We start from the raw sequence: 51914 nt of genomic DNA, 5'->3' as shown, positions 1-51914 counted from the left end.
TTAGGTGGGTTTGTGCGTGGGATTTGCGAAGTGGTTGATAAAAGGACCAAAACGGTTGATAAACGAGGAAAAGTGGTTGATAAAAATAAAAAACGGTTGATAAAATCGGAAAAGCGGTCGATAAATCCAACCACGACACAACTCCCCCTCACAACGAACCCAAAAAAACCAACCCACGCATCATTCCGGGGTTGGCTCACGATCATCCTGTGTCGATAACAACGAGAAATACTCAAATAATTGCCCTACATAACGGTTCAACTCGAACCCATCCTCCTTCGCAAACTCCGCAAACACCAACATGCCCTCCTTCATCGCCACATCCCCCTCACGCAAAATTCATCTACTACTACTATTCCCAAACTAGCACTCTCGTATACCTAAAAAATAAAAAAACCAATCTCCTAAAATAGAAGATTGGCTTTATTCTTAATAGAATCGCTTAAACGCCGCAAAATGTGCTTTATAGTATGTGTTACTTAGATTTGAAATCATAATGCCGTGCGTTTCATCGGCGTGAATGAATTGATTGTCACCAATATAGATTCCGACGTGGGAGATCCCTTGTTTATATGTATTCTCAAAAAAGACAAGATCGCCGGCTTTTGGTGAATCGACATAATAACTGCGGTCATAATAACCGGCTGCTGACAAACGGCCCACCTTGTTACCCGCTTGATTGGCTACATAATAAATGAACCCGCTGCAATCAAAACCGGAAGTACTGCTGCCGGCCCAGACATAAGGTGTCCCCAATAAGCTTTTGGCAGTAGAGACCATCTTAGCAGCAAAGTTGGATGAGGCGGGAGTTTCAGTCCCCGAATTAGAACTAGTATCAGTCCCTTTGTCATCATCCTTATCAGAAACCTGCCCCGTTACCTTCAGCTTTTGTCCTACATAAATCATATCGGACGAAAGCCCATTTAACGACTTCAAAGTCGCCACCGTCATCCCATACTGTGAAGAGATTTTTCCAAGCGTATCTCCACTCTTAATCACATATGAACCCGTCGCCGGAGCCGGCGGTGTCACTACAGCAGGAGTTGCTGGCGCCTCAGCAGCACCTGTCACCTTCAAGGTTTGTCCCACACGAATTAAATCAGACATCAAATTATTGAGCTTCTTTAACTCCGAAACCGACATCCCGAATTGCTGTCCAATCGTGCTCAGGCAGTCGCCACTCTTCACTGTATACGTCCCCGTCGATTGCGAAGTCGATGGAGTCGTCACTGGCTTCTGTTGCACTGGCGTCGATGGAGTCGTTACCGTTACCGTTTGACCAGGCGCCGAAACCTTTAATACTTGTCCGACACGAATCAGCGTACCTGACAGATTATTCCACTGCTGCAGCTCGCCGACACTTACGTCATAGCGGTTGGCAATTTTGATAAGCGCATCGCCGCTGACAACCGTATAGTTCGTTTGCTGTGTTGCCTGTACCGAGGTCGACGTCGAGTTCGAAGCAGCACCGTTAATTTGTAGAATCTGATTTTCATAGATTAAATCCGACTTTAATCCATTTTGATTCTTAATTTCCTTGACACTTGTTTTGTATTTCGAGGCAATTTTTGATAAGTTATCCCCTTTTTGAACCTTATATGTATCAGCAAGTGCCGAGCCAGCAAAAAGCGTCGAAAAAAGAGCTGTTGTCGAGACTGTGCGAACGATCGTTTTCTTCATTTTGGTAAAATCCCCCCAAATAGTCACTTTTCTATTAATTTTACCATAGTTTTCTAATGGGTAGGGAGAAAATCACGAAACACGTAGAATTATGTGATGAGGCAGAGTTAGAAGAAAGCCCTTTTTCCAAAAATAAAAAACCCTTAAGAAAAAGGGCTTAATCATTTATTTATACTCATGGCGAAAAATGCGTTTTAAGAAAATCGGAATGGCCAACATTCTTTTCGATCTAGAAGGTTCCTTCACTAATCGATAAAGCCATTCGAGATTTAAATCTCTCATAACTTTTGGAGCACGTTTATTAACCCCAGCCCAAATGTTTAGGCAACCTCCAATTCCAATAAAAACCCCTTTATCAAAATGATGAAGATTATCAGAAATCCACTTTTCCTGTTTAGGAAAACCAAGACCAACAAACACCATATCTGGTTTTTTCTCTTGAATGTCGCAAATAATTTCTTCATCAGTATGAAAGTAACCGTGATGAAAACCTACAATATTAATATGAGGAAAGGCCATTTTTATATTTTCTGCACTTAAATCAATAATATGGGGCTCGGTACCTAATAGATAAACATTATATTGTTTTTGAGTGGATAAGGATAAGAGTCTGGTCATAAGGTCAAAACCAGTAAGTCTTTCTTGAAGAGGGCGGCCTAAGATTTTGGAAGCAAGGATAATTCCAACACCATCGGGTATAATATAGTCGGAATTTTTTAATATGTCTTCGTAGTATTTATTTGATTGTGCATACGTAATAATTTCTGGATTAGCTGTAACGATAAACGTTTTTTGAGATTGTGCGATTCTATTTTGAAGTTCCATTACCAGTTCATCCATCGTATTATTTACAAAACTGAAACCCAGTACTTCCCTAACATTAAGCATATCAAATCCCCTAATTCTTCTATACCAATAATATTATTTTTCATTTAGAAGTTAAAAGTTATACTAAAAAAATATGATAAAATTTTAGCTGATTTATTCACAAAAATAGTAAAAAAATCCTAATTATGAAATAATCAAGTATAATATTAACATAAATACCGATATTTCGACATAACATATAACATATTTATACAGGAAACTTTAAAATATTGACATTTTCCTTTATAATATTACAATTCACATTGCAGATATAAGGGAATTGGATGGTTAAACAATAATGTCTTGATTGGAGGACTACTTTGAAAAAGGTATTAACATATGGAACATTTGATTTACTTCACCGTGGGCACATACAACTTTTAAAAAGAGCAAGAGATTTAGGTGATCACCTTACTGTTGGTTTATCATCTGATGAATTTAATGTATTGAAGAATAAAAAATCGTATTACAGTTTTGAGCATAGGAAGGTCATTCTAGAAGCTGTTCGTTATGTTGATATAGTAATTCCAGAGATGAATTGGGACCAAAAGATAAATGATGTACTGCAGAATAATATTGATATATTTGTCATGGGAGATGATTGGGAAGGCCATTTTGATTTTTTACAGGAATATTGTGAAGTAATATACTTGCCTAGGACTGTAGGGGTGTCTTCAACCAAAATTAAAAATGAGTTATTTTCAGTGAACAATGATTAAAGAAGCTATTATAAAATCTTATTTAATTTATTTTAAGCTGATTTTTAACATTTTTAAGTTATATCCTCAGAAAAATAAAATCACATTAGTTGTCTCGTTTGAGGAAAATACCTCCTTTATTTATCGTGAAATGAAAAGGCAGGAAATACCCTTTAAAATAATTATTTTGTCGACATCTCCTTTCTCATATGAATTTAGAAAGGAAATACAAGATACATTAAATATCCCATTCGAAATAAAGAATGTAATAAATTGGTTTAAATCAGTATATCACCTTGCTACATCAAAATTTGTAATTATTGATAATTATTTTGCCTTTCTATCCGTCATTAACTTTAAAAGAAATGTGGAGTGTATTCAAGTATGGCATGCTGCGGGGGCTTTAAAAACTTTTGGTCTGCAGGACAATTCAATTGTATATAGAAGCAAATCGGCAAACAAAAGATTCAGAAAAGTCTATGGGAAATTTAATAAGGTTGTTGTTGGTTCAGAGGAGATGGTATCAATTTTTAAAGATTCCTTTGGTTTACCCTCTGGTAATATTTTACGTACAGGAATACCGAGAACGGACTTTTTTTATGAGAAAGCCAAGCAAGAAGAAGTAAAGGTGAATTTTGAAAAAAATTACCCACGAATTCAAGGCAAGAAAATAGTGTTGTATGCTCCTACCTTCAGGGATTCACAATTATTAGATTTTGAAATCAATTTAGATATAGAAAAGATGTATCAAAATTTAAAGGATAACTATATTTTATTTATTAAACTTCATCCAGCTGTGAATACTACTAAGAAAGATTATAAATTAATGTATCCAGATTTTGTTTATGACTTTTCTTCATATAAAAGAATGAATGAACTTCTTTTTATTGCCGATGTGTTAATAACAGATTACTCTTCCATACCATTTGAATTTGCTCTATTAAAGAAACCGATGATCTTCTTTCCGTATGACTTAGAGTTCTACAAGAAGGAAAGAGGAGTAATCGAGAACTATGAATCAGTCGTTCCAGGTCCAATACATTTTGATACGGACCAAATTATTCAATCAATAGTTAAGAATGAGTATGATTTTGGTATGATTCAAGCTTTTTCGGATAAATGGAATAAATATTCAACTGGCGAATCTTCAAAAAAACTAGTTAATTATATAATGGATAAATATAAAAAGTAATCACATGCAAAAGGTGATCAGTTATAAGAAAATTTTTTTAAAGATTTTGGAAAGGGTCAAGAATGAAATCATTATTAAGAATTATTAAAGAAAATGTAACAAATTTACATTTAATTGGACGTTTATCGATCTTTGAATTGAAAAGTAGTAATAATAATCATTATTTAGGGATGTTATGGGAAATTATTAATCCAATGATCCTAATAAGTATTTATTGGTTTGTGTTTGGATTTGGTATAAGAGGCGGGAAGGATGTAAGTGGAATTGAATATTTTCCTTGGATGATTTCGGGGATAACTGCTTGGTTTTTTATTTCTCAATCTCTATTGATGGGATCTAAATCGGTCTATACAAGGATTAATATTATTTCAAAAATGAACTTCCCAATGAGTGTTATTCCCACATATGTTATTACTTCAAAGCTATACCACCATATCGCATTTGTGGGGATAATCATGCTAATCTTGCTTTCTTGTGGTTATCCTCCTACAATTTATTCCATACAATTACCATTCTTTATCATTGCAAATTTGGTGCTATTGGTTTCAATTTCATTAATTACCTCAACTTTGGCGACGATTGTAAGGGATGTTCAAATGGTTGTACAAGCATTAGTAAGGGTTCTAATGTACTTGACCCCTATACTGTGGACTGTGGAGAAATTGCCTAAGTCAGTTCAGAATTACATGAAGTTTAATCCTTTTTATTATATTGTTGAAGGATATCGGTCTGCGTTCTTAGGTACTAATTGGTATTTTATTGACCATTTACGATATACGTTATACTTTTGGGTATTATTATTTGTCTTATTACTACTAGGTTCAATTCTTCATTTGAAATTCAAAGATAGGTTTGTTGATTATCTCTGAGCTGATTATTATTAATGGACCTTACTGGATTGATTACCAAATAAATTCCAAATGCAAAAAACCACTAGAAAAAGTATTGAGATTGTAGTTTAATTAGTATTGTTGAACTGAGCGGAAATCCTAAATTTTGACACAAAATGACAATTTGTGCTAATTGGAATATAAATATATATTATATAAGGGGATAGAAAAATGATATACGCAGAAATACTAGCAGGTGGAAAAGGAACTCGAATGGGAAATGTGAATATGCCAAAACAGTTTCTCACTTTAAATAATAAACCGGTAATTATTCATACGATTGAAAAATTTTTACTGAATCCTGATTTTGAAAAAATTATTGTTGTTACTCCAAGAGAGTGGATTAATTATTCAAAAGATATTCTACAAAAATTTATTGGTGAAAATGATCGTGTAGTGGTAGTTGAAGGTGGTCGTGATAGAAACGAATCAATTATGAATGGAATTTATTATATTGAAAGTACTTTTGGTTTATTTGATGATGACTATATTGTTACTCATGATTCTGTACGACCATTCTTATCACATCGCATTATTAAAGACAATATTGAACAAGTTCAGAAGTATAAAGCCGTTGATACAGTAATCGAAGCAATTGATACGATCATTGAGTCAGAAGACGGTGAAATCATTTCTAATATTCCAAAAAGATCGATAATGTATCAAGGCCAAACTCCTCAAAGTTTCCATATAAACACATTATTAAATTACTATAATAAATTAACGGACGAACAAAAAGAAATACTTACAGACGCTTGTAAGATATGCTCTTTGTATGGAGAGAAAGTTAGCCTCGTAAAGGGAGAAGTCTTTAATATTAAGGTAACGACTCCATATGATTTAAAGGTTGCTAATGCTATTTTACAGGAGGGAATTGCCCATGATTAATCAAGTATATCGATTAGTATCCCCACGTAAATTTGAAATCACCTATAAGGACCGGACGGTAAATAAGGGAAATCGTGTCGTAGTACGACCAACACACCTATCTATTTGTGCTGCCGATCAACGCTATTATACTGGTACCCGTGGAGAGGAAGCTCTTGCCCAAAAGCTACCTATGGCCTTGATTCATGAAGGTGTTGGGGAAGTAGTTTATGATCCAAAGGGTGAGTTTAAACCAGGGACAAAAGTAGTAATGGTACCTAATTCGCCAGTTGAAACGGATGAAATCATTGCAGAAAATTATCTTCGCTCTAGTCGATTTCGCTCAAGTGGATTTGATGGTTTTATGCAGGATTATGTTTTTTTAAAGAGAGATAGATTTGTAGTTTTACCAGAGGATATGAATCTACATGTAGCTGCTTTTACAGAGTTAATTACAATTGCAATGCATGCCATTTCAAGATTTGAAGAGAAGGCTCATGGCCGCCGTCAAACCTTTGGTGTTTGGGGAGATGGGAACTTAGGGTATATAACAGCACTACTTTTGAAAAAGAAATTTAAGGGATGTAAAGTAATTGTTGCCGGAAAGACTCAATATAAATTAGATAACTTTTCGTTTGTAGATGAGGTCTATAACATAAATGATATTCCTGAGAGCATAGGATTTGATCACGCCTTTGAATGTGTAGGTGGAAAAGGAAGTCAATATGCGATTAATCAAATTATTGACCATATTATTCCAGAGGGGTCTATTTCAATATTAGGTGTCTCTGAATATCCTGTTGAATTGAATACAAGAATGATACTTGAAAAAGGTATAACTGTCATTGGAAGCAGCAGAAGTGGACAAGTTGATTTCAAAAACACAGTTGATTTCCTTGCTGATAACCAAGATGCAGTCGATTATTTAGAAAGATTAATAGGTTCTATAAACGAAGTGAATACCATTCAAGATATTAATGATGCTTTTGAGAAAGATTTGACTACCTCATGGGGAAAAACAGTACTAGAATGGAAGATTTAAAATGGGGGGAAGCCGCCATTTAACGAAAAGAGTGAATACCTTGAAATCTATATTTCCATCTATTATTTTGAAACTGATTTTGGGTAATCTCTACAGAATAATAGTATTCCTATGTCCTATTAATGAAAATAAGGTAGTATTTGCATCCTATCGTTCTAATCAATTAGATGGAAATTTAGAATATATTTATAAAGAGTTAAAAAATACTACCAATAAGTATTCTTTTGTGTTTATCTTTGAGAAATACAGTAGTACAGTCTTTGGCAGATTGAAATATTATAAACAAATGATTACATCTATATATCATCTTGCGACTTCTCGTTACTTTTTTATTGATGATTACTTTTTACCTGTATATATGATAAATCCAAGAAGTGGAACGGAGATTATTCAACTATGGCATGCAGCTGGTGCTTTTAAAAAATTTGGGCATAGTACAATAGGTAAGCCCTACGGTCCATCCCTGGAATATTTAAAGCACATTCGAATACATTCTAATTATTCGAAAGCGTTTGTAAGTACAGATGAAGTGATTCCATTTTTCGAAGAAGCCTTCGATATGCCTGCGAAAAATATTTATCCATTAGGATTGCCAAGGACTGATTATTTTTTTGAAACTGAAAATCATAACAAGATTAAAGAAAAGTTTTTAAATGACTTTCCAGAACTCGAAAATAAGAAACTAATTTTATATGCCCCTACTTTTAGAGGGAAAAGTCATCAACATAGGAGTTCCTTTAATTACTGCATTAATTTTAATGTTATGAAAAAGGTTCTTGGAGATAATTATGCGATTTTAGTTCACTTACATCCTTATATGACTATGAATATTGATGAAAATCAGCAGCATGCTGGATTTGTTTTTCAAATTGATGGAAAATATGCGATTGAAGAAATATTGATTCTATCTGATATTCTAATAACAGATTATTCTTCCATTATTTTTGATTATAGTATATTAAATAGGCCAATAGGATTTTATGTTGAGGATTTAGAAGAATACACAAAAGAGCGTGATTTTTATTATCAATTTGAAAATTTTGTTCCTGGTCCGCTGTTCGCTAGTTCCAACAAACTAGCTCAATGGATTAAGAATGGAGAATTTAACCTTGATACTGTTTCTATGTTTAAAGAACGATTTTTACCTAGATGTGACGGTAAAGTCAGCAGTCGAGTAGTTAACCAAATTTTTAAATAAAATAAGACCATACAAGAGTATTTGTGAAGTAGAAATTGTGAAGACATTAACATGTTTTGTTGGAAAGGATTCAAGATGGTGTTAACTTATGAAAATAAGTCCTCATCACGGTACTCCTTTTTTTGTGCGTTAGGAAATAAGGGTAAAATGTATAGTAAATTCCCTAAAGGAGGAGAAGTATGGGAGAATCAAATATAGGCATTTCTTTTTCAGCAAGTATACATGAGATTGAATGGGAAAGAGTCAAGTTGAAAATCAGTGGATTGATTGAAGGTTCCGTTAAAAATGAGAAATATACTTTCTCTTTAAAAAATGAGAAGACAAATACCATAATTCCGATTAAACAGATTGGAATAAAAGGCCATGCTTTTGAGTTGATTGTTAATGTGACAACTATATATGAGAATGATCGTATTCCAGATGGGAAATGGAATGTAATTATTTCGGATTCTAACAACAATGAACGGAAAGTAAAATTGGCAAGTAATTTAAAATATAACGGAAAAAATGCATTTGATCAGCAGTTTTCTAAGGACTTTAAGAGTGGTCCGAAGAAATTTTATAAATTTCACATTGAGATGAATAAAAAAGATAGTAGCATCTATTTTGATGTATTTTTTGAACATCCAAAGCCAAAGAAGGCAAAGAAATTAACGCTTAAGAAAAGACTAGCAAATGTTAGAGAAGATATGTTTGATTGGATTTTCAATATCTCAAAAAAACTTGTCAAAAAGAATGGGAAACGGGTATTGTTTACTTCCGCCTCTCGATCTGAAATGGGTGGTAACTTAGGGGCTGTACATGACAGACTGGTTGAACGAGGATTGGACAAGGAGTATAAGTTGTATCAAGTATTTAAATCAAATATACATTCAAGAAGCAGTTGGCTAGACAAGTTTAAATTACCTTTTTATCTAGGGATAGCTGATTATATTTTTATCGAAGATTTTCAGCCGATGGTAAATAAATTAGAATATGACAATAAGACAGAAATTATACAATTATGGCATGCTAATGGTGCTTTTAAAACCTTTGGTTATAGTCGTTTGGGTAAGCCTGCTTCTCCGGTAATTGACGGTTTCAATCATAGGATATATACAAAAGCGATTACGAGTTCAAAACACGTGATACCGTATTATGCTGAAGCGTTCGCTATGGATGAAAAAAATGTTATTGCAACAGGAATTCCAAAAACGGATATATTCTTTGATGAGGAATATAGGAGAACAACGACGGAAAAAATACACAATATTTATCCACAAATAAAGAATGCTGATAAGGTCATTCTATTTGGCCCAACGTTTAGAGGTGGCGGACCAAAAACAGCTTATTATCCAATGAATAAACTTGACTTTGAAAGCTTAGCAGAATATTGCAGGAAACATAATGCGATAGCCATTTTCAAAATGCACTTTTTAGTCAAGAATAAACTTGAAATACCTGAACAATACGCGGATATATTTATTGATGCTACAGACTATAGAGAAATCAATGATATTCTCTTTGTAGCAGATGTACTTATTACTGACTATTCTTCAACTGTTTACGAATACTCGTTGCTTAACAAACCAATGTTATTTTACGCATTTGATTTAGAAGAATATATCTCAGCTCGTGATTTTTACGATAAATTTGAAGATTTTGTCCCAGGTAAAATTGTTAGAACTTTTGATGATCTTATCCATTCATTAGAGAAAGAAGAGTATGAATTCGAAAAGGTTGAGTTATTTAGACAGAAGAATTTTGAATTTCTTAATGGTGGGGCATCGGACAGGGTGATTGATTGGATTATTTTAAATAAACAACAGAGTGAAATTTAATTATTACAGAAGTTGGGGGCAAACTCCCTAGAGGGGAATTTGGTTCCCATTTTTTTAAGTAAAAGAAAGTAGTGATTATTCACTTTAATATGAAGGTGGAGAAGAAATTGATGAATGAGTTCCAACCTATAACTCAGTATATACTTACCGGTTTAAAAATGGACAATCTATTTGATATCCAAATTGAGAGAGCTATATTACTTAATAGAAATAATCAGGATTCAACAAAAGTCGCCTTATATAACTATGACCGTGATTTCCATCAGAAAATATTGGAAGTAGAAGAGAAATGGAATACGGATTTAAAAGGAATTTTTGTGAACATGTATGATTTCTTACGTGAATATTATTCCAATAACAATAAGAGTAAAATAGTTGCTACCGAGAACCATTTAATTAAAGAAGATGGTTTTTCCGTTTTTAAAGCAAATGATGATAATGATACGGAAAGAAAGAGCTATTTATATTTTCAAGAAGGACTTCTTGTGAAAAAGAAGACCTTTGATAAAAACGGAGTATTGCATACAGTTCATCACTATAATAACAAAGAAGTAATAGAAAAAGTTGATGAATATGATCATTTTGGGTACCTAGTAAAAAGCTCAATTAAAGAAAAAAAAGAGACAGCTTATGAATATTTTTATAAACATGATGGTGGCATTTTCTTAATAAAGCAAAAAGGGAAGGGTTCCAACAAAAAAATAAAAACGGTAAAAATCCGCTTGTTTGATGAAAAAAGCAAATTGGTATTTGAGTTTAAGAATGAAAGATATCTTTGGAATCACTTTTTAAAGGTACTAATTGATGAGCAAAAAACACTTCTACTAACTGATCAAATCAAGCATTTTCATTTAGTACAGGATTATGATAATACCCATGCGTATAAGGCTTATTTTATTCATAATATTGATAAGAACTATAATTCCGAAGAGTATGAAATTATTGGTATGAACTGGGAAGAGAAAACAGAGAATTTAAGTATTCCAGATGCATTAGTTTTTTCAACTGAAATGCAAAAAAATGAAGTGTTAAATTATTTTGGAAAAAGAAATAATATTTTTCATATCCCTATACTTATTACTGATGAAATGACTCACAGACCCGCCAGGATCAAGAGAGAATCACAAAGTATTGTCACAACTCTTAGTAATAAAAATAAAGTTGAACTGGATCTCCTCATTCGAGCCTTTAGAATGGTAGTAGACAATAATCCAAAAGTAACACTAAGAATATATGGTTTAACAAAAATACAAGAAGATTTTCAAATGTTAATTGATTCTTTAGATTTAACTGATAATATTATGATAATTATGGAAGAAGAAGATTCCGAGGTCGATATGGGTAAAGTTTATCAAAATGTAAGTGGAGCTATCTTTATAAACAATTTTCCACAGATAAACCAAGAAATGATTAAGAGCTTAAGAAATGGTTGTCCAGTTATAACTTATGATTTTAGTTATGAAACGAAGGAAATTATATCTCATGGTGAAAATGGGTATATAGTACCTAAAGGTTCCGTTTCAGGTTTGAGTCAATTCGTTACTAAATTACTGACCTCTTCTGATCCTATTCAGATGCAAGAAAAGGCTGTAAGAATAACTGAAAGATATAATGAATTATCATACTTAGATGCTTGGCATTCATTAGTAAGACAGATTGTTAGCAATCAACCAAATCGAAATAAACTGACGGGAATGAAGGTTTTCTTGTCTGACTGTAGATGGACAAATGAAAAGAAATTATGGATTGATTGTCATATTGACCTTTTTGGGGAAGCCAATAATTTAACAATGCCTGATATTTATTTAGTCCTTGTAAATCGGAACACTAATGAGAAGATACGAATTGATGGATCAATAACTCAGCAAGCTGATCTAGGCTTTCGGTACTCCAGCTATATTGATCTTCCTTATTTAGATCTTTCTCAAAACCATTGGGATCTAGTTTCAATACTGGAATGGGAAAATGCTTTCTATAATAAAAGAGTGGGCCATTTCAAAAATGAAATTAACATTGGGATAAATATTGTAAATAATCGGGTCATTACTCCCTATTTTACGAAAGCGGGAAGTAACCTTAGCTTTAAAGTAGGAAGGTTTATTACAGAGCATGAGGAATTGGAAAAATACGAAAGTGAAATCCAAGCTTAATCCAATGAGAAGTGTCTCCATTGTATAGGAGAATAACCATGCACAATTATTTTAAAAAAAAATTTAATAACTTTGTTTATAGAGGAATTCGTTCAAAGGGTTTCCGTTTCTTTTATAGAATTTTCCATTTATTTAAGGTGAAGCCAAATAGAATCCTTTTTGCTTCTGATAGTCACTCGAATTTAGATGGTAACTTTAAATTTATCTATTCTGAGTTGATTAAGCGGGATTCTCAATTAGACATAAGGTTTATGTTAAAGAGTAGCATTGGAACCAAAAAAACCATAAAAGAATTAGTATTGCTTGCCTATTATATCGCTACGGCGAGATTTATAATAATTGATGATTTCTATCCGATGATTTATCCATTGAAAATAAGGTCAGGTGCAGATTTAATTCAAGTATGGCATGCAGTTGGAGCTTTTAAAAAGTTCGGCTTTAGTAGGTCAGAACTTCCAGGGAATCAGCTGTACACCTCCCTATATCATAAAAATTATACAAAAGTAGTAGTTAGTTCTCAAAGCGTTGTAAAGCATTATGCAGAGGGTTTTGGAATAAGTAAGGATAAAATTTATCCAATAGGTATTCCTAGAACTGATGTATTTTTTGATGAACAATATAAACATTTAAAGCGGAAAGAATTATTGAACAGATATCCTTATATAAAAAATAAAAAGGTAATCCTCTTTGCTCCAACTTTCAGAGGAAATGGACAAAATTCTGCATACTATCCGTTTGAACAATTGGACTTAAAATTACTTTATGAAAAATTAAATAGTGAGTATATTTTTTTCTTTAAGCTACACCCTTTTATAACGACAAAAATAGATATTCCAGCTCAATATCAAGATTTCTTTTTTGATCATTTTAAACAAGATATAAATGAACTACTCTTCATAACGGATATTTTAATAACTGACTATTCATCCGTTTGTTTTGAATTTGCATTGTTTGATAAGCCCATGATGTTTTATGCATTTGATTTAGGGGAATATAAATACCAAAGGGACTTCTACTTCGATTACCACTCATTTATACCAGGAAACATGGTACGAACGATGGATGAAATGGTTGAAAAGATAATTCATGGGGACTTTTCCAAAGAGAAAATTAAGGATTTTGTCGATTATTTTTATGATTATAAAGATGGGCTTTCGAGTAAAAGATTTGTTGAGCAGCTAATAATACAAAAACTTTAAGATAGCTTAATAAACTTTTAACAATTATCCTTTAAAATAAAAAGTATCATGAGGATATTGCTTTATTGAGCACATAATATCCAGCAAAGTTTTTGATATATCAAACTAAGGGGTTTTATTGTAAGGAAATATCAAATGGTGTCGGGATATATCGTTATTCTTCTTTTGTAAATGGGAAGAAGAGGTGATACAGTTATTAGTAAGAACACGGTTTAATCGTGAAAAAACTATAATATTATCTAAAACGCATCCCGTAACTTCTTAGATCTTTTATATCAGGTTTTCATTTACCCACTTAAAAAGGAGGATAAATATGAGAATAAGAGTTGTTAATTCAATTACTGATATAAATGGGGATCAAATGCCTTATGATATGATAGGAAAAGAATATGATGTTAATAAGGAAGATTTGAGAGGTGTTTGGGTTAAAGAAGGAAAGCTAGATGTACTTGTGCATTTTGATGAAATGGAAATAATAGAACTTAATGATCCTTTATCTAATGTACTTGGCCACTATCTAAAAAGTATTTCCAAAAGTAAATTTCAAGAAGATCTCAGGAGTATGGGGTGTAATCATTTACTCTAATGGAAAAATAAAAAACTGCGGGTGATTGTTAACCGCAGTTTTTTATTACTTAATTAAGTGGGACAGGAGTTTTATAAATACGATAAAATCTCTTTCCTGAAGCTCCTGTTACAACCCCTACTAATAGTGATTTCTTACCTGTGTCTGGGTTAGTGTATAAGAAAACACCTTCGGGCTCACGAAAGTTTGATTCGTGCTTCATAGTGTCTATTCCTACTGTTTCATGAATTTGTGTCATCAATTTACCAGTTGAAATATTAAATATACTAACATAATCCTTATATCGTTCCTCATTTGTATCCCCAGTACGCCAATATAAATAATTATTTTCTAGTGAAAAGCCTTGTAAATAATAAAGTTCTTTTGAAATTGATAGGGTGTGGAGTTTGTGATTGTCACCTTTGAGGACATCGTCTAGGTTATATATATCTATTTTAGTTTTATCTCCTTGCCTTTGCCTTACAGCAAGCCGTCTATTAGCATTATCAATTGTTGTAGCTACTTGGACTGAAGATGAGGTATTTATTAACTTAGAATACCTTTTTAGGTCACTTGAAGAAGGTGTATAGGTTGCCCCAGCCTTATACTTAAATCGAACAAGGTCATGACCTTTGGAAACTCCCTTCTTATTTACTTGGTCATACGAACTCCAAATATACACACCCTTGCTATTAACCTCTACCCCAATATTTGTACCGTGGCCACCATATTTAAGGGTCATTTTGTCAAGCATGCGCCCGTCCAACGTACACCTTGTAATGACATATGATTCTGCAACATTTTGGGTTGTACTACTTTTAGCTTGTGCAACATAAATGTTTTTGTTTGTCTCATCGATTGCGAAGGATTGCATAACAGTGTGATCTGCTAGCTCAAGTTTGGCAAATAAATTATCCTTCTTTTTTTTTGCAGTAGATGAGTCAGTAGAATCTCCGAAATCATGACTAAAATAAAAAAAGGCACCTAATAATATGATTAATTCGAAAATATATAACCAATTTCTCCCTTTTTTCTTTTTCAATTTGGTGTCAAACCTACTTAATGATGTCATAAATAACCCTTCTTTCTATTCAACTCAACTCCAGTTTTTATATCAACTGGTTAGTTTGATGAACATAGGGTTATTATACTTAGATTGTAGGAGAAGGCAAATAATATAACCATAAATGAACCTTTTGTAATATATATTTATAATAAAGGTAATTTTCTGTTAAATTCTTGTTAGGATATTTTTTATGGTAATATGGGATGAAAAGACATTTAAAAAAGATAATATGAGTAACATTATAGGATTAAGAAATATTAATTTTTCTAGAATGATTATCATTATTCGCACTTATAGTAAGGAGAAAATATGAGCAGTTCAGTTACTTTCAAGGGTGTAACAAAAAAATATAAAATGTATAAAAAGACGTCTGATAAACTGTTGGATTTGATTATACCTAATGGTTATGGAAAGGACTTTTATGCATTACAAAATATAAGCTTTGAGGCAGACAAAGGCGATGTCATAGGAATAATTGGAGTGAACGGAGCAGGAAAGTCCACCATGTCCAATATAATTTCAGGGGTGATTCCACCGACTCTAGGAACGCTCCAAATAAATGGTGAAGTTGCTCTCATTTCAATTGGGGCTGGACTAAATAACCAACTTACCGGTAGAGAGAATATTGAATTAAAGTGCCTAATGCTTGGATTTTCAAAACAAAAGATTCAAGAATTAATGCCCGATATCATTGAATTTGCTGATATCGGTGATTTCATCGATCAGCCTGTTAAAAAGTACTCAAGTGGAATGAAATCCCGACTAGGATTTGCAATCTCCGTTAATATTGACCCAGATATATTGGTCATTGACGAGGCATTGTCTGTAGGGGATAAAACTTTTTATCAAAAATGCCTAGATAAAATGAACAACTTTAAAGAAAAAGGGAAGACCATTTTCTTTATCAGCCACTCGATTGGTCAGGTAAAAGACTTTTGTGAAAAAGCGTTATGGCTGGAGGCTGGGGGAGTCAAGGCGTACGGCCCCGTGGAAGAAGTGATTCCACAATACGAAAAATTCATCAAAGAATACAACAAAATGTCTAAAGAAGAAAAGAAACAGTTTAACCAAAGGGTGAATGAAAAAAGAAGCCGCAAACAGGTTAAAGAAGAACCCAATAATAGCAGCACTCAACAAGTGAGCGAAGAACCCAAAAATAGAGACGCCCAACAGGTGAGCAAAGAACCCAAAAATCAAAACGCCCAACAGGTGAGCGAAGAAATCAATCATAGCGATCTTACGAGGACCTCATCACGGAAAAAGCCGAAAGCGAAAAAAGGGATCGTAGTAAAGTCCCTATTAGTCGTCTTCCTACTTTTGGCTTCAACCGTTGTATATTTAAAATGGCCGCATGTGATGAACTATTTTCAAGCTGACAAAAAGGTCCATGGCACGAATGCAGAGGACGGGAAAACAGCGAAGGACACGAAGAAGAAGGACAAACCAGTTGTCGCAGAGGTCGAGCAGAAGGATGTTCGTTACGTCAATTTGATCTCAGGATTCGTGAGGGACATGCCTGACCTAGCATCGAGCACGAAGATAACCATGATGTACTTTGGAGATCCGATTACCGTGGAGCAGACCGTAAAAGATCCAGTACAAGACTTTAATTGGCTGCAATTCACGTTAGCGAATGGACAAAAGGGCTGGATTAGCGAACGACTCGTCTCCGAAGTGGTGACACAACCGAATCAGGATGACATCGTAACGGGAGTTGGCCAATTGGTAGATGATGCCCAGTTAGCGGGGACATTGTCATTATTCGGCAAAACAAAAGAAGAGGTCGACACTGAGAACAATAGTGAATCGACCTTGGTCTCCTATAATAACGATGGTAAGGTTGACAAGATCAATCTAACTTTAGAGGGTGTAACAACGGACGAACTCGTTGGCCAATTGGGAGAACCGATTCTGCAAGAAGATGAAAAGGCCTATATGTATCATGGAAAAGGTTATGACTTTATCTTTTACGCGGGTAACGGGACCAGTTTTAATCTTGTGACCGTGAGAGCCCATTCGTAGCCTTTAACAAAAATGACCCTGGTTCCTAGAACCAAGGTCATTTTTGTTAAAGGCTATCTTATTTAGTTAATTCAAGCTGAGTCTTTAATTCTGTTTGAATTCGCTGTTTTTCTTCGGCAGAAACTAGTCCATAATAAATCCCATCGATCTTTGTTCCAGTTTCTTTGATTTCCATCTGTTGGATATTACTTCCGGCCTCTTTGTAATTCTTTTGAATGTTCACTAAGTCATCATAGGTTAAATTGGTTTTGACATTATTCCCGAGAGCAGAAAAAATATCAGAGAAATTCGCTAGGCTTGAAACGCTAGCCCCTTCTTTAATAACCCCTTGGATAATTTGACGTTGCCTTGTTTGACGGCCGAAATCGCCTCGAGGATCCTGTTTTCTCATTCTTGTGTAGGCTAAAGCTTCCGTACCATCTAGCTCCAATTGCCCTTTAGCAAAATGAATTTTATCTTGGGTAAAGTCAATATCATTTTGGACGGTGATTCCGCCAACTGCATCCACAATATCCTTAAAGCCTTCCATATTTACCTTCATATAATAATCGATCGGGATATCAAGGAAATTTTCAACTGTATTCATGGACATTTCAACGCCGCCAAAGGCATAAGCATGGTTGATTTTGTCATCCTTTCCTTTACCGACAATTTCAGTGCGTGTATCACGTGGAATGCTGAGCATTTTCACTGATTTATTGTTCGGATTGACCGCAAGAACAATCATCGTATCGGAACGGCCCCGATCTCCTTTTCGTTCATCCACGCCAAGCATCAAAACGGTAAAAGGATTTTTCTCTTTAAATTCGACAGGTTCCTCACGTTTTTCAGATTGTGTTCGTTCAATTGGTTCATGCATGGTTGTAACAGCGTTTTTAAACGATTTATAAACAGTGTATGCGTATCCTAATCCTCCAATTAACAGGACAAGAAGAATTATGCCGGTCACTTTTAGCCACTTTCTCTTCTTCTTAGTTTCTGACTTCATTCGATTAAACCTCCAAAAATTTTACAAATTTTTCACGTGCCAATAAATAGAGTAACAAAAAAATAGGAAATTGGATATGAAAAAGAAAAGGAAATTATGTAAATGTGCTTACGTATTTTATTCTGCATATTCCCCACAATGCTTATTCAATGGAAGCAACTCCGGTTGTGAGCGAATCAAGAATGCCCTAGATTCATGGTTCGTCCTTATATCAGCGTGTAGATGGCGGTAATGAAAATCATAAATTGAATAATTTTACATTATTAGAAAAGTTTACATAGGACAAAAATGTAAAAAAATGTTAACATAAAAGAGTCCGAATTTTCTCTGCAAATTATAGTAGTATAAATTTTATAAAAAGGGAGAGGAAGGCCATGAGAAATAGTCGGCCATATATGTCACCAAACGCAGCGTTGTGCTGGTCGATGTTGTTACCGGGCTTTGGCCAGCTCTATAACAAGGATTATTTTCTCGGAATAACGCTGTTAGCCTTAGAGATCATCATCAATTTACATGCACACTTAAACCTAGTCCTATTCGATTCCTTCAATGGCGACGTGTTCGCCAGTCATCATTCCATTAATTACAGCTGGGGACTGTTCTACCCGGCCCTGTACGGCTATGCCATGTGGCAGGCTTATAATGCCGCTAAAGCCAATAACCGCAAGCTCATCGGTGAACCGGTCGCCACCAGAACCTATCTGTCCGGATTCTTCATAGGCATCGTCCTTGGCATGGATCTAGGTCTGTTCCTTCATGACCAACCTTGGTTCAAAAAGATAGCATTTCTCGACTACCCCGTCTTCAACGGCCTTCTATTCGGGTTAGCCCTGGGATTCTTAGGCCACTTTTTAGAAAAAAACGTATACAGAAAACACAAAAAAACAATCGAACTGGACAGAACGGTTGAAAAAAACTAAGCAAACGCTATAACCGTACATAGCCTTTTTGGGGAAAATGAACCTAGGCTAGAACCATTCCCGTCTAGGATACCATTCCCACTCTCAACCAAGCTTGCCGCCCTGTTCATCGCATTTTACTTGTCAGTTTCAAGCTAGCCGTCAGGATACCGAATCCGAAGAAAGCTAACTCGTCTTCAGTAAAGCATAGAAAAAGCCAGCGGCAGCTCGTTGCCCTTTTTATCGGAACTCCCTCCACACATCGATCCACCACGTCACTTCCTTTTCATTTTGGACAATCATACCCTTCCAGCCATCAGCCTTAAGATTATGTCGAATCCTCTACATTCACCACCTCCTTACTGTATAAGACTGTAACTAAGTATGGGCCGTTTCATTATTAGGAAGAAAGAACTGGTTCAGGGGTGCCTCTTGCGAATGTAGTTCCAAAGACGCCTGCCGCTAGTCATGACAATATGCCGCAAGAATGGGCAGAATTCGACCGATTTCATGAATATTACAAATATTACGAAGTGACTTATATTTACATTTGAAGCTAGTTCTAGTAAAATATGTAACTAGCAAACATAGGAGGAGGATTATGGAAATTGGAACGGATCGGAAACAAGAAAGACGCAAACCTTGTCGACTTTTCAGAAATAGTGAAAAAGGCCTATGAGAAGGGCGTCAACGAAACCGAAATAACCCTTGAAAAACTATTAGAAGACTTAAAAGAAGACTTACAACAACTAGTGATGTGCTAGAACGTTAAAATATATATCACAAGGCTATCAGACGGGTTCTTCATCTGATAGCTTTTTTTGGCCGATAGGAAAGGATAACTTTAAGGGCAACTACGCCTCTGTCTTTGCCCTTAGGGGTTCGCCAACCGGCGAGTTTTCTTTATCCTGTAATTTTTAGACGGTTCCTTCGTTTTTATGCCCCTTTTTAGTAACAGCTCTCCAGATTACTAACTTTTACAACTAAACAACAGTAAAAAAATAGGATACCATTAAGAGACAAAATCCTTTACACTTTTAGCAGGTGAATAAATTGGAAAAACATCCAGATTCTGCCCTTGCTGTCCTAGAACGGATCTCCGACGGCGTATTCAGCGTTAACTTGGAGGGGCAGCTAACCTATATCAACCAATCGGCACGAACGATTATGAAGATGGCGGAAACCGACCTGATCGGACAACCGCTTCACCACCACCTCGCTGGAGGCATCGTTCACACCATTACAAATAAAATCACGCAATCCCTTACCCAGCAAACCGACCTGCAATTCCAACTCGAGCACCACTCCGCCCAATGGCTGGATTGGCACGTTTATGCTGGTCCCGATGGCGTCACGGTGATCGTAAAAGACATCACCTCGAGAAAATTAGTCGAGCAAACCATCCACGATCAACATCAAAAATTAGAGCTCTTACATGAAGCATCCAATCACCTCATGAAACAAACACAGCCAAAAGAGCTGCTTGACGCTTTGTTTCATGAACTAGCCCAGTACTTGGACCTTGATGTTTACTTTAACTATATGTACGACCGCGACAGCGAAAAGATCCGATTAATGAATTATTGTGGCATCCCAGCTGATGTCGCCGAGGAAATCGAGTGGCTTGAGTTCGGCGAAGCTGCCTGTGGCTGTGTTGCCCGTGACCGTGAGCGGGTCGTCGTCGAGAATATTGACAGCAGCGACGACGAACGCGTCGAATTAGTCAAGGGATTTGGGGTCAGGGCCTATGCCTGTCATCCTTTATTGTCTTATGGTAAACTAATTGGCACCCTCTCATTCGGATCAAGAAAGCGAGCACGCTTTACCGAGGCTGAACTAGAACTAATCGAGACGATTTGTGAGCGAGTGGCGATCACCCTCGATCGGACCAGCCTCATTTCGGAATTAACCATAAAGAAAGAGGAAGCCGAGAAGGCCAATCACGCTAAATCCGAATTCCTGTCGATGATGAGCCATGAATTACGGACGCCGCTCCATTCCATCATCGGGTTTGCGCAAATTCTCGAAGATAACCAACGAGATCCGCTAACAAGCGGGCAACAGGACAAAGTCGCAAAACTCCTAAAAGCAGGCCGACATTTGTTGTCGCTGATCAATAATATTTTAGACATTGCCAAACTAAATCATGAAAAAACAATCGCCATGCTTGAACCGATTCAGATGGGTACGCTGGTATCGGAAACCATCAAAATGGTCAGGCCGCTAGCCTCCAGCAAACAAATTCATCTCTATTGGTCAGATGAATGGGACTCCAGCTGGACGGTTTGGGCCGATGCCACCAAGGTCACGCAAGTGCTCCTAAACCTACTCGGCAATGCCATCAAATATACTGAGCCGTACGGCGAAATTAGCGTCACCTGTCAGCTTCTTGATGACCAGATTAAAATTTGTGTCTGCGATAATGGCATTGGCATCGCCGCCGAGGAACAGGCCAACATTTTCACCCCCTTTTACCGGATCTTTAATCGTGAGATGAACATTGACGGGGCCGGGATGGGATTAACCATCGTTAAAAGCTTAGTGGACGAAATGAATGGGACTGTCGGGGTCGACAGTATCCCCGGGGAAGGAAGCCACTTTTGGTTTACCCTTCCATTAAAGAAGGTATAAAAAAAGAATTCAAACGAGCAGGAACGACGTTGACCGAGTTACGCAGCCAGGCTAGAGCCAAGCCCAGCAAAAAGGCAGCTCCGGACCTAGAACGAGGCCGCTGCTACTGCTCGCATCGAAAGGGAATGAGACATGGATCCGATCAAACTGATCCTAGTAGACGATAACGAAGACTCAATCGAAATCATGAAATACTTTATCAGCGACCAGCCCGACTTCGACATCGTCAGCTGGTGCGAAAACGGCGAAGAACTTGTCGAAGAGGTCATGGTCAAAAAACCTGATCTTGTTATCACTGATATCAATATGCCAAGGAAAAATGGCATCGAGGCCATCAAAGAATGCCGCTCCTTCTATCCTGACATGAACTTTATTTTTCTAACCGGCTATGATGATTTTGCCGTCGAGGCCTTCGAACTGGCCGCCGTCGACTATATCGTCAAACCAGTCGAAATGAAACGCTTCCTGCAGGCGATGGAAAAAGCAAAAAACATCATCGCGTTCGAACGGGAAAAAAACCAGCCAGCAACCGCCCAACAAGAGCGGAAGGTTCTGCCGTTACGCGAGGCCAACTGCATGCAGTACGTCCCACTCGACGATATTTACTTTATCGAGAAGGTCGGCAAGAAATGTCTGATCTATACGAAGCAACACATCTATGAAACAAACGAGACAATGGGACGAATCCTTGCCCGGCTCGACGAATCCTTTTGCCAGGTCCATCGCTCCAATATCATCAATCTCAAACGGGTCTCGCAAATCACACCACAAAACGAAACCTATATTGCGCAGTTTACCCATTACGACAAAACCGCCAGCATCTCAAAATTAAAAATACACGAAGTCCGCGAACGACTCCCGCTATAAAAAGCCAGCGCGCCAGAAGCGGAAATCAACAAACACTAAACAAAAAAAGCAGCCAAGTGGCTAAAACTCAACCTGGCTGCTCTTTCTATTTTCTTCACTCATTAATAATAAATTCAAATAATGATCTAACTGCTCGCTACAGGCAACCGCCTCGGGGGAGGAAATGCCATGCTTGGCTACTAATTCGGCCAAAGCCTGTCTATGTTGTTCAATCATCAGTAATAAATAAGTCATCTTCCTCACTCCTAGAAAAAGAAAGTTTTCACTATAATACCATTCTCCAAAGGGGAAATGTCGGGTTTAATCCTCAAATGGGACAAAATAGAGTCGAAATGAGGAATATACTGCCTGAAAAGCTCGAATAGATAAAATATACAGAAAGAGGATCGCCATGACCTATACCGGCCTATACGACATCAAACTCGTCATCCTAGCTTTTATCGTCGCCATCATCACCTCATTCGCAACTCTAAAAATCATCACCAGGATCGCTAGCGCCAAAGCCGCCGAAAAGAAAACCTGGGCACTCGCCGGCTCCTTTATCATGGCCCTAGGCATCTGGACCATGCACTTCATCGGTATGCTCAGCTACAACATCCACATGCTGACGCGCTATAACCTCGAGCTCACCATTGCCTCATTTATCATCGCCTTCCTGGGCCTTGCTTGTCTCTTTTTTACCCTGGTAAAAGAAAAACCGCAGATGTGGAGACAAGCACTAACGGTGGCCTTGATGGCAATCGCGATGGTCGGTATGCATCATCTAGGCATGAAATCGATGGAAACGGAAGATGGCTTTCAGTACAAAACGGTGCTGTTCTTCATTGCCGTGATCATGGCCCTGTCGGTGTCAGCCGGGATTTACTTTTTTGCCGTCTATATCATCAATACGACGGAAAAGAAAATAATGAAGAAAATCCTTGGTTCGACGTTTATCGGCTTTTGCATCACCAGTGTCCACTATATGGCGATAGAATCCGTTACTTTTACGGGAGGGCCGCCCCAAAACCACTATGTTGGCGATCTGACAACGATTCATCAACTAACGGTATCGACGAATATGCTGGCATATACACTTGGACTCGCGACGATTATTATCATCGTGACGATTATTGCCCTCACCTATTCAGAGCGATACGGGGTCGAGCAGAAGCTGCGTCTGACAGAACACGCCTACAAACAAGAGCTGGATAAGGTCCAGCAGGATGTCACCAATACCCTGAAACGGCAGCAGGGCTTGACGCTCAAATATGTGAAACAGGGCGAGCGTTATATCCATACGTTCGCAGAAGGGGCGTTGCTCTATAAACTAGGGCTGACCCCGGAGAAGTTAGTCGGGAAAGAACTGAGGGATGTCTTGCCCGCCGATCAGGCTGCCCGGAAGCTCGAAGCCTATCGGAAGGCGTGGGCAGGAGAAATCGCCGACTATGAAGCGAACTTAAATGGTGTCGATTATTATGTGATATTAAGTCCGATTATCGAGAACGGGCGTGTCACAGAGGTGATTGGTTCAGGCGTCGATGTCACCAATCAAAAGGAAAATGAGAAGCAGCTCCATGAATCGCATGCGCTCCGCCGCACAATCATCGATAATTTGCCGATTGCGATGATTGTGGTCGGTCATGATCGCAAAGTGGTGGCACTCAATCGCCCCTTTCATGACATGTTCCATCTTCACGGATCAATTAAGGACAGCATCGGGCAAGATGCCCTACAGTACTATGACTATTATAAAGATGGTGCCGAAGAGAAGAGGAAGGTAGCGCGCATTATTGAGAAACAGGAACCGGTTGTCGAGGAAATGGAATTAGTCGATGGGCGCTTTGTCAAACGCAGCTATTTTCCATTTTTCATGGATCAGGAGCTGCGCGGTCATTTATGGACATTTGAAGACATCACCGAGCGCAAACGGATGGAAGAGGCGAACCGGCGGGCGAAGGAAGTGGCGGAGCAGGCGAGTGACGCGAAGACCAGGTTCTTATCCCATATGAGTCATGAGCTGCGTACCCCCTTGAATAGCATTCTTGGGTTTTCACAATTGCTCGAGCTAGAGGAGACGCTCACGCCAAAGCAAGCAAAGTTCGTCAAGGTCATTCAAAATAGCGGTCACCATTTGCTGACGCTGATTACCGATATCCTCGACCTATCGCGGATTGAAGCGGGAAAACTAAAGATGTGCCAAGAACTGGTCATCATTAATCCGCTGATTGAGGAATGCCTGCAAATTGTCGCCCCGATTGCTGCCAAAGAAGCCATCGAGATCCGTAATGACTGCCAGCAACAAGACGATATTGTCGTCAGCGCCGATCCGAAACGGCTCAAACAAATTCTCTTAAACCTGTTGGATAATGCCATCAAATATAATCGTGAGCGCGGGACGGTGACGGTTCGAGCCGAGCGCAGAGATGGGAACCTGCTCGTCCATATCATCGATAATGGGGTTGGCATCCCCTTAGTGGAACAAGCGCGCATTTTTGAACCATTCTATCGCGTCGGGGCAGTCGCGAAGGACGGCGCGGGGATTGGCCTGCCGCTCGCCCTGCAGCTGATTCAAGCCATGGGCGGGACGATGGATGTGGCGAGTAAGGAAGGGATAGGCAGTGATTTTTGGATCAGCCTGCCGCTTGTGACGGATACGAATGTCATCGCTGGGGATCAGCGAGAAGGAAGGGATCAGCCTTCACTTCAAGATGCCAACTTTACGATCTTATATATAGAAGATAATGCCTTGAACCTACAGCTGGTGGCTGAAATCCTCGGCTCGATTGATGGGATTGGCCTCCTCACAGAGATGAAGGGGCGTGATGGACTAGCCGTCGCAACCGAGCGGCAGCCTGATGTGATTCTGCTCGATATCAATCTGCCTGATCTGAATGGAATGGAAGTCGTTGCGCGCTTAAAAGCCGATTCCCGCACCAAAGCGATTCCTGTTGTTGCGGTCAGCGCCAACGCCATGCCCGAACAGATCGAGCATGCGCTAGCGAAGGGGTTCGCAGACTATGTCAGCAAACCGATCGACGTGCCAGCGTTTTTACATGTGATCATGAAGTACCTTTAAATGATCACCGAACTGGGCTTGGTAGAAACCCGAGCAAGTTTGGCGGGAATCCTCCAAGATCTGGCGGAATTCCCGAAGAGTTTGGTGGAATCCCCCTTGGTTATTAGGCGGAATTTTCACAAAAATCACTTCCGCCATCGATGTTCGAAATGGCATAAAATAGTGAAAATAGTCGCGAAAGGTCGAATTTATGTCGTATTCTGTCATTTTCCCTGTATGACAGGTACTCATTTCGACATTTCCTGTGTCTTTCGGCATAGACAGTCAACAGGATAAAAGTTACTATGGATATACAGTAAATTACCAAAGTTTGAAAAGTCATACAGAAATGGTGGGATGAACATGAGCGTCGAGCGTCTAAGTACCATGCTGATCCAAAAAATAGAACACGTCTATCAGCCGATCTGGAGTGCAGACTCCTTGACCGTATTCGGGTACGAAGCACTCGTGCGCTTTCCCATCAACTACTATGAAGGAAGCATCGAACGTGTCTTCGAATGGGCCAGAACCGAGGGGACGTTTTACGACCTCGATACCCGATCGATCACAGAAGCGATCGCCCGCTTCTCCGAACAGCACTGGGATAACGAGTTATTATTTCTCAATGTCTATCCATCAACCCTAATCCATATGCAATTTCCTGCCTTTTTGGGAACACTACTAAATACATTTCCAGATATCCGCGGTAAAGTCGTGCTCGAATTAAGTGAAGCCATCGAGGAAGACTATTGCTGGGAGCTGCCCATCATCAAGGAAAGAATCGCCTACATAAAAGAAATGGGCTTTCTCGTCGCCCTCGATGATGTCGGCAAAGGCGGATCAGGCTTACAAAGGATAATCGAATTTTCTCCTGATTATTTAAAATTGGATCGTTACTTCTCGATGGAATTATCCAGCTCAATCGAAAAACAACAAATGCTAGCGCTCTTCCTGACATACGCCACCAACAAGATGGTCGTCATCTTAGAAGGACTCGAGGAAGACATCGATTTACAGCAAGCACAAACCCTAATGGTCCCGCTCGTTCAGGGCTATCTGTTAGGAAGACCACAGAAATTGACAACACAGAAGACAATTCGTGAAGTGAAACCGACCGATCCAAACGGACGACTGCATCAGTAGAATCCGCCCAGAACGGATCAACGAGTGGGATTCACGATAACTTGAAGTGGTACATATCAAGTAAAGTAAAGCGAGTTGGTCATGATGAACCTTAAAGTGGTGATTGCCGACGATGATCTGTCGTCGAAAACCCTGCTGACCCATTATATTGAGCTCTTACCTGAATATGAAGTGACAGGCGAGGCAGCCAACGGGGAGGAGCTGATTCAGCTCGTCAAGCAGGAACGGCCGCAGATTGTCCTCGTTGATATCAATATGCCCGGCGTGAACGGAGTCGACGCCGCCAAAACCTGCAAGACCCTAGATCCGTGCCTCCAGGTCATCTTCACGACAGGCTACGATGAATTTGCCGTCGAGGCCTTTAATCTCGCAGCGGTCGATTATATCGTCAAACCGATTGCCAAGGTCCGCTTGTTTATTGCCTTAGAAAAAGCAAAAGTTGCCCTGCAGGTCCAGAAAAGAATGGCCGCTAAGCAGCGTTCGCAACTGTTAACGAAACTAGCGATCAAGTCCAATCTGACGGTGGTATATGTCAATATAGATGATATTCTCTATGTCGAAAAAGAAGGACGGAAATCGATCATTTATCTCGAACAGGAGCGGATTGAAACGATGGATTCGCTCCAGGAGATTGAGAAGCGCTTACCGCCCACCTTTTACCGCACCCATCGCTCCTATGTCGTCAATCTACGTAAAATTGTTAAAATTGATTCGTTTGGAGAAACCTATTTGGCTCATTTTGCGCATTCGAGCAGGAAGGCGCATATTTCAAAGCTACAGATTAATACAGTGTATCAATTAATGGGGAAACCATAAGGTGGTATCCTCTTTTTTGTGGAGCCATTCATCCTCTGTCAAGATATTGTAATAACTGGAAATCAACAACTTCCTCTTCAAATTTCTTACAAATAGGTGTTTAATAGAGGTATTGACAGAAATTTAGATTAAATTTTACAAAATAGGAAAAGAACCGACAAATAGTGATATAATAGAATATGTTTTGTATTTACGATTTTAGGAGGACGAAATGGAAGAGACAATTAGTTTAAAAGAGTTGTTAGAGACCTTAAAAAAACGATTGCTGCTAATCGTATCAATAACTGTTGTTGCTGCATTAATCAGTGGAATCATCAGCTTTTACTTTTTAACCCCAACCTATCAGGCATCTACGCAAATACTTGTCAATCAAACGAAGAATGACCAATCAGCTTACAATCCGAGTGAAGTGCAAACCAATCTACAATTAATTAATACCTATAATGTGATTATCACAAGCCCGGCGATTTTAGATATCGTAGCGAAAGAGCTTGATTTAAACATGACGGCAGCCCAACTTAAAGGAAAGATTACTGTTGGAAGTGAAAAAGACTCGCAAGTCGTCAACTTGTCTGTTCAGGACGAAGATGCCAAAGTGGCTGCGCAAATTGCCAACAAAACAGCAGAAGTGTTTAAGAAGGAAATTACCACTATCATGAATATCGATAATGTCAGCGTTTTGGCGAAAGCGGATGTATCCGACAATCCAGCACCGATTAAACCGAGACCATTATTAAATGTCGCGATTGCGATGGTAGTGGGCTTAATGGCAGGGGTCGGAATTGCCTTTTTACTAGAATACTTTAATAGTACAATCAAGAACGAACAAGACGTCGAAAAAATCTTAGGTCTGCCAATCTTAGGAGTGATTGCTACGATTGATGACCAACAGATGGAACAATTGACAGCGAGACGCGCCGCAAGAAAAACACAGGTAAGAGGTGAGACACTTGGCTCGTAAGTGGAAGAAGAATGTCGGAAGTAATGATAGTAGACGAAAATTAATCACGGCGCTCGCGCCAAAGTCACCGATTTCGGAGCAATACCGAACGATCAGAACGAATATCCAATTCTCGTCGATTGATGAAGAAATCAGAGTCATCATGATCACTTCATCTGGTCCAGGAGAAGGAAAATCGACAACTGCTGCCAATCTAGCCGTGACGTTTGCCCAACTCGGGAAGAAAGTCCTATTAGTGGACGCCGATCTTCGCAAACCAACTGTTCATCATACGTTTGCTGCGAATAATCTCGTTGGCTTGACAACGGTACTGACAAAGCAGAAACCATTAGATAAAGCCATCATCGACACTGATGAGCAGGATTTATATGTGTTACCGAGTGGGCCGATTCCACCGAATCCAGCAGAATTATTGAGTTCGAAATCAATGGAACAGTTTATGGAAGAAGCGAGAGCGCATTTTGATTACATCATCTTTGATACACCACCATTGTTAGCGGTAGCCGATCCACAGATTATTGCCAAGCAATGTGATGGCACGATTCTCGTCGTGTACAGTGAGCGAACGGAAATTGAGCAATCGAAAAAGGCGAAGGAATTGCTCGAAAATTCGCAAAGCAAGCTACTTGGTGTCGTATTAAACCATAAAGAGCTGAAAAACAGCGATTATTACTACTACTATGGGACTAAATAATTAAAATTCGACAAAATACGTCCCTTTACTGGGTCTTTCGACGGTGGTAGTATGGTAGTATTAACATATTTTTGGAAGTCAGGTGTGTGCGAATGATTGATGTACATTGTCACATCTTGCCCGGTGTTGATGACGGGGCAAGGGATATGTCGGAAAGTATCGAAATGGCGAAGAAGGCTGTCGAACAAGGCATTCATACGATCGTAGCTACCCCTCATCACTTGAACAACCAGTATGAAAATGCGAAGGAAACCATTTTACCGAGAGTCATAGAGTTAAATCAAGCCTTACAGGCTGAAAAAATCGACCTGAAGATCCTGGCTGGTCAAGAAACGCGCATCTATGGCGAAATGGTCGAAGGTTTTGAAAAAGGCGAGATTCAACCGATCAATGGGACGAACTATGTATTGGTTGAATTTTCGTCGAGCCAGGTGCCGCGCTACACGGAAAAGCTGTTTTATGATCTGCAGATGAAGGGGCTTATCCCGGTGATTGTTCATCCGGAACGGAACCAACAATTGATTGAACAGCCTGATCTCCTCTATCAATTTGTGAAAAAGGGAGCATTAACGCAGGTGACGGCAGCGAGTATTTGCGGTGATTTTGGTAAGAAGATTAAGAAGTTTTCGTTGCAGTTAGTGGAAGCGAATCTGACTCATTTTATTGCTTCGGATGCCCACAATACCCGAAACCGAACGTTTAAGTTACGTGAAGCGTTTGATGTGATTCAATCGACGTATGGCGAGGATATGGTGTATTTGTTTGATGACAATGCCGCCTTAGTGATTGAGGGTAGTAATGTCTATAAGGAAGTACCAGAACGGATTAAGAAGAAGAAGTTGTTTAAAATCTTTTAACCGAGTAACTTTATTGGGATTATAGGATATTTAAAAAACTTTCAGGCAACTGCCTGAACGGCGAGGTTCCCTGTCCGTTATCCATGGGGGCACTCGATCATGCTGTGGGGCCTAGTTCAGTTTGGCCCTTAGACGCATGTCGTCAAGAGCATGGTGTGAGGGAGGGTTCGATGCCCATTTAAAATATTAATAAATATCTAATGAAAGAACAGGTGCCAACACATGTATTTCCATTAGATATTTATTTTTTTGGCCGATAGGAAAGTATACTTTCCTATCAGGCATAAGTGCAACTGCGCTTCTGTCATCGCCCTTAGGGGCTCGCCAATCGGTGAGTTTTCTTTAAGATGATATGTAGCTAAGTGAAAGAGAAGAGGAGGAAACGTATTTTGAAAAGAGTCAGAAAAGCGATCATCCCGGCGGCAGGGTTGGGGACAAGATTTTTACCTGCAACAAAGGCAATGCCAAAGGAAATGCTTCCGATTGTCGATAAGCCAACGATTCAATACATAGTCGAAGAGGCTGTCGCAGCAGGGATTGAAGATATTATTATTGTAACAGGTAAAGGAAAACGGGCGATTGAGGATCATTTCGATATGGCGATGGAGCTCGAGGAAAACTTAATTGAAAAAGAAAAGTTCGAAATACTAGAAAAGGTCCGCTACGCTACCAATCTAGCAGATATCCATTATATCCGCCAAAAGGAACCGAAAGGACTGGGACATGCGGTGTGGTGTGCACGGAACTTTATCGGGAATGAACCATTTGCGGTCCTGTTAGGGGATGACATTGTTCAAAGTGAGACACCGTGCTTACGACAGCTGATTCAGCAATATGAAGATACATTCTCTTCTGTGATTGGTGTTCAAACGGTGCCGGAGAATGAGACGCATCGGTATGGGATTATTGATCCGTCCTCACAGGATGGACGATTATATCAGGTGAATAACTTTGTTGAAAAGCCCAAGCCAGGTACGGCACCTTCGAATCTAGCGATTATGGGCCGCTATATTCTAACTCCTGAGATTTTCATGTTCCTGGATCAGCAGGAAAAAGGAGCCGGTGGCGAAATTCAATTGACGGATGCGATTCAGAAATTGAATCAGATTCAACGCGTGTTTGCTTATGATTTTGAGGGAAAACGATATGATGTTGGCGAGAAGTTTGGGTTTGTGAAGACAACCGTTGAATTCGCTTTGCAGCACGAGGACCTTCATGATGAGATGATTGATTACTTAAAAGAACTAGTTTTAAGTTTAGAAAAAGAAAAAGTCATGTTATAGAGAGAGAAGGAAGGGGTCGCGGTTGCCGGATATAGCGAATCAGGATGTTTCCTATGTAGAGAAACATCCAAACAGTGTATACGTAAATGATAGTAAGCCATATTTACTGATGAAAAGAGTAATCGATATCATCGGTTCGGCCTGTGGGATTATTCTATTGAGTTTTCTATTTGTGATCATTGCGATCTTAATAAAGGTAGAAGATCCGAAGGGAACGGTCTTCTTTAGTCAAAAACGTGTCGGACTAAATGGGAAAGAATTTAAGATGTATAAGTTCCGCTCGATGGTATCGAATGCCGAGGAAAAATTACAGGAACTGTTGAAGCATAATGAAGTATCTGGTGCGATGTTTAAAATGAAAGAAGATCCCCGGATCACTCAAGTAGGGAAGTTTATTCGGAAAACAAGTATTGATGAACTGCCGCAGCTGTTTAATGTGTTAAAAGGGGAAATGAGTCTGGTGGGACCACGGCCACCTTTACCAAGAGAAGTAGCGGTTTACTCAGACCATGATAAGAAGAGATTATTGGTGGCGCCGGGCTGTACGGGGCTTTGGCAGGTAAGTGGGAGAAATAGCCTGGGGTTTGAAGAGATGGTCGAATTGGATCTTCAATATATCCATAACCGATCTTTATTATATGATATAAAAATTATTTTCAAAACGGTCCTAGTGTTATTTGGATCAAAAGATGCTTATTAAGAAAGAGGTCCTCAACATGATGAATAATGACTCGAAAATATATGTGGCTGGCCACCGCGGTCTTGTTGGTTCAGCGATTGTTAGGAAGCTAGAAGAAAAAGGCTATACGAACTTAGTGTATCGGACAAGTAAAGAGCTAGACTTACGCGATAAAAATGCTGTTGACCAATTCTTTGCAGAAGAAAAACCGGAGTTTGTCTTTCTAGCTGCGGCCAAGGTTGGAGGAATTGTGGCAAACAATGAATATCCCGCTGACTTTATCCGCGATAATCTCTTAATCCAAACAAATATCATTGATGCAGCTTATCGTAATGGCGTGAAAAAGCTATTGTTCCTTGGAAGTACTTGTATCTATCCTAAAATGGCACCACAGCCATTAAAAGAAGAGTATCTATTAACTGGTGAATTGGAACCTACGAATGATGCCTATGCAATTGCCAAAATTGCAGGTATCAAAATGTGTCAATCGTATAATCGTCAATATGGGACAGAATATATCTCAGTGATGCCAACGAATTTATATGGCGAAAATGATAATTATGATTTGCATACTTCACATGTGTTGCCTGCATTAATGCGTAAGTTCCATGAAGCGAAGGAAAATAACGCGCCGTTTGTAGAGGTGTGGGGAACTGGAACTCCTCTAAGGGAATTCTTATATTCAGATGACCTGGCTGACGCGTGTGTCTACTTAATCAATACCTACTCTGGCAATGAAATTGTCAATATCGGCGTCGGTGAGGACCTTCCGATTAAAGAATTAGCTGAAAAAATTAAAGATGTAGTTGGGTTCAAAGGTGAGATTCAATTTGATACAACAAAACCAGACGGAACACCAAGAAAATTAGTCGATGTAACGAAGCTTAATTCTTTAGGCTGGAAAGCGACTACTTCATTAGAAGAAGGCTTGAAGAAGGCGTATCAGTGGTTTTTAGAGAACGAACTAGCAAAAGTAAACTAATACTTATTTTGGAGGGCAACATGAAAAAGGCATTAATAACAGGTGTAACGGGACAAGACGGATCTTACTTAGCAGAGTTTTTACTAGAAAAAGGCTATGAAGTACACGGAATGATTCGTCGTAGCTCTTCCTATAACCAAGAGCGTTTAGAGGATCTTCTGACAGAAGAAGAGGCAAATGCTTTGTTAAACAATCAAAACTTCCATCTTCATTATGGGGATGTTACAGATGCACTAAATGTGACACGGATTATCGGTGAAATTCAACCAGATGAAATCTATAACCTAGCTGCACAATCACATGTACGTGTATCGTTTGATATGCCAGGATATACATTAGATGTTGATGCAAAAGGAACATTAAATATCCTTGAAGCGGTTCGGATTTTAGGATTAACGGAGAAAACTCGTGTCTATCAAGCTTCCACTTCTGAACTATTCGGTAAAGTTCAAGAAGTTCCGCAAAAGGAAACCACTCCATTTTATCCTCGTTCTCCATATGGTGTTGCAAAGATCTATGGTTTCTGGATTACCAAGAACTACCGTGAGTCTTATAATATGTTCGCTGTTAACGGTATTTTGTTTAATCATGAATCAGAGCGACGTGGTGAAACTTTTGTCACACGTAAAATTACGCTTGCTGCTGCTCGGATTGCGCAAGGTAAACAAAAGAAATTATCGTTAGGCAACCTTGATTCCCTTCGTGACTGGGGGTATGCAAAGGATTATGTCGAGTGTATGTGGTTGATACTTCAACATGATAAGCCAGAGGATTTTGTTATTGCGACTGGTGAAATGCATACTGTTCGTGAGTTTGTAGATTTGGCGTTTAAACATGTAGATATTGAAGTTGAATGGACAGGACAAGGTATTGAAGAGAAAGGTATTAATAAAGCAACAGGTGAAGTCATAGTTGAGGTTGACCCTAAATTTTTCCGGCCAGCTGAAGTAGAACAATTATTAGGAGATCCAACAAAGTCAAAAACGTTACTTGGTTGGAACCCAACAAAAACTTCATTTGAAGAATTGGTAAAGATAATGGTTATTCACGATATGGAGAAAGTTTTTAAAGAAGTTAGAGTCAAAAAGATGTTTGATTAATTCAAAATGCAGGTAACTAGAAATGCTTACCTGCATTTTTATTATCAAATATTTAACTATAGATGAGACAAGAATAACTTTCTTGTCTCATCTATAGTTAAATTATATAACTCAAAGGAATAAGGGTGAAAACATGAAAAAAGACAACATATTAATAGTTCATAACTATTACCAAATTCCTGGGGGTGAAGATACTGTAGTAGTAAATGAAAAAAGTCTATTAATTGAAAATGGACATAATGTTTATTTATATACTAGACATAATGATGAAATAAAAGTAAAGAATACATTAAGAAAAATATTACTTCCTTTTGAAACGGTATTTTCTATAAAAACATATAGAGATATTAAAAGAATTATTAAAGAGAAAAGAATAGACGTCGTTCATATCCATAATACATTACCACTTATTAGTCCATCTGTGTATTACGCTGCTAAAAAATGCAAAGTTAGGGTCATACAAACAGTTCACAATTTTAGATTAGTATGCCCTGCTGCAACTTTAACGAGGAATGGATCAATTTGTGAAGATTGTATAAATAATGGGTTAGGAAACGCAATTAAAAATAAATGTTACCGAAATTCTTTATTACAAACCTTGGTAAGTACATTTAATTTATGGATTCATAGAAATCTAAAGACATACCAAAAAGTAGATGGTTATATTACATTAACAGACTTTAATAAGCAAAAGTTATCTACTGTTATCCCGAAAGAAAAGATATTTATCAAACCAAATACTATAGGCAACTTTAATACAACCAATAAAAGAATTACTGAGGATTATTTCTTATTTTTGGGAAGAATTGATGAATTAAAAGGTATAAATGTATTAATGGAAGCCTGGAAAGATATAAAAGAGTCAAAACTAGTAATTGTAGGTAAAGGTCCTTTAGAAAATGATATAAAAAAATTTATAGAAGAGAATAATATAAAAAATATAGATTTAATCGGATTTAAATCTAAAGAAGAAGTAATGAAGATAATTAATTATGCAAAAGCAATCATAGTTCCTTCTCAATGGTACGAAGGGTTTCCAATGACTATTGTTGAAAGTTTTTCTTTAGGGGTACCTGTTATCGGAGGAGATATAGGTAATTTATCGTCGATTATTGAACACGAAAAAAACGGCCTGTTATTTAAATATAATGATTATTTAGATTTGCGAAGGAAGATAAATACCCTATTAAATAATAACTCCCTTATAAAAGTGCTTTCAAAAGGTGCAAAGGAAACTTTTGAACAAAAGTATAATTCTAAATTAAACTATAAACAATTAGTGGGTATTTATAATGAGTGTAAGAAAGGGAAATAAGATATGTTTAATAATACAGAGGAATTAATTACATGTAACATATTAGGTGTAAATATAAATGTTACAAATATGGAACATACATTAGATTATATAAAAAATAATTTAAATGAATTAAAAGGAAAATATATCTGTGTATCTAATGTTCATACAACAGTAATGGCAAGTGAAAATAATAGTTATTTGAATATCCAAAATTCAGGAATTATGGCATTACCGGACGGAAAACCATTATCTGTAATCAGTAAGGTAAAAGGTCATAAAAGTGCTGGTAGAGTAACTGGGCCAGATCTAATGGAAGAAATTTTTAAGATATCAGTCCATAATGGATACACTCATTATTTCTATGGTAGCACAGAAGATACATTAATAAACCTAAAGAAAATACTAGAGGGGAAATATCCTAAATTAAAAATCGTTGGAATGTATTCACCCCCTTTTAGAAATATATTAAAAGCTGAAGACCAAGAAATAGTAAGTAATATAAATAAGTGTAATCCAGATTTTATTTGGGTAGGTCTTGGAGCCCCTAAACAGGAAATTTGGATGTATGAACATAAAGACAAGGTAAATGGTCTAATGGTTGGTGTAGGTGCAGGTTTTGACTACCATGCAAATAAATTAATGAGAGCTCCAATATTGATGCAAAAATTAAGCTTAGAATGGTTGTATCGGTTAATGCAGGATCCTAAGAGATTATTTAAAAGGTATTTTGAAACAAATATTAAGTTTATTTATTATACTTTAATGAAGAGGTAGTTTTATGAACAAGGGGAAATTTATAGTGTTTTTGGGAACAGATGGTGTTGGAAAATCATCAATTACTAACCTATTAAAGAAAATATGTGAAGATGAGAAAAAAGAGCTAATTATTGAGCATTGGAGACCCAATTTATTACCTCCACTACGAAAAAATAAAGAAATATACACAGATGCAAATGATAATTTAATACCTAATAAAAAAGTGGGCTTGAAAAATAAGTTATTTTCTTTATTAAGGTATATATACTATACACTAGACTTTTTTGTAGGTTACCAACTAAAGGTTAAAAAACAAATTAACAAAGGCAATATATTTATAATTGAAAGATACTTTTTTGATAATATGATTAACCCACTTAGATATAAATTCTATTTTCCTTTTTTAGATAAAATTATATATAAGCTTATTAAAAAGCCAGATATTTTAGTTTTATTAACCTGTGATTCAAATGTAGCCTATGAGAGAAAAAAAGAATTGACGGTCGAAGAATTAACTAAGAATCAAAAAGACTACCTTCAATTCTTAAATAGTTATGGATTTATTAAATGTACGTTTGATACTACTACAAACAAATCTAGTGATATTGCATATGAAATTAAAAGGAGAATCAATCTATAGAATGAATCTTTTGAATATTATTAATATAAAGTTCGAAGATTTTAATAGTGGCACACATTATGCCTTATTTAATGGAAGTCAAATAAAATATTTAATTGATAAAAATGATAAGAATTTCTACAAAAATTTATTGGTAAATCAAAATTCGTATTCCTTTAAACACAAATTATTTAAGATAATTATTAAGTGTATGCCAGTCAACTTAATTAGGTTTTTACCAAATGTGAAATGCTGTTCAATTGAAATTAATGAGAATCTTAAAACGAATATAAAAGAAAATCTAAATAAGGCAAATAAAATTTCTAATTATATTTTGGGAACTAAAGGCCCTCATCAAAAAATAGTTATCCAAATAATTACTGAATCGGGTGAAAAAATATATATAAAAGCGGGAAATGAAAATGTTAAGGAATTACTTTTAATGGAAAGTTATGTTTACGGTTATTTAAAAGGCCTAGGTTGTATATTTAGTACACCAAACCTTTTGTTTACGGAAATAAATGAGGATATTTCCTTAAATGCTTTAGATGAAGTGGTAGGAGAAGAGGCTCCATTAGAATTTAATAATGACATTTTTACTTTATATAATGATATTTCAAAGATTAATCTAAATAATTTAAGATTGGAAAATTTAGAAATTGAATTTGAATTTTCTCACGGAGATTTTGCACCATGGAATATAAAAAGAAATAAAGGTAAATATATCATATATGATTGGGAATACGCAGGTATTAGGTTTAGAGGCTATGATATTATTCATTATGTGACCCAAGTAGAAAACCTAATTAGGAAAAGCTCCTTGGAACTTTCAATTAGAAAAGGTGTTCAAGTGGCTAAACAATACGTACCTTATTTAGTGAATTTTGAAGACCAATACTTAAGAAATTTGTATATTGTTGAAAGAAATAAAACTTATATGGTGAATGATAATGAAGATAAATAAAAGTATCTTAGTTGTAGCATATGCATGTGAATCTGATAAAGGTTCTGAACCAGCAGTTGGATGGAATTGGACTATTATGCTATCAAAAATATTTAAAAAGGTATACCTATTAACACGGAGTAACAATATAAAATCAGTAAAAGAAGGGCTATATAAAGAGTCAATAAATAATGTTGAAATTATAGGGTACGATTTGCCTAGGTGGGCTTTAAAGATAAAGAAAAAGTTAAAAATAACACGATTATACTATTTATTATGGCAATATGGTGGAATAAGAAAAGTTAGAAAAGAAAACTTCACATTTGAAGTTATTCAACATGTTACTTTCGTTAACGATTATTTACCAAGTTTGTTTTATAAATTAAGGCATGAAAAATTTATATGGGGTCCAATTGGAAGTAATGAGCCCATACCAAAACTTTTTATTAAAGATGGAAAACATAAAATATTAGACTATTTAAAACATAAGTTTAAGGATATTCAGCGATTTTTAAATCCTGACTTTAAACAATGTGTAAAGAAAGCAGATCATATTATAGGTACTAATTATGGCGTTATGAAAAATTTAAAAATTGATAAGGGAAAATTCTCAATAATTCCAGCTATTGGAATAGATGTAATTGAACAATCTAATAAGATTCATGCAAATCCTAAAAAAGTAATATTATTTGTAGGTAATCTAGTATCAATAAAAAATCCATGTATAGCATTAGAGGCTTTTATTGACTTTAATAATAAGAATAGAGATAGTGAATTTTGGGTTATTGGAGATGGACCTGAACGAGCTAAAATGGAAAAGATAGTAGACTTAAATAACAAAGATAGTAGCGTAAAGTTTTTTGGCAGACTAACTCGAGATGAAGTAATATGTAAAATTGCTGCGGGTGATGTTGTGATTTTTCCAACTTTAGAGACTGCAGGTTTTGTTACCTTAGAGGCTATATCTTTGGCTACCCCCGTTATATCATTAAATATTGGTGGCCCATCGTATTATCTTCCAAAGGAATTACAAGTGGATATCAGTAATTCTGAAAATACAAATGATGTTTCAAAAGGTATATCTCAAAAGTTATTTGATGTATTTGATAACTATGACTATTTTTCCAAGATTTGCGGAGAAATGGCAAATGAATATACTTGGAATGAGAAAGTAAAGCTACTAAAATTAGTATATGCTCAATTATTGAAGGAGAATTAAATGTTTAAAGTAGCTATTGAAAACTTATTTAATCAACTTTATGTAAATAAAATACCTTATTTGATTGAACGTAATTATGAAATGCTGCCTGACAATGTAGAGAATGATTTAGATTTATTAATTGAATACAAAAATTTACAGAAAGTAAAGGGAATAATAGACTTTGTATTAACAGGTAAAAATTATTATAAAGTACTGGATGGCTTCTCCTTAGGAACAAACAAATTAATATATGTAAACAATGATCAAAATCTAGATTTAATACGTTTAGATTTAAATTATATGTTTCATTATCTGGGAATAGAGTATTTAGATATTGAAATAATCCTTAATAGAAGAATAAAAAATAAAAACTTTTATATACCTCATAAAAAAGATGAACTGATAATGTCTTTATTTACAAACTATATTAATAATGGTCAAGTTAAAGAGAAATATAAGGCTTTTATTAAATCTAATTTAGACATAGTGAGTAATTATGATGCACTTTATATAAAAGAAGAATTTATTAATACACTTCTCAAATTTATTTCTGTCGGTGACTGGAGTAGTGTGAATAAATTTGTTACTAAGGTTAGGAGAAATATAGTTAGTAGAAATTTCTTATTGCCTAAAAAAAATAAAATGATAAATCTACTAACAATACTTATTAAAAGGTTATATAAAAGTAATAATATTCTAATTCAAATATCACAAAATGAATATTCCCTTTTTATTGAAAAAGCAAAAAGAAAAGGTATGAAGTGTATTGATATATCGAGTACAAATAGAATTAAAATGTTTTTATATAAAAGGTTCAATGGTAATCTTTTTATTAAGTTAAAATAGTACAGGGGAAATTCATTAATGAAAAATATATTGAATAAATATAATATGCTAATTAAAGGTAGCACTGTTATATTTGACCAAAGTTTATACAGTTTAACTAACTTAATAACAGGAATGGTACTTGCTAGAGCAGTTTTGACCGATGATTATGGTGAATTTATATTAATTACCTCTTTTGCCACAACAATTTTAGGTATTCAAAGGTCAATGATTTCAGTACCTTATACAGTTTGTAAAAATGAAGTTAACGATAATACGTATACATCAAGTTCCAATACTTTTGAAGCAATATTAATTATTATTTGTTCAATAATAGCTTGCTTCCTATTTGGAAATAGTAGCTCCAATTTATTAGTTATTTGTTCATTGATAATTTCAATTTTATTAAGAGATTATATTAGGTCATATTTATTATCCCATTTAAAAATTAAAATTAGTTTTATTTTAGGATTTATAATAAATGTAGTTCAAATATTAAGTCTTCTGATACTTTATTATTTAAAGACTTCAAACATATCAATTTATATTGGTGCTTTAGCTATAATTAGTTTAATTCCTACATTGATTGTGGGGCTTATTTATTTTAAAAGGAAATTTGAAGCTTCGAAAATTCGAATACATTTTTTAATGAACTTTAAATTTGGAAAGTGGATTTTGGGATCCAGTGTAATAGCCTCATTAAATTCACAATCATATCCGTGGCTGCTCTCTTTTTTTGTTGATAAGAAATCAGTTGCAATTTTAGGTGTCTCAATTGCATTGGGTGGCTTATTAAGTCCTATTATTCAAGGTACTTATAGTTACATGTTACCTCAAATAATGAAATATAGAAATGATATTGAAAAGTTCAGTTATAGTATTCATATGGCAACTTTAATTTTAGGTGCGATGGGGATAACTTGGATTATTGCATGTATATTTATCGGAGATAAAATTATGATCTTATTATATTCATCCAACTATAGTGACTATAAATTAGAACTAATACTTGCCGCAATAGCAAGTGTAATATCAGGAGCAACAACATGTATAAATGCTGCACTGGATTCTTTAAAAAGGACAGACATAGCTTTTGGAGGACTAGTTATATCATTTATTGTAACAATAGTATTAGGAATTTCCCTTTCATATTTATATGGAGTTAAGGGGGCGCTTGTTGGAATGATAGTTTCAAATATTGTTAACGTTGCTTATAGATACAAAGGATTGAGGAATATATTAAAAAATCGAAGTTCATTTTACTTAGTTAGATAAATAGTAAAATAATTAGTTAAGAGGTGTTTAGTTTGTGTAATAGGAAATTACACATTGTCTTTGTTACAAAAGAACTTGGTATAAATAAAAATACAGGTGGAATTGGTACGTATGTATGGGATTTAGCAAAAAGTATTGTTAAGAGTAATCATAATGTTACTGTGGTTACTGAACAAACGGATGAAAGACAGGAACTTTGGATGGAAGGGGTTAGAATAATTTGTGTATCGCCTGAAACCCCAGCTAATCCCTATCTTAATATAAAAAAATATTGGAGTGAATTTCATCGTTATAGATTAGATATAGTAAATACTCTAAATAATATTAATAAGGAAGAAAAGATTGATATTGTAGAATTTGCTGAATATAGAGCAGAGAGTTTATTTTGGAATAATAAGAGCATAAAAACTATTGTGAGGTGGCATACACCTCTTGGATGGGAATTTAATTTAAGGAAGGTTTTGTATTATCCTATTAATAAAATAATAAGAAAATACGAAATCAAATGTATAGAAAAGGCGAATTATATAAGTTTTCCTAGTGGATGGATGAAGGAAAAAGTTGAAGAAGTTTTAAGTGTTGGAAATAATTCAATAGTTATTCCAAATGGCATTAATATAGATGAGTGGAATTATGAATTCACAAATAATTTATTTGTAAAGGATAATGAAATAAATATTGTATATGCAGGAACCTTAAATGATCGAAAGGGCTTTAAAGAGTTAATAGAAGCTGTACAAATATTAAGAAAAAAGAAATATAAAATAAACCTCTATTTAATTGGAAGACAGAGCTCTTCAAGTAGGAATTATTTAGAGAAAAATAATTTAACTAATTGTGAATGGTTAAATATAATAGACCCACTTAATAGAAATTTATTAAATCAATATTATGCCCAGTCTGATATTTGTTGTTTTCCTTCTTGGTTTGAGACAGTGGGAATAGTTAATCTTGAAGCAATGGCATCCAAAGGTATAGTTATTTCTAGTACCAATAGTGGAATGAGAGAAATAATTGAAGATGGTGTAAATGGATATCTAGTAAATCCTAAAGATTCAAATTTATTAGCAAAAAAAATAGAGGAAGCAATAAATTTAAATACTGATAGTAAGAATAAAATACAAGAAAAAGCGCGGGAAACAATTGAACAAAGTATTGCTAATAAGGTAGTTAGTAAGCAATATTTAAACCTATGTTTAAATTTATTGCAAAAATAAATAGAATTTAAGGAGAAAAGCATTGAATATGGTTAAAAAAATAGTATTCATCCAACCTACTCTAGCTCCGTATGCTAAGACAAGGTTTGAGGAACTTGCTAAGGATAAACAGTTAGATATTTATTTATTATTTGAACATAAAACACTTCCACATAGGAAAGGGTGGGAGGTAACACCTGTTAAGGGGTGTAAAACGATAGTTATTGGTGGTCATAATTTAAAAAGTAAGGTTTATAAACCTGAATTAAACGCATATATTGAAGGGGTTAGAGGTATACCTTATACAATTCCAAAATATTTAATGAATATTAAACCAGACATAGTAATTGTATGTAATGCTTCTCAATTATTATTTGTTAATAGTGTAAAAAAAATATTGAACTTTAAAACAGGTATAATCGTAGAGGATACGATTCATGCTACAAAAGGAAGAAGTAATTTAAGTAAAAGGTTAAAAAAGATAGCATTAAACCTTGTAGATTTTTATTTACCATTTAGTAATGATGCGATTGAATATTTACATGTAAATGGAATTAATAATTCTATTTATAAAACATCTTGGAGTATGAAAACAGACTTGTTTTATAACGATAATGAAGTTTCTGAAATAAGAAGGAAAATTAGATCACGACATAAATTAGATAATAAGGTTGTGTTTATTACTCTGACACAATTAATACCACGAAAAGGTTTAAAAAATTTAATCGAATCCTGGAATGACAGTGATAATCGATTAAAAAGTGATGCTGAATTATTAATTTTAGGAGATGGTCCAGAAAAAGAGGATTTAATAGAACTTTTAGTCAGAAGGCAAATTTATAATGTTCAATTGTTAGGAAATAAATCATACACGGAAGTTGCAGAGTATCTCCAAGCATCGGATATATTTATACTACCTACTCTAGAGGATTTATTCAGTTTATCTGTAATGGAAGCTATGGCAAGTAAATTACCAGTAATGACTAGTATATATAATGGTGCTAGGGAACTAATTATTGAATCAAAAAATGGATATGTTTTTGATTCAAAAAGTAAGGAAGATACTATAAAAGCGTTGAATAATATGTATTCGGATAAAGGTAGATTAAATGAGATGGGAAATCTATCTTATGAAATAATAAGTAATTATACAGATGAGTTAGTGATGCGTAAATTAGGAAATACTTTAAAAGGAATAAAATAATGGAGTTATATTTACTAGTACATTATATTTTTATCATTTATATTTTATGTGTGGTATTGTTAACTAAAAGTAGGGTGAATGAATGGATTACTCTGTTTATTTCAGCTTTTGATTCAATACCTATTGTATATTTTGGAAATAGCGCAAGTGGTGGAATTTTTATATCCGATATCATCTTGCTAATATTATTAACTAAATTTTGTTTTAAAAAGCAGAAGTATTTATCCAATATAAATAAAAAGATGTTTATTTTCAGTTTTATATTTGGAATTTGGATAGTTGGATCCAGTCTTTTTTCAATCATAAAGCCTATTCCCATACACACTGTATATACTTCTGATTCCTATATTAATTTTACACTATATGGTTTAATTCGATTAATTTCATATCTATTATATTTATTTTTATTTTTAAATAACACGTTTAATAAAGAACAAGTAGAAGAATTATTAAAAAAGTTATTTGTGTGTATGAATATATTTTGTTTCTTACTTTTATTAAACCAAATGAGTATTATTGATTTTAGTGGAATATCGAGTTTAGGGAATAGAATTGAGCATAGTATTCAAGTAATAAATAAAGACTTTAGTAGTGATGTGTTTTTAGGAACAAATAAACCAAATTTAGGTGCAATTTGTTATACAATTTTCTGGCTCGATATATTTCTTATTCTTCGGGTTAAGAAGATAAATATTATTTATATAATTTCATTGTTTTTGGTAGCTTTAACTTTAATAGGAACGGATTCGCGATCAGATCTTATTGGATTATGCACTTCGTTACCTGTATTCTTATTTTTTACCACCAAAAAGACAAGAATCTATTTAGTAAGGTCAATTATAATATTAACTTATATTTCTGTAATATTAATGTTATTAGCATTATTGTTTGAGATCCCATTGTTTGGTGAAAATTTTAATTATTATATTGGGTCAATAATTAACTTGCAAGTAGGTGTTGGTTCTGGTGGATATCGTATTCTACTATATGAGTCTATTTTAGATTTCTTATCAAATCATCCACTAGAGTTAGTGATTGGATTAGGACCAAATTGTTTTAGAATGTTATATGGGTTTAAAAACATTACGACTAACTTCGGGCATAACACATATCTTCATAATTTAGTTGAGCTAGGTTTAATAGGCGTTAGTTTAATAATATTATTATTCTCCAAATTGTTATGGTTAATCAGAAATAATATAAAAAAATATGGTAATGATAAAAGGTTATCATTTGCTTGTATACTATCATACTTTATCGGAAGAATGAGTACAGGAATTTCAGTAGATACATTTTTAGCTATTGATACCATGTTATCTACGAATATTATGCTATTCGGATTTATAGCTGTAGTTTATATATCCTCTGTTAAAGACAGAATTGGGATTGTTAATAATCATTAATTAATTCCATTATTGCATTAATCACAAAATAAGGTCTGGTGGCTAATGAATCTAGATATAAATAAAAAGGATACAGAAATTTTAAAGGGAATAGCTATTACTTTAATGGTAATTCACCATCTATTTCGGTTTCCGGAAAAATTAAATGGAATTAGTTATATAGAAACATTTTCATTCGGAAGCCTTTCATTTGAATTCCTAATTGCGGATTTTGGAAAAGTGTGTATTGGAATCTTTGTTTTTTTGAGTGGTTATGGTTATTATATAATTTCATTAAGGAAAGTTAATTATAATTATTATTTAAATAAGCTTTATAGAATATTAATTAATACTTATTTAATCTTCATAATATTTGTCCCAATAGGGTTAAGATACTTTAATTATGATAAGAACTTGCTTATTCAAAATTTACTTTTATTAAGATTTGATTATAATCCAGAATGGTGGTTTCTCTCTACCTATATTTTATTATTGTTAATAACACCCGTGATTTTAAAATTATTCAATTATAATTATAAATATACGATATTAGCTTCTACTATATTTTTTGTATCCTCATTATTTTTCCAACAATATAATGAGATGTTCGAAGGGCATATATTTTTAAACCAGATTACAAATGTGATGTTTTGGCAAATTATCTTTGTTGTGGGAATTTTCTTTTCGAGATACAAATTGTTCTCTCAAATAAATCAACTTGTAAAAAGATTGAGTAATCATAATGTCCTTATAGCGTACTTGCTGATTCTCTCAGTGATTTTCTTTAGGCTCTCGTTAACACTAATTTCAAAAAAATTGGGAATAGGAAATAATACATGGTTTGATTTCATAGTTGTTCCTATATTTTTGTACTGTTCTCTGATTATAATAAAAAATAAATTTGTATTAAAAATTTTAAAGATATTGGGAGAACACTCTACCAATATTTGGCTTACTCATACTTTTCTTTCATTTTACTACATTCCAAAGATAATATTTTATCCTAAAATTTCATTTCTTATACTTATAAATCTATTAGTTTGTTCGTTAATTATTTCGATAGTTATAAACTTTTTAGTGAAAATGGTCCATATTTTTATTACTAGCATTAGTGATATGGTAGTCAAAAAACTCATGTTAAATAAGCAGTATGAAAGATAGATTCAAAATGAATAATTGCCCAAGTGGGTCAAAAAAATCATACCGGTGCCTGTCACGACCCGATATTTGTCGAAGATTGGTAGGTTGTTGATCTTCTTTCCTATTTGGGAAAGAAAGTGATTAAAGTAGGTGCCTGTCACACCACCCGTAAGAAAAGAATATATTGGGATTATTAATCATAGTCGAGATATAGTATGATTTATTAAAGGTGAGATAAAAAAGTATTGATTAATTTTTAATAGATACTCTAATTTATTTATAAGATCAGGTCCAATGGTCCATTTTTTTTTGGAGGGATATTATGAAACTCGTATTACTTTCCGGAGGCTCAGGGAAGCGCTTATGGCCTTTATCCAATGATACAAGATCAAAACAGTTTTTAAGAGTATTAGAAAGTAATAATGAAGAAAAGCAATCAATGGTCCAGCGTGTATGGGGACAGTTGGAAACAGTGGGCCTATCGGATTCATCCGTCATTGCTACTTCTAAAATGCAAAGAGATATGGGCTATGGTGCCTGTCACGACCCGATATTTGTCGAAGATTGGTAGGTTGTTGATCTTCTTTCCTATTTGGGAAAGAAAGTGATTAAAGTAGGTGCCTGTCACCCCACCCGTAAGAAAAGAATATATTGGGATTATTAATTATAGTCGAGATATAGTATGATTTATTAAAGATGAGATAAAAAAAGTACTAACTAATTTTTAATAGATACTCTAATTTATTTATAAGATCAGGTCCAATGGGCCATTTTTTTTTGGAGGGATATTATGAAACTCGTATTACTTTCCGGAGGCTCAGGGAAGCGCTTATGGCCTTTATCCAATGATACAAGATCAAAACAGTTTTTAAGAGTATTAGAAAGCAAGAATATAGAAAAGCAATCAATGGTTCAGCGTGTATGGGGACAGCTGGAAACAGTGGGCCTATCGGGTTCATCTGTTATTGCAACTTCCAAAATGCAAAGAGACATGATTCATAACCAAATAGGTATGGATGTACCTCTAATTATAGAACCCGAACGTCGCGACACCTTCCCAGCGATTGCATTAGCAGCTTCCTACCTTTTCTCATGCCAAAATGTTTCTGAAGACGAAGTGGTTGTTGTGTTGCCAGTTGATCCTTACGTGGATGATAACTTTTTTGAAAAGGTAAAGGAACTAGAGAAAGTCTTACTAGAGTCTAATGCTGATTTAGCTTTAGTAGGGGTTAAACCTACTTATCCTTCTTCTAAATACGGTTATATTGTTCCTAAAGAGGCAGTTGAAGGAGACCAATATTTTACGGTTAATCATTTTACAGAAAAGCCAAGTGAAGAGAAAGCACAAACCTTAATTGATCTTCATGCTTTATGGAACTGTGGTGTATTTGCTTTTAAATTAAAATATTTAATTGATATATTAGTAGAAAAAGATTTACCGCTTGATTATGAACAATTATCCTCCCAATATACTAAGCTTCCTAAGATTAGCTTTGATTATGAAGTGGTGGAGAAGGCCAATCATATTGTGGCACTCCCTTATGAAGGCTATTGGAAGGATCTTGGGACCTGGAATACGTTAACAGAAGAAATGGCCACTTCTCAAATTGGTAAGGGTGTCCTTAGTGATAGTGTGAATACCCATTTGATTAATGAACTTGATATTCCAGTCACTGTTCTTGGTTTGAAGGATATTGTTGTTGCTGCAAGTCCTGATGGAATTTTAGTGTCGGACAAGGCATCTAGTCCAAAAATTAAGGAACTCATTGGTGGCTTTGAGCAACCTCCTATGTATGAAGAGAGGATCTGGGGCTGGTCACGTGTTCTTGATTATGCGAAATATGAAGACGGGAATGAAATGGTGACAAAACGAATTTGTATCCATGAGGGGAAAAATTCAAGTTACCATTATCACAACCTTCGTGATGAAGTATGGACCATTGTTCGTGGTGAAGGTGAATTGGCGCTAGATGATTACATCACTCGCGTGAAAGCGGGGGATATTGTCCACCTTCCTGCAGGGAAGAAACACGGTATTAAAGCATTTTCTGAGTTAGAATTTGTTGAAATCCAAACGGGTGTCGGCATTAGTGATGAAGACTTTACTCGCTTATATTTTGAATGGGATGACGTGATTAATCATTTCAATAAATCAAAGGCTAAAGTAATTTTATAATAGTTTAGGGGAGAGGACTTAGGTTCTCTCTCTATTTGTATTTTGAGGTGAAGCAGAGTGAAGACCATTTCCTATTATATTTCTGATTACGGATACGGCCATGCTGCCAGAAGTATTGCGGTCATCAGGGAATTGCTGAATGTGCCAGAGGTGAACATCATCATCTGTCATTCCTTTGCCCTTCCATTTATACAGGAATCGCTGGTGTCGGAGCGTGTGCGGTTTCGAAACATCAAGACGGACTTGGGCTATTTTCTTGAAAAAGACTCGATTCATCCTGATAAAGCTCGCTTACTTGCTGAATATCAAGCCTTTGTTGGGAATTGGGAGGAGCGAATTCAGGAAGAAAGTGATTTTTTTAGATTGAATCAGGTCGATCTGGTTGTTTCTGATATTTCACCCCTTCCGTTTGAAGCGGCTGAGAGCTTAGGGATTCCATCGGTAGGTGTTTCAAACTTTACTTGGTACACGGCGTATCATGAACTCATTGATGATCATGAACTGCAAACCTTCCGACAGGCTTATCAACAGATGACTTACTTCTTTTCGTTGGCCGGGAGTCGCGAAATTTGGCAGGTCCCAACGAAGCAGTATGGCTTTTTTTCAAGGGACATAGACGCAGAGGAAGTTCAACGCATTAGAAAGATGGCTGATCCGAAGGGTAATAAGAAGGTTATTTTTCTAGGGCTTGGGATGAAAATAGATGTGGATACATTGAATCAGCTTCCAATTTGGCAAAGCCCCGATTGTGTATTTCTTGTCTCCTCTAATGTTCATGTCGATCGGTCAAATGTTTTTCAAATACCTGAGGATTACATAGAATCCCAGCATTATCTCGCTGCTGCAGATTTAGTTATTTCCAAAGCGGGCTGGGGAATGATTGGGGAGGCGATCAATGCGAATGTCCCACTGTTAATATTGGATCGGCCGTCGATGAAAGAGGACCAAAAACACGATTGGCTATCTTAAACAGCATCAGCTGTGTCAGACCATTGATTGGGTGGACTTTCAAACCTTTCAGCTTGATAGCGAATGGATTAATCAGTTGAAAGAGAGAGTGAAGGAGAGTCCTTTTAAACAGTCAAATGAGGCTAATAAAATTGCCTCAGATTTAATTGACCTATTAGCAAAATAATAATCAGAATCTATGTATGCTTGTATGAGAGGAGGCAGCCAGAATGAAGGGGAAAAAAGCGTGGATGGTTGTGGCCCTTGTTTGGATGATCGCGATCTTTTGTTTTACCCAGCTGCCTTATTTTACTGGTGAAAACACATCGAACGCGATTCATCAGGTTGTTGTTAAGGAACATCAAACGATCCATACACCGAGTGCGGATCGTGTCGATATTGGCTTTCTTAATTTAGTCGTTAGGAAGTCGACCCATGTGCTGGTATTTGGGACGCTAGCGTTCTTATTGTTTCAAGCGCTTAAACGGTTTCGTTATGCCTATTTTCTCGCATGGTTTGGCACGTTTCTTTATGCGATCACAGATGAGTACCACCAATCGTTCATGCCGGGTAGGGTGGCAGCCTTTCAAGATGTCTTGTTTGATTCGTTTGGGGCGCTGCTGGTGTTGTTTGTTGTCTTCTTTATTTATCGAAGGAAGAAGTTTATATAATATGACAAAATTCAATATGTTATGTGTCAATTAATAAGAATCCCTTAGGGATTCCTTTTGGTCTAATGGCGATTCATGTTAGCTTATTAATGAATTAAATGGATTAGTCTTATTTATGGATACTTGTTGATTCTTGCCTTTTATTTTTTAAGCTGAAATCTATAGATTCATATCATAACCTATTGGCTATTACTTGTACTCTATTCGAGATACTATGTTTAAAATGAGAAGAGGGATATAAGAATGTATTCTACATCCTATACAACGAAAAATGAGATTACTTTTACGATTAAAGCAAAGGAAGTTCAATCTATTCGTTCTACGTTTAGAATGGAGTTCTATATTGAAGAGCCTTTTCAAAACGTTCTAATTTTAAATTTAACATTGCAAGCAGCTCATTTTTTATCTACAGACGATCCTCAATTTATTCCATATAAATGGCTTTGGAATCAAGGGGTACATATGATAACAATGGCTGCTGAAGTAAATATGGTGGAAAATGGCGATTTTTTCATTTATGAAAAACATGTTAAACTGGGCCAGCTATCTATTAATCAATTAGAGAGAAATGAATACCAGTGAGAAATAATAAACGATTACTGTTGTTGGAGGACTGAATATATATGGGGTATAAGGCATTAATTATTGCAGTTGATCAGTATCAAAATACAAGTAATCTACCAAATACGAAAAATGATGCTTATGAAATTAGGAGGCTTCTACTCGAGTCACCATCTTTATTTAATGATAATGCTGTGCAATTATTTGAAGGAACTATTTCAAAGAAATCGATCTTGTTAGCAGCATTGAATTCATTTTTCCAAGAAGCTGATCAGTCGGATGTTCTGTTCTTGTTTTGGGCAGGGCATGGATATTTGAATAATGAGAACGCTTATTTTGTTCCTTTTGACGCTCAAATCTCATTCCCAGAAGCAACGATGATCAAAATGGATTTAGTGCGAGAATTAATTGATCAGACAGCAGCGAGTACAGTTCTATCTTTTTTTGATACATGCCATAGTGGCGCAATTGCGAGAAGGCTACAAAGAGGAATGTTTAGAGGCCTAGAAGTGAATGGGGCAGGGAAAGTGCTTATTGCAGCATGTACGGATGAACAAGTTGCATGGGATCGGGCTGGACATGGTGCATTCACTGATTATTTGATAAGAGGATTAGAAGGAGAAGCTGCTAATCAAAGCGGTGAAATCGATGTTTATCATCTATATTCATATGTAAGTGGGAAATTAGAAGAAGAGTTTGGTAACCAAGAACCTGTTATCAAGAGCACACTTGAAGGGAAACCTTTACTTCTTAAAAGAGTGGTAAATCGAGGTGATCAAACTAATCTCCATGATGAAGTAGTTGAAAACAAGGTAGTCAATTCATCGGGAGTTTGTTTCTGGTTTGGTCCAATAATTTCTGAATATGACGAATACCGGGAGCCTAAGACGGGGATTTATGAATTGAAGCTGATTGATCCTTCAGATAGCATTGAACAATCCATTAGATCATTGAGGCAAGGCAGTAAACATCCATTTGCCATCCGTAATCAAGCTGATTTTGTGATACTAGAAAATGTGGACATTCATTCCACGAGGAACCAAACAGTTTTTACACTGACCCTTAAAAGTACTGGTGAAAAATCCCCTTCTTCGATGTATGAAATGTCCATAGGAATTGGTATGGGAAAAACTATTTCAGCAGATGAAATAGCTTCCTTACGTGCCCGAAGAATATTATTAGGCGAAAAATTATCTTCATTTTATGATGTTAGTCTTCTAGAAAGTGTTATTTCTAATCCTACAAATGCAAAGGTAAAAGTTATTCCCGACATGGTATCTACTCTTCTTAAAGATAGATTTAGTTATGAAAAAATTAGAGTCATGATTGTTGGTTCATTAATCTTGACTGGTACAGTTGAAACCATTGAAAGGTTATCCTTCACAGTTGAAAACAATAGTATCAAAGGCATTCATCTCATAGCGTATAGAGCCAAATACTATTCGAATGTAGATCCGGCAAAAGTAGAGATAAATGAAACGGTTTAAAAATGAAGCTTTAGAATCCTATATACTTCAATGAAATGAA

General features: G+C 35.8%; 48 protein-coding genes and 1 pseudogene. 42 read left to right on the top strand and 7 right to left on the bottom strand.

The features are described from left to right. Positions 1-180 precede the first annotated feature (180 nt). From TY15_RS25175 to TY15_RS13705, 3 genes are all read right to left on the bottom strand, one after another. Positions 181-315 (bottom strand): hypothetical protein, encoded by a 135-nt coding sequence (locus TY15_RS25175; protein ID WP_257000253.1) that lies wholly within the window; start codon positions 313-315, stop codon positions 181-183. Positions 316-429: 114 nt separating this feature from the next. Beyond that, the gene (locus TY15_RS13710; protein ID WP_040207117.1) at positions 430-1680 is read right to left on the bottom strand and encodes a C40 family peptidase; all 1251 of its coding nucleotides are present in this window, start codon (positions 1678-1680) and stop codon (positions 430-432) included. A gap of 165 nt (positions 1681-1845) precedes the next feature. Then, positions 1846-2568, bottom strand: coding sequence for a WecB/TagA/CpsF family glycosyltransferase (locus TY15_RS13705; RefSeq protein ID WP_040207119.1), 723 nt, complete (start codon positions 2566-2568; stop codon positions 1846-1848). 299 nt (positions 2569-2867) lie between these two features. On the opposite strand from TY15_RS13705, the gene tagD reads away from it, so the two are divergent. From tagD to TY15_RS13655, 10 genes are all read left to right on the top strand, one after another. Beyond that, positions 2868-3266, top strand: a complete 399-nt coding sequence (tagD, locus tag TY15_RS13700; protein WP_040207120.1) for a glycerol-3-phosphate cytidylyltransferase — start codon at positions 2868-2870, stop codon at positions 3264-3266. After that, positions 3259-4437 carry a CDP-glycerol glycerophosphotransferase family protein gene (locus tag TY15_RS13695; protein WP_040207122.1) on the top strand — a complete coding sequence of 393 codons (1179 nt, stop codon included), beginning with the start codon at positions 3259-3261 and terminating at the stop codon, positions 4435-4437. The genes tagD and TY15_RS13695 overlap by 8 nt, the downstream gene beginning before the upstream one ends. 62 nt (positions 4438-4499) lie before the next feature. After that, a complete protein-coding gene (locus TY15_RS13690; RefSeq protein ID WP_040207123.1) occupies positions 4500-5306 on the top strand; it encodes an ABC transporter permease in 807 nt (268 codons plus the stop codon). A gap of 192 nt (positions 5307-5498) precedes the next feature. Next, entirely contained in the window at positions 5499-6215 is a 717-nt protein-coding gene (locus TY15_RS13685) for an IspD/TarI family cytidylyltransferase (RefSeq protein WP_040207124.1), read from the top strand. After that, positions 6208-7236, top strand: a complete 1029-nt coding sequence (locus tag TY15_RS13680) for a ribitol-5-phosphate dehydrogenase (protein WP_040207125.1) — start codon at positions 6208-6210, stop codon at positions 7234-7236. The genes TY15_RS13685 and TY15_RS13680 overlap by 8 nt, the downstream gene beginning before the upstream one ends. Before the next feature lies 1 nt (position 7237). Then, positions 7238-8434 (top strand): CDP-glycerol glycerophosphotransferase family protein, encoded by a 1197-nt coding sequence (locus TY15_RS13675; RefSeq protein ID WP_042374871.1) that lies wholly within the window; start codon positions 7238-7240, stop codon positions 8432-8434. Positions 8435-8613: 179 nt separating this feature from the next. After that, on the top strand, positions 8614-10254 hold the full coding sequence (locus TY15_RS13670) for a CDP-glycerol glycerophosphotransferase family protein (RefSeq protein WP_042374869.1): 1641 nt from the start codon (positions 8614-8616) through the stop codon (positions 10252-10254). 110 nt (positions 10255-10364) lie between these two features. Next, positions 10365-12404: a glycosyltransferase gene (locus TY15_RS13665; RefSeq protein WP_040207127.1), complete on the top strand. Its 2040-nt coding sequence runs from the start codon at positions 10365-10367 to the stop codon at positions 12402-12404. Between the two features lie 38 nt (positions 12405-12442). Beyond that, complete coding sequence (locus TY15_RS13660; protein WP_052353776.1) at positions 12443-13603, top strand: CDP-glycerol glycerophosphotransferase family protein; 1161 nt, start codon at positions 12443-12445, stop codon at positions 13601-13603. Positions 13604-13916: 313 nt separating this feature from the next. Further along, the gene (locus TY15_RS13655) at positions 13917-14189 is read left to right on the top strand and encodes a hypothetical protein (protein ID WP_040207128.1); all 273 of its coding nucleotides are present in this window, start codon (positions 13917-13919) and stop codon (positions 14187-14189) included. 49 nt (positions 14190-14238) lie between these two features. Here TY15_RS13655 and TY15_RS13650 read toward each other — a convergent pair whose 3' ends face one another. Beyond that, a complete protein-coding gene (locus TY15_RS13650; protein WP_052353775.1) occupies positions 14239-15240 on the bottom strand; it encodes a phage baseplate protein in 1002 nt (333 codons plus the stop codon). A 303-nt stretch (positions 15241-15543) separates the two neighbouring features. On the opposite strand from TY15_RS13650, the gene tagH reads away from it, so the two are divergent. After that, positions 15544-17256: a teichoic acids export ABC transporter ATP-binding subunit TagH gene (tagH, locus tag TY15_RS13645; protein ID WP_040207129.1), complete on the top strand. Its 1713-nt coding sequence runs from the start codon at positions 15544-15546 to the stop codon at positions 17254-17256. A 58-nt stretch (positions 17257-17314) separates the two neighbouring features. Here tagH and tagU read toward each other — a convergent pair whose 3' ends face one another. After that, positions 17315-18244 (bottom strand): polyisoprenyl-teichoic acid--peptidoglycan teichoic acid transferase TagU, encoded by a 930-nt coding sequence (tagU, locus tag TY15_RS13640; protein WP_040207130.1) that lies wholly within the window; start codon positions 18242-18244, stop codon positions 17315-17317. A gap of 374 nt (positions 18245-18618) precedes the next feature. On the opposite strand from tagU, the gene TY15_RS13635 reads away from it, so the two are divergent. The 4 genes from TY15_RS13635 to TY15_RS13625 all read left to right on the top strand — a co-directional run bounded on the left by TY15_RS13635 (position 18619) and on the right by TY15_RS13625 (position 22641). Continuing rightward, entirely contained in the window at positions 18619-19164 is a 546-nt protein-coding gene (locus tag TY15_RS13635) for a hypothetical protein (protein ID WP_042374866.1), read from the top strand. A 587-nt stretch (positions 19165-19751) separates the two neighbouring features. Then, on the top strand, positions 19752-19907 hold the full coding sequence (locus tag TY15_RS24295) for a YwzD family small protein (RefSeq protein ID WP_157042261.1): 156 nt from the start codon (positions 19752-19754) through the stop codon (positions 19905-19907). Between the two features lie 289 nt (positions 19908-20196). Then, positions 20197-21774, top strand: a complete 1578-nt coding sequence (locus TY15_RS13630; RefSeq protein WP_040207132.1) for a GAF domain-containing sensor histidine kinase — start codon at positions 20197-20199, stop codon at positions 21772-21774. 132 nt (positions 21775-21906) lie between these two features. Then, entirely contained in the window at positions 21907-22641 is a 735-nt protein-coding gene (locus tag TY15_RS13625; protein WP_040207134.1) for a LytR/AlgR family response regulator transcription factor, read from the top strand. 60 nt (positions 22642-22701) lie between these two features. Here TY15_RS13625 and TY15_RS24030 read toward each other — a convergent pair whose 3' ends face one another. After that, the gene (locus tag TY15_RS24030; RefSeq protein WP_081799413.1) at positions 22702-22875 is read right to left on the bottom strand and encodes an aspartyl-phosphate phosphatase Spo0E family protein; all 174 of its coding nucleotides are present in this window, start codon (positions 22873-22875) and stop codon (positions 22702-22704) included. 157 nt (positions 22876-23032) lie between these two features. On the opposite strand from TY15_RS24030, the gene TY15_RS23200 reads away from it, so the two are divergent. Next, a complete protein-coding gene (locus TY15_RS23200) occupies positions 23033-25699 on the top strand; it encodes an ATP-binding protein (RefSeq protein WP_052353774.1) in 2667 nt (888 codons plus the stop codon). Here the strand turns inward: TY15_RS23200 and TY15_RS13615 are convergent. After that, on the bottom strand, positions 25673-25930 hold the full coding sequence (locus tag TY15_RS13615) for a hypothetical protein (RefSeq protein ID WP_040207135.1): 258 nt from the start codon (positions 25928-25930) through the stop codon (positions 25673-25675). The two genes, TY15_RS23200 and TY15_RS13615, sit on opposite strands and share 27 nt — an antisense overlap. Positions 25931-26041: 111 nt before the next feature. On the opposite strand from TY15_RS13615, the gene TY15_RS13610 reads away from it, so the two are divergent. From TY15_RS13610 to TY15_RS13485, 26 genes and pseudogenes are all read left to right on the top strand, one after another. Then, the gene (locus TY15_RS13610; RefSeq protein WP_244440931.1) at positions 26042-26821 is read left to right on the top strand and encodes an EAL domain-containing protein; all 780 of its coding nucleotides are present in this window, start codon (positions 26042-26044) and stop codon (positions 26819-26821) included. An 81-nt stretch (positions 26822-26902) separates the two neighbouring features. Continuing rightward, the gene (locus tag TY15_RS13605) at positions 26903-27637 is read left to right on the top strand and encodes a LytR/AlgR family response regulator transcription factor (RefSeq protein WP_040207136.1); all 735 of its coding nucleotides are present in this window, start codon (positions 26903-26905) and stop codon (positions 27635-27637) included. Positions 27638-27848: 211 nt separating this feature from the next. Next, positions 27849-28598, top strand: a complete 750-nt coding sequence (locus TY15_RS13600) for a YveK family protein (protein ID WP_040207137.1) — start codon at positions 27849-27851, stop codon at positions 28596-28598. Further along, on the top strand, positions 28588-29292 hold the full coding sequence (locus TY15_RS13595) for a CpsD/CapB family tyrosine-protein kinase (protein ID WP_040207139.1): 705 nt from the start codon (positions 28588-28590) through the stop codon (positions 29290-29292). The genes TY15_RS13600 and TY15_RS13595 overlap by 11 nt, the downstream gene beginning before the upstream one ends. Before the next feature lie 92 nt (positions 29293-29384). Next, a complete protein-coding gene (locus TY15_RS13590; RefSeq protein WP_040207141.1) occupies positions 29385-30149 on the top strand; it encodes a tyrosine-protein phosphatase in 765 nt (254 codons plus the stop codon). Between the two features lie 389 nt (positions 30150-30538). Next, entirely contained in the window at positions 30539-31432 is an 894-nt protein-coding gene (gene galU, locus TY15_RS13585) for a UTP--glucose-1-phosphate uridylyltransferase GalU (protein WP_040207143.1), read from the top strand. Between the two features lie 22 nt (positions 31433-31454). Further along, complete coding sequence (locus tag TY15_RS13580; RefSeq protein WP_392391418.1) at positions 31455-32132, top strand: sugar transferase; 678 nt, start codon at positions 31455-31457, stop codon at positions 32130-32132. Positions 32133-32151: 19 nt separating this feature from the next. Continuing rightward, a complete protein-coding gene (fcl, locus tag TY15_RS13575) occupies positions 32152-33093 on the top strand; it encodes a GDP-L-fucose synthase (RefSeq protein WP_040207246.1) in 942 nt (313 codons plus the stop codon). Positions 33094-33113: 20 nt separating this feature from the next. Beyond that, entirely contained in the window at positions 33114-34193 is a 1080-nt protein-coding gene (gene gmd, locus TY15_RS13570; RefSeq protein ID WP_040207145.1) for a GDP-mannose 4,6-dehydratase, read from the top strand. 133 nt (positions 34194-34326) lie between these two features. Further along, on the top strand, positions 34327-35508 hold the full coding sequence (locus TY15_RS13565; protein ID WP_040207146.1) for a glycosyltransferase family 4 protein: 1182 nt from the start codon (positions 34327-34329) through the stop codon (positions 35506-35508). 3 nt (positions 35509-35511) lie between these two features. Beyond that, positions 35512-36264: a WecB/TagA/CpsF family glycosyltransferase gene (locus TY15_RS13560; RefSeq protein ID WP_040207147.1), complete on the top strand. Its 753-nt coding sequence runs from the start codon at positions 35512-35514 to the stop codon at positions 36262-36264. 4 nt (positions 36265-36268) lie between these two features. Continuing rightward, positions 36269-36886 (top strand): nucleoside/nucleotide kinase family protein, encoded by a 618-nt coding sequence (locus TY15_RS13555; RefSeq protein WP_040207150.1) that lies wholly within the window; start codon positions 36269-36271, stop codon positions 36884-36886. Then, positions 36858-37829: a hypothetical protein gene (locus tag TY15_RS13550; RefSeq protein WP_211199102.1), complete on the top strand. Its 972-nt coding sequence runs from the start codon at positions 36858-36860 to the stop codon at positions 37827-37829. The genes TY15_RS13555 and TY15_RS13550 overlap by 29 nt, the downstream gene beginning before the upstream one ends. Further along, a complete protein-coding gene (locus TY15_RS13545; RefSeq protein ID WP_040207157.1) occupies positions 37816-39027 on the top strand; it encodes a glycosyltransferase in 1212 nt (403 codons plus the stop codon). Before TY15_RS13550 ends, TY15_RS13545 begins: the two co-directional genes overlap by 14 nt. Next, on the top strand, positions 39028-39855 hold the full coding sequence (locus tag TY15_RS13540) for a hypothetical protein (RefSeq protein ID WP_040207159.1): 828 nt from the start codon (positions 39028-39030) through the stop codon (positions 39853-39855). Positions 39856-39873: 18 nt separating this feature from the next. Next, complete coding sequence (locus tag TY15_RS13535) at positions 39874-41109, top strand: lipopolysaccharide biosynthesis protein (protein WP_040207160.1); 1236 nt, start codon at positions 39874-39876, stop codon at positions 41107-41109. A 32-nt stretch (positions 41110-41141) separates the two neighbouring features. Next, positions 41142-42326, top strand: a complete 1185-nt coding sequence (locus TY15_RS13530; protein WP_040207162.1) for a glycosyltransferase family 4 protein — start codon at positions 41142-41144, stop codon at positions 42324-42326. Between the two features lie 28 nt (positions 42327-42354). Then, positions 42355-43509 carry a glycosyltransferase family 4 protein gene (locus TY15_RS13525; RefSeq protein ID WP_040207164.1) on the top strand — a complete coding sequence of 385 codons (1155 nt, stop codon included), beginning with the start codon at positions 42355-42357 and terminating at the stop codon, positions 43507-43509. Next, the gene (locus tag TY15_RS13520; protein ID WP_040207166.1) at positions 43509-44912 is read left to right on the top strand and encodes an O-antigen ligase family protein; all 1404 of its coding nucleotides are present in this window, start codon (positions 43509-43511) and stop codon (positions 44910-44912) included. Before TY15_RS13525 ends, TY15_RS13520 begins: the two co-directional genes overlap by 1 nt. Before the next feature lie 45 nt (positions 44913-44957). Next, positions 44958-46052 carry an acyltransferase family protein gene (locus tag TY15_RS25340; protein ID WP_040207168.1) on the top strand — a complete coding sequence of 365 codons (1095 nt, stop codon included), beginning with the start codon at positions 44958-44960 and terminating at the stop codon, positions 46050-46052. A 301-nt stretch (positions 46053-46353) separates the two neighbouring features. Next, positions 46354-46557, top strand: a pseudogene (locus tag TY15_RS13510) (sugar phosphate nucleotidyltransferase); the annotation flags it as partial. A gap of 264 nt (positions 46558-46821) precedes the next feature. Next, positions 46822-48207, top strand: a complete 1386-nt coding sequence (locus TY15_RS13505; protein WP_040207171.1) for a sugar phosphate nucleotidyltransferase — start codon at positions 46822-46824, stop codon at positions 48205-48207. A 57-nt stretch (positions 48208-48264) separates the two neighbouring features. Beyond that, entirely contained in the window at positions 48265-49176 is a 912-nt protein-coding gene (locus TY15_RS13500; RefSeq protein ID WP_074432813.1) for a glycosyltransferase, read from the top strand. Positions 49177-49385: 209 nt separating this feature from the next. Beyond that, positions 49386-49826, top strand: coding sequence for a VanZ family protein (locus TY15_RS13495; protein ID WP_040207173.1), 441 nt, complete (start codon positions 49386-49388; stop codon positions 49824-49826). A 243-nt stretch (positions 49827-50069) separates the two neighbouring features. After that, positions 50070-50408 carry a hypothetical protein gene (locus TY15_RS13490; protein ID WP_040207174.1) on the top strand — a complete coding sequence of 113 codons (339 nt, stop codon included), beginning with the start codon at positions 50070-50072 and terminating at the stop codon, positions 50406-50408. Between the two features lie 41 nt (positions 50409-50449). After that, positions 50450-51874: a caspase family protein gene (locus TY15_RS13485; protein ID WP_040207175.1), complete on the top strand. Its 1425-nt coding sequence runs from the start codon at positions 50450-50452 to the stop codon at positions 51872-51874. Positions 51875-51914 lie beyond the last annotated feature (40 nt).

Origin of the sequence: Neobacillus jeddahensis, from assembly GCF_000612625.1 — a bacterium.
In the GTDB taxonomy this organism is placed as follows: domain Bacteria; phylum Bacillota; class Bacilli; order Bacillales; family Cytobacillaceae; genus Neobacillus; species Neobacillus jeddahensis.
This window is presented reverse-complemented; position numbering and strand designations above follow the sequence as displayed.

Excerpts from the sequence above, each read along its gene's own strand:
- TY15_RS13675 (WP_042374871.1), top strand. The coding sequence starts at position 7,238 with ATGGGGGGAAGCCGCCATTTAACGAAAAGAGTGAATACCTTGAAATCT.
- TY15_RS13665 (WP_040207127.1), top strand. The coding sequence starts at position 10,365 with ATGAATGAGTTCCAACCTATAACTCAGTATATACTTACCGGTTTAAAA.
- TY15_RS13655 (WP_040207128.1), top strand. The coding sequence starts at position 13,917 with ATGAGAATAAGAGTTGTTAATTCAATTACTGATATAAATGGGGATCAA.
- TY15_RS13590 (WP_040207141.1), top strand. The coding sequence starts at position 29,385 with ATGATTGATGTACATTGTCACATCTTGCCCGGTGTTGATGACGGGGCA.
- TY15_RS13565 (WP_040207146.1), top strand. The coding sequence starts at position 34,327 with ATGAAAAAAGACAACATATTAATAGTTCATAACTATTACCAAATTCCT.
- TY15_RS13550 (WP_211199102.1), top strand. The coding sequence starts at position 36,858 with ATGAAATTAAAAGGAGAATCAATCTATAGAATGAATCTTTTGAATATT.
- gmd (WP_040207145.1), top strand. The coding sequence starts at position 33,114 with ATGAAAAAGGCATTAATAACAGGTGTAACGGGACAAGACGGATCTTAC.
- tagH (WP_040207129.1), top strand. The coding sequence starts at position 15,544 with ATGAGCAGTTCAGTTACTTTCAAGGGTGTAACAAAAAAATATAAAATG.
- TY15_RS13615 (WP_040207135.1), bottom strand. The coding sequence starts at position 25,930 with ATGAGTACCTGTCATACAGGGAAAATGACAGAATACGACATAAATTCG.
- TY15_RS25175 (WP_257000253.1), bottom strand. The coding sequence starts at position 315 with ATGAAGGAGGGCATGTTGGTGTTTGCGGAGTTTGCGAAGGAGGATGGG.
- TY15_RS13695 (WP_040207122.1), top strand. The coding sequence starts at position 3,259 with ATGATTAAAGAAGCTATTATAAAATCTTATTTAATTTATTTTAAGCTG.
- fcl (WP_040207246.1), top strand. The coding sequence starts at position 32,152 with ATGAATAATGACTCGAAAATATATGTGGCTGGCCACCGCGGTCTTGTT.
- TY15_RS13685 (WP_040207124.1), top strand. The coding sequence starts at position 5,499 with ATGATATACGCAGAAATACTAGCAGGTGGAAAAGGAACTCGAATGGGA.
- TY15_RS13635 (WP_042374866.1), top strand. The coding sequence starts at position 18,619 with ATGAGAAATAGTCGGCCATATATGTCACCAAACGCAGCGTTGTGCTGG.
- TY15_RS13535 (WP_040207160.1), top strand. The coding sequence starts at position 39,874 with ATGAAAAATATATTGAATAAATATAATATGCTAATTAAAGGTAGCACT.
- TY15_RS13560 (WP_040207147.1), top strand. The coding sequence starts at position 35,512 with ATGTTTAATAATACAGAGGAATTAATTACATGTAACATATTAGGTGTA.
- TY15_RS13600 (WP_040207137.1), top strand. The coding sequence starts at position 27,849 with ATGGAAGAGACAATTAGTTTAAAAGAGTTGTTAGAGACCTTAAAAAAA.
- TY15_RS13485 (WP_040207175.1), top strand. The coding sequence starts at position 50,450 with ATGGGGTATAAGGCATTAATTATTGCAGTTGATCAGTATCAAAATACA.
- TY15_RS24030 (WP_081799413.1), bottom strand. The coding sequence starts at position 22,875 with ATGACTTATTTATTACTGATGATTGAACAACATAGACAGGCTTTGGCC.
- TY15_RS13520 (WP_040207166.1), top strand. The coding sequence starts at position 43,509 with ATGGAGTTATATTTACTAGTACATTATATTTTTATCATTTATATTTTA.
- TY15_RS23200 (WP_052353774.1), top strand. The coding sequence starts at position 23,033 with ATGACCTATACCGGCCTATACGACATCAAACTCGTCATCCTAGCTTTT.
- TY15_RS13495 (WP_040207173.1), top strand. The coding sequence starts at position 49,386 with ATGAAGGGGAAAAAAGCGTGGATGGTTGTGGCCCTTGTTTGGATGATC.
- TY15_RS13540 (WP_040207159.1), top strand. The coding sequence starts at position 39,028 with ATGTTTAAAGTAGCTATTGAAAACTTATTTAATCAACTTTATGTAAAT.
- TY15_RS13705 (WP_040207119.1), bottom strand. The coding sequence starts at position 2,568 with ATGCTTAATGTTAGGGAAGTACTGGGTTTCAGTTTTGTAAATAATACG.
- TY15_RS13545 (WP_040207157.1), top strand. The coding sequence starts at position 37,816 with ATGAAGATAAATAAAAGTATCTTAGTTGTAGCATATGCATGTGAATCT.
- TY15_RS25340 (WP_040207168.1), top strand. The coding sequence starts at position 44,958 with ATGAATCTAGATATAAATAAAAAGGATACAGAAATTTTAAAGGGAATA.
- TY15_RS13670 (WP_042374869.1), top strand. The coding sequence starts at position 8,614 with ATGGGAGAATCAAATATAGGCATTTCTTTTTCAGCAAGTATACATGAG.
- TY15_RS13690 (WP_040207123.1), top strand. The coding sequence starts at position 4,500 with ATGAAATCATTATTAAGAATTATTAAAGAAAATGTAACAAATTTACAT.
- TY15_RS13610 (WP_244440931.1), top strand. The coding sequence starts at position 26,042 with ATGAGCGTCGAGCGTCTAAGTACCATGCTGATCCAAAAAATAGAACAC.
- TY15_RS13650 (WP_052353775.1), bottom strand. The coding sequence starts at position 15,240 with ATGACATCATTAAGTAGGTTTGACACCAAATTGAAAAAGAAAAAAGGG.
- TY15_RS13710 (WP_040207117.1), bottom strand. The coding sequence starts at position 1,680 with ATGAAGAAAACGATCGTTCGCACAGTCTCGACAACAGCTCTTTTTTCG.
- TY15_RS13505 (WP_040207171.1), top strand. The coding sequence starts at position 46,822 with ATGAAACTCGTATTACTTTCCGGAGGCTCAGGGAAGCGCTTATGGCCT.
- TY15_RS13490 (WP_040207174.1), top strand. The coding sequence starts at position 50,070 with ATGTATTCTACATCCTATACAACGAAAAATGAGATTACTTTTACGATT.
- TY15_RS13605 (WP_040207136.1), top strand. The coding sequence starts at position 26,903 with ATGATGAACCTTAAAGTGGTGATTGCCGACGATGATCTGTCGTCGAAA.
- tagU (WP_040207130.1), bottom strand. The coding sequence starts at position 18,244 with ATGAAGTCAGAAACTAAGAAGAAGAGAAAGTGGCTAAAAGTGACCGGC.
- TY15_RS13525 (WP_040207164.1), top strand. The coding sequence starts at position 42,355 with ATGGTTAAAAAAATAGTATTCATCCAACCTACTCTAGCTCCGTATGCT.
- TY15_RS13625 (WP_040207134.1), top strand. The coding sequence starts at position 21,907 with ATGGATCCGATCAAACTGATCCTAGTAGACGATAACGAAGACTCAATC.
- TY15_RS13660 (WP_052353776.1), top strand. The coding sequence starts at position 12,443 with ATGCACAATTATTTTAAAAAAAAATTTAATAACTTTGTTTATAGAGGA.
- TY15_RS13555 (WP_040207150.1), top strand. The coding sequence starts at position 36,269 with ATGAACAAGGGGAAATTTATAGTGTTTTTGGGAACAGATGGTGTTGGA.
- TY15_RS13680 (WP_040207125.1), top strand. The coding sequence starts at position 6,208 with ATGATTAATCAAGTATATCGATTAGTATCCCCACGTAAATTTGAAATC.